The sequence below is a fragment of the Paraprevotella sp. genome, assembly GCF_986071375.1.
Genome location: NZ_CFQRNQ010000005.1, coordinates 1 through 57,671 on the forward strand (window position 1 = coordinate 1; position 57,671 = coordinate 57,671).

Genomic DNA, 57,671 nt, shown 5'->3' on the forward strand with positions numbered 1-57,671 from the left:
CTCATTTTCCGGTGAAATCCCGGTGAAGGATGTAAAGTCAGAAAGTTCACCTTAAAGCATTGGTACAGAGGGTGTATGAAGGATGCGAACCTTTCCGGGTGAAAATCCGTTTGTAGGAGGAGTGGGAGCTGAGAATACCCTCCGGAAAACATTCACACCTCCTTTTTACCCGATATTCACCACGACAAGGCTTGTAAAACGGATGTCGGCATGTCCGGAAACCGTTCTCAGCAGATTGAAGAATCGTTTGGCTTAGAACGAGAAATCGTTTGGCGCAAAATGTACGGGCGGTTTTGTATGCTATTGGGGCTACATCTGTCAATGCAAATTTCTTTTCATCTTGTTTTTATTATTTATATTTTATGTCAAAAAATTGCAATGAACTAAACAGAAGTTAAATATTGTGGGCTTTCGTTATTGGTATTGTAAAAATCGAAATTTTTTCCATATTTGCAGGTAAGTGGTAGAATATGTTTTATTCTTTGTTGACTTTGTGAAGTTGAAGTGAGAAGTTGGTTCCTTATATTAACTTAATGTGATAAATTGAACTGAAAATATGAAAAGGATTTTACTGTTAGTCAATATGACCCTTGGGTTGGGAGCTTTGGCCAATCACGCCGTAGCCAATATAACGCATGACGAGAAGCCCGGTTATTATAGTGATAACCGCACGGACTTGGAATTTAATGGGAATACGTGTGGAGTCATGGTAAACGGTTTCTTTGTGAAAAGTGACATCGGCATCGATTTCCGTTCCGTGGGACATCTTTGCCAAAGGCCACCCGTACCCTTTACCATAAAAGGAGTGGGGGAAAACGGATTGGACTCTATTGTGGTAGAGGCGGCTCCGAGTGAAAAGAATCCGGTCGTTATAAATGGAGTTCCATATTCTGATATTGTAAATTATGTACAAGAAAAGAAGACCAAATGGGTAACTTTGGAGGAAATAAAGAAACAGTATTTCCCGAAGGTTCGAGGAAAGTGCCTGTATATGGTTAATAAATACTTCATCACAAAGGATTGGGAGTCTTATAGATTGGATAAGGATTTCGTATTGAAAGTGGAGGCATTGCCCTCTTCGGAATGTGAAATTTTTGAAGGCCAATCCCCCTTTACCATTATCAAGGTTTTTACGGACGTGATATCTAACCACAATCCGGGGCGCATCGGATGATTTTACGGATTAAAATAGGAGTAGGATTATAAAAAAGATGGGTTATGAAAAATAGTTTTTTCCCTTGTGGCATCATTATTGGTGTTTTCTTTTGTTGGTTTCCGTCTTATTCTGTCGCCAGGACTCAACATCCTCCGGCATGTGTAGATTCAAAAACGGACCAAAATGGTTTCTTGAACGAATTGTCCACCGAGGATTTTAACAAGAGTGCTATCGGTGCTTTAGTGGACGGAGTGTTTGTAAAGAGTCTGATAGGGGTGAATATGGATTCTTTACGTACGTTCAACATTGTGAGTGGCGGCCCTTTGACCATAAAGGGAATAAAGACGGAAAATGATTCGATCGTAGTGACGCAAAAGGATTTCCATAAGAATCCGGTACGGATTAATGGTATGGATTATACCCGTTTTGCTTGCACGTCGTTTGGAAAGAAAGTGGAACTCCTTTCTTTGGATGACATACGAAAGACCTATTTCCCTCAGATGGAGGACGCGCCTTGCATGTATATGGCCAACAAGTTCTTCCTGATGAATGATTTGTCTTCTTACAAGTTCGACAAGGATTTCATCTTGAAAGTGGAACTGTTGAAGTCGACGGATTTCGAGGAGTTCAAACATGCCCCGTTGTTCCATATTATCCGGATTTTTACGAAAACCCGGGAGAACCTGAAACACCATAATGTCATGCGCTTAAAGTAAACCAAGCATGGAAAAGCAAGATAAAATACCTCTTCATGATGTCGCATTCCTGCTGATAGTCAGGTTTGACACTATTGTCAGATTGGAAAATGCCGTGCATGTGGCCCACTATTGTATCCTCCCAACCCCGTAGGAGGAGCTTTTCTGCCCAATCGGGAATCTTATATCCGAAGCGGTTTGGAAAATGAAAAATTCTATGGTTGGGGATGGAAGATGGGGAATGTTTTGCACGGTGGAAAAAAACGCCGATGCTTGTATTTATGGCATCGGCGTTTTTAGTTTAAAGGCGGGTCGGGTATTTATCCGAATTTGAACATGATGTCTTCTTCTTCGTCCGATACCCAGAATGTAGAGTCCTTTTTCTGAATGAAGATGTTGTTTTCACGGGCCAACCAACCGACGGCCAGTGCCGTGTCTTCTACACTGAGTCCTAACTTCCCTGCCAGGTCTTGCAGGGTGATTTCACGCGTTTCTTTCAGGATGCGCCAGATTTTTCCGGCATTGGTCCCAATTTCTGATTTGTACATAATTTATTGAATTAGTGTGGGTATAATGTACCCGCTGCTTTCTTGTACTTGACGTAACTCAGGTACAGTTGGTAGTGGGCGTTTACTTGGGTTTCGTATGCTTGCTGCCAGAGGGCTTGTGCCTCCAAATGGTCGGACAAGGATTCCAAGCCGACAGTATATTGGCTATGGCTTACTTTCCGGTTTTCTTCTGCCTGCTCCAAAGAGCGGTCCGCAATCTGGCATTCCATTTTGGCCTCGTCTAAGTTGTGTGCCGCCTGCGTCAGTTCGAGAAGCATTTGTTCGTTCAGGTTTTCTTTTTCCAACAGTGTCTGTTCCAGTTTGGCTTTGGCAGCCCGGACTTTGTTGGAACGTTCACCAAAATGATACAAGGGCAGGCTCACGTTCAGCAAGACGGAAAAACTGCCGTCTTTGAAAAAAGTTTCATCGTTCAGTTCAAAGCCGTGCATGTAGTTGAATGCGCCTTGCAATCCGACTTTCGGCATCAACTCGCTGCGGTTCAGCTTGATTTGTTGACGTGCCATGTCTTCCTGTTTGTCGAGCAGTGCATATTCCGGGCGTGCAGAGATGTCGGAGATTTGTATGTCCATCTGTTGCTCAATCTCAGGGAAATCTTCTGAGATACGGATTGGGGAATCCAACGGTTTGCCTATCAGATGGCAGAGGTTCATGGCAGCCAACCGGAGGGCGTTATCGGCTTTGCGGACGGCGAGTTCGCTTTCGTTGAGTTTGACTTGGACTTTGAGTACGTCGTTACGTGGTTTCAGGCCGTGACGGTGTGCGCTTTCTACATTGTTTAAAAGTTCTGTGAGGACAGTTTGGTATTTTTCTGCCACTTTTTTCATCTCTTGTGCTTTTACCATCAAGGCGTAAGCATCATCTGTCTTCACGATGACTTGGGTGGCCGTCAGTGTTTCGTTGATTTGTGCCATTTCGTTGCCCAAAACGGCCATCCGGTAGGCTGCTTGGATTTTCCCACCCATGTAGAGCGGTTGTTCCAATTGTATGCCGCCCAGGAACATCGGTCCGATTTCATAGTCGAGGCTTATACCCGGGAAGAAGGCGAATTGTTGGAGTTGTCCCGTGGCAGAGAAGATGGGGAGTTGGCCGCTTCCGGAACTGTATCCGCCGTCGGCGGTGTTATACAGCCCGGTAGCGTTGGCTGTCAAATTGGGAAAGAAATTTCCTTTATAACTTTTCATCGTGTAGCGTGCACTCTCCGTCTGCCGGAAAGAAGCTGCCATTTCTTTGTTATGGGTCAAAGCCATTTCCCTGCATTGTTTCAGGCTTAATGTCTCTTGTGCACGCGGTTGGGGGATGAGACATGTTATATATAGGATAGAAATGATAATCTTTTTCATGCTTCGGTCTGTTTGATGTGGAAGAATAAGGCATAAAGTACCGGAATAAATAAGAGGGTAATGAGTGTGCCGAACAGCAGGCCGCCCATAATGGAAGCTGCCAATGAGCCGAACATGGAATCCGTCAACAGGGGAATCATACCCAGAATCGTGGTAAGCGAAGCCATCATGACCGGTCGCAACCGGCTTTGTGCACTGTCGATGAGGGCTGTGATGGGTTCTACCCCCCGGTTGAGCTGCAATGTGATTTCGTCCATCAGTACGATGCCGTTTTTAATAAGCATGCCGATAAGTCCCAAGGTTCCTACGATGGCTACAAAGTTGAAAGTCTTTCCGGTCATGAGCATGACCGCTACGACACCGACTAATATGAATGGCAGGCAGCAGAAGATGATAAGCGGTTTCCGGTAGTCTTTGAATAACATAATCAGGATGGTGATCATGAGGATGATGGCGAAAGGGAAGTTACGGAACAAGTATTCCATGGACTGGTTGTTGGCCGCTTTTTCTCCTTGCCATTCCAAACTATAACCTTCAGGAAGGTCAATCTGTTCTATTAAGGGGGCGATGCTTTGCCAGGCCTTTTCCGTTTCTATTCCCGGAGCCGGTGAACATTGCACGCTTTGGCTGCGTTGTCCGTTGTAACGTGGTATGACCGGGTCTTCCCAACGTATGTCTACTTTTTTGCTGATTTGCTTTAATGGCGTACTGCCCATCAGGCTTTCCACAAGTTCTTCTTTTGACAAGGTTCCGGATTTCAGTTTCACCATGGTTTCCTCGTTGAGAAGTCCGTTCAACGAAGGTAAGGAAGAAAACACCTGGGCGTTGTTCAGGTCTTCTATGGGGGTGCCTTTTTCGTTTAGGCAACGTAGGTAAATGTTGTCCCGATGAATACCTTGATAGAACGAACCGATGGGAATGCCGCTGGTCGCTGTAAGCAATGACATGCTGACATCATTCCGGCTTAACCCCAATGTACGTGCAGCCGGTTGGTCGTATTCAACCGTGAGTACTGGTATTTGCGGATCCCAGTTGGTGGTGATAAGTCTTATCTCCGGACTTTTTTCCATGATGACCCGTGCACTGTCGGCCAGCCTGTGGAGCACGGCTGGATCCGGCCCCAGGAATTGTGCTTCGATGGGGTACTTCTTGAACATCAGATTGTAGCGTTTCATCTTGACGTAAGCGTCAGGATAATGGGCCGTCAAGTAGTCTTGAATCTCGTCCATGTGATTTTCCAACTCTTCCGGTGAGGTGAAATCGATAATCAGTTCTCCGTACGACAATGAGGGGTTGGCAATGCTGCGCACCAAATTATAACGGCCGGGAGTTCCTCCTACTGAACGGGTTACGTGCGTGATTTCCTTACGGCTTTTCAGGTAGGCTTCTATCTCTTCCAGGTCATGTGCCACGCGGGATGAGTTGGTACCTTCCGGTAATTTGTATTCCATATACATTTGATTGTACACCATGTCGGGGAAGAAACCTTGCCGCATGTAACCGTAGCCCCAGGCTGACAATCCTAACAAGGCAACCATGGACAGCACAAAACTCCAACGGTGGCGCAGGCCGAAAGAGAGTGACTTACGCAGAAGGGCATACGGCCAACCCTTGTAAACCCGTTTGCCGGAAACGTTTTGATCTGCTTCCGGATGAAGACGGCGTTCGGCCATTAAGGGCACATGCGTCAGGGCCAATACCCAACTTAATAATAAGGATACGGCCAAAACGATAAATAAGTCCCGCGTGTAGACACCTGCCGTGTCAGGAGACATGAAGATGGGAAGGAAAGCGATAATGGCTATCAGTGTAGCTCCTAATAGAGGCATTGCTGTTTGCCGTCCGATGGCTGTCATGGCTTCCATCCTGTTTTTCCCGGCCTTCAGGTCCACCAGGATGCCGTCTACGATGACGATGGCATTGTCTACAAGCATTCCCATCGCCAATACGAATGCTGCTAATGACACACGTTGCATGGTGCCGTCCATGGTTTCCAGAAATAAGAAGGAACCAAACACAGTGACGACTAAGCTGATTCCGATAATCAATCCGCTTTTGAATCCCATGGTCAGCATGAGGATGAACACCACGATAATGACAGATTCAATCAGGTTGATGACGAAGGTTCCTAAAGAATCTCCGACACGTTCCGGTTGATAGAATACTTTATGGTAGTCAACTCCAACAGGCAAGCGTTTGTCCTTTAGTTGGGACAGTTTCTTTTCGACGGCACTTCCCACTTTGACGATATCCGATCCCGTGGATGCAGCTATCAGGATGCCGATGGCGCGTTCGCCGTCGTAGAACATCTCATTCCGCGTGGGTGATTCGTAATCTTTTTCGATTCGGGCAATGTCGCGTAGGCGAAGTTGGTCGTCGTCATGTCCTTGTATGAGCATGTTGCCGATGTCTTCCACGGTTTGGAACTTGTTGTTTACCGTAACACGGATACGGTTGTCTCCATTTTCGTAATATCCAGTATAAGTGGTTTGGTTCTGTCCGTTCAAGGTTGCCAGTACTTCAGCCGGTTTTACACCGAGGTTGGCCATGCGGTCTTGCAGCAGGGATATGTTGATACATTCCGGCCGTTTGCCATATAGTTCCACACGTTCAATCCCTTTCAGTACAGCGAGTTCCCGTTTGATGAGTTCTGCATAGTCGGACAGCTCGCGATCGCTCAGACCGTCTCCGGTGAGGGCATAAAACATGCCGTATACATTCCCGAAATCATCTTTTACTATCGGTGCGGAGGCTCCGGCGGGCAACGTATTCCGTACGTCTTCTACTTTGCGTCTGAGAAGGTCCCAATACTGTTCCACATCGTCATCCTTGACGGTGGTCAGCAATTCCACTTGAATAAGTGAAAGGTCGTTGTAAGAGTAGCTTTCGATATAGTCGATGCCGCCCATGTTGCGGATGCTTTTTTCCAATACGTCTGTCACTTCTAGCTCGACCTGATGAGCAGAGGCTCCGGGGTAGGTGGTGACAATCATGGCCGTTTTGACTTTAATTTCAGGATCCTCCAGTTTGCTCATCTCGTAACACGACCATGCGCCGCCTACTATGAGTACCGCAATGAAGAAATAAACCAGGTTACGGTTTTTGAAAGCCCATTTGCTGATGTCTGTCATAACAATCCTCCGATATTGGTTTTACTTGTGGCCGACAGTGGAGTTACAGTTTCCCCGTCTTGAATATGATGGATACCGGAAGAGACGATGAGGTCTCCAGGTTTGATTTGCGCTGAAGTGACTGTGGCTTTTCCGTCGGTATGCAGTCCGATGAGGATGATATTACATTTACGTACTTTCTTTTGTGCCGTCTCATAAAGGAAAACGCTTGTTTTTCCATTTTCGTGCAATATGGCATTTGCAGGGATTGTCATTGGAGCTTTTTCCGTGGTGTCGCATAGGATGGTCACCATTGTGTTCATGCCAGGAGAGGGTTGGGGGAGAGAAGTGTTTTCCCATTTCAAACGCATGGTGTATAATTGGTTGGCATTGGCTCTCGGGATGACATAGAGCGGTCGTAGGGTATGGTGCTTGCCTGGATAAATGTCGAAAGTGCAATAGTATTCTTTGAATTGCCCGCGTCGTATGTATTCGGCTGCAGGCAGATTGATTTCCACTTCCGGACGTTCGCTGCTCATCATGGTGAGTACGGGCATACCGGCTCCCACTGTTTCATGAGGTTCAAACAGGTGCTTGTCGATGTAACCGTCAAAGGGGGCATACAACCGGGTATAGGATAGTTGGTCCTTATGATGGTTGTATTTGGCTGTGATTTGTTTCAATCCATATTCTGCTTTGTCGTTGGCTGCCGGTGTGGTGCCTCCGTCTTTATATAAGGCCATGACCCGTTCAGCCTCACTCTTCACTTGTAGGTATTCAGCTTCCGTGGCATCCAGTTGTATTTGGTAATCCGTGGGGTCGAGGTCTGCCAGAAGTTGCCCTTTTCGTACCCGTGTTCCGTCCTTTACATATATTTTACGAATGGTTCCGCTGACCCTGAATGACAGGTTGGCATCTTCCGCAGCCTTTACTTTACCCGGGTATTGAAGGATGCTCTGTTCGGCAGCGGAAATCACGGTGTCTGTTTTGACAGTTTGCCGACGGCTGCTTTCCTGTCGCGTTTGTGAGCAGGCTGTGAATAAAAAAAGGATAAATCCTCCTATGATAACATTAAACTTCTTCATAAAAATGGTTCTTTGGTTCTATATGCAAATATATCTGGTTTGTCGGATATTTGAAAGTTCTAAAGGGCTTATTTTTTGTCTGATTTGTATGTTTTTAACTACCGATGTGACTAAAGTTTTTCAGAATTATATTTATTTTGTTCCAATGAACAGTTTTATTAATAATTAAGGATGGAGCAAGCTATGATTCCTATACGGGTAAGCCGTTTGTCCGATTGGAAAATATATGGTTCTCAGCGGGGGCGTTTGCGTTCCACGCTTGATCGATGTGGTGTGTTCTTTTGTCGTGCGGGAGAAGTGGAATTGGAAATAGACAATACACCTTATATAATAAAGCCGGGAGATATTTGTTTTTATGTGGCTTCGGCTTTGGTACGCGTATTGCGGGTCGGTGGAGAAATAGATGGTGTAGTGGTAGAGGTGGACGTGGATTATATTTTGCCTATCAGTAATAAAGTGTTGAATGTACAGGATATTTTGTTCATGCGCGACCATCCTTGTATTACGCTGACAGATGCGCAGTGTCGGTATGTGGATAAGCTTCTGGAACTTTATATGCGTAGGATAAAAGAAGGAGACGGGCAAGTGGGCAGTTCCAAATGCCGTTCCTTGAAAGTCGAGTTGATCAAAGCCGGCGGGCAAGCATTATTTTATGAATTGCTGATGATATACTATACCAACCGGCCGATGCATCCTGTACAACGGACACAGAAAGATATTATTTTTCAACGTTTCATTGTTGATTTGTTCAATCATTACCGGGCAGAGCGCGAAGTTCTTTTCTATGCGGAAAGACAGAACCTCTCGGCACGTTACTTTTCTTCGGTTGTGAAAGAAAAGTCCGGGCGTAGTGTTTTGCAATGGATCATACAGATGGTGATTTCAGAAGCCAAACAGCTATTGGAGTGTTCGGAGTTGAGCATTAAGGAAATTGCTGTCAGGTTGAATTTTTGTACGCAATCGTTTTTCGGAAAGTATTTCAAGCAATACGTAGGCGTGTCTCCGAAGGAATATCGTGAACGTTCCTTGGCTTTGTGAGATTTTGGTATACTTATTGTAAAACGGCTAAAAGAGGCGGATTTAACGCCTCTTTTCCGTTATTTCACAATGAACCATGGGTTTAATAAGTTTTCCTTGTTGTAATGTAACGGTGTCCTTTCATCCGTTAGGTATATATTTTTTCCGGAAGCCCTTACAATGGCATGTCCGGCTGCCGTATCCCATTCCATTGTGGGGGCAAAACGCGGATAGATGTCTGCCGAGCCTTCTGCCACCCTGCATATTTTGAGTGAACTTCCGCAAGAGATAAGGTTTACATGTCCATATTCGCTTTCCAACTTACGGATGTATTCCTCCGTCTCAGGGGAAAGATGGGAACGGGAGGCTACGACCACAAAGCCTTTCGTGTCGGCCTGTTCCAAAGGCAACCGGTCTGCCTGTTCCATCAAATCGTCGGGAGAAAGGCCGGCGGAACGGGTATCAATATCTTCTATCCTGTAAGCCCCGATGCTGTCTTCCGAGAAATAGAGCGTACGGCTGACCGGTACGTAAATTACCCCCAATACGGGGATGCCGTTTTCTACCAGTGCAATATTGACCGTGAATTCTCCGTTTCGTTTGATAAATTCTTTTGTGCCGTCCAATGGGTCTACCACCCATAAGGTTTTCCATCCTTTTCGTTTGTCATAGTCGGTCAACCGGCCTTCCTCGCTCAATACAGGAATGGACGTGGCGTCCAATTCGTCCATGATACGGGCATGAGAACGTTTGTCAGCTATGGTCAGCGGGGAATTGTCCGCTTTGCGTTCGATGGCGAAATCTGCCTTGGGGTCATCGTAAATGTTCAGAATGTCCTTTCCGGCAAGCAGGGCTGCCCTGATGGCACAAGATAATAATTCGTTTTGCATGATGTTCCTGTTGTAGATGCTTTAGTAAAGATGGCAAAAGATGAGTGCACAATCTCCACCTTACAAAGATAACAAAAATCGGTGTAAAACTTGGGCTTGCAATACAAAATCTGTATGAAAAACGTTTATGAATGCCTTTTGAATGGGCTCGGAATGAAAATTCTACCACTCTTTCCAGAAAACCGGACTGAACAGGATCAGCACACTGAACAATTCCAGACGACCGATAAGCATAAGGAAAGACATGACCCATTGACACACGTCGGGCATGCTGCTCATGGTGTATGCCGGACCGTAGTAGCCGAAGCCCAAACCGGTATTGCCCATGGCAGAGAGGGAAGAGGTCAGGGCTTCCAGGAAGTCTATTCCGAAAAACGTGAGCAGGAAACACCCTGCAAAGCCACATAACAAATAAAAAAGCGTGAAAGTCGTGACGGTATTCAATAAGGGGAGAGGGACAACGTGTTTGTTGATTCGCACCGGCAGAATGGCATTGGGGTGAATAAGCCTTTTGAATTGGTTCTTGATGGCGTGAAACAGAATCATGATACGCATGTTCTTGATACCGCCGGCTGTGGAACCTGTACATCCTCCGGCCAGTATGGCAAAAATCAGGAGCACCCAGGTGAATTGGGGCCATAAAGTATAGTCGTCGGTCACGAGGCCGCAAGAGGTATGGATGGTAGAGACTTGGAAGAGTGCCTTGCGGAAAGCTTCTTCAAGTGGATATTGTCGTTGGAAGAACAGGCTAGCCGTGATGAGGAGTGTGATGACACATACGGAACCCAGGAACCATCGTGTTTCACCATCTTTGAAGAATTTGCTGAATTTGCCTTGCAGGCATAAAACCAACAGGGAGAAATTCAAACTGGCGATGACCATAAAGGCTGAGGTGACGTATTCAATGAAAGGAGAGTCCCAATAGGCTATGCTGTCTTGTTTGGTGGAGTAGCCTCCGGTTCCCATAATGCTGAACGAATGGCACACCCCGTCGAACAGGTTCATGCCTCCGAGGCAAAGTAAACCGATACATAAGCCGGTCAGGATGATGTACACGGTCCAGATGAGTTTGGTGGTCATGCTGATTTTCGGGTGCAGTTTGTCGTGCGTCACGCCCGTAGCTTCTGCGCTGAAAAGCTGTAGATTACCTCCGCCGAATATGGGCAGTAAGGCTATGGTGAAGCATACGATGCCCAAACCGCCCACCCATTGAGTCAGGGCGCGCCAGAAAAGCATGCCTTTGGGCATGGAGTCGATATGGTCGAGCACGGTGAAGCCGGTGGTTGTAAAACCAGACATGGTTTCGAAGAATGCACCTGATACGGACGGGATTTCACCGCTCATCAGGAACGGAAGCATACCTAAAATGGTAAACATCAACCAAGTGAGGGTTACGATACAATAGCCGTCCCGGCGTGTCATCCAGGTTTTGGCACCTTTACCATAAGCCGTCAGTCCTCCTCCGGTAATCAAGTTGATGCCCGCAGCGTATAAAAAATATTTATAGCTGTCTTCGTGGTATAGTAAGGAGACGCCCATACAAATGAGGAGCATGCCGCCCTCTACCCAAAGCAGGATGCCGATTACGTAGGCAATGAGTTTGGCGTTGATGATATTGTTGAGCGGTGCATGTCCGTTGTTTTCTTTGGATTGAAAGTCGTAAGTCGTTTGGTTCATATTAATAAGATGAATGGATATGGAATATAATATTGAATTATTGGGTAACGGGTTCACGGGCGTAATATCAACTCCCAGTCTGTGACATCCAAACGTTTTCCGAATTTGGTACCTACTTTTTCAAAAAAGGCTACTTGTTCAAATCCGAGTTTGCGGTGCAGGGCATAGCTAGCTTCATTTCCGTGGGTGATACAAGCAATGAGTACATAACAGCCTGATTTCCGGCATTCCTCAATCAGCCGTGACATCAGTTGTCGTCCTATGCCCTGGCGGGCAGACGAAGAAGAGACGTAGACGGTTGTTTCCCACGTATGGCAATAAGCAGCCCTTTCCTGCCACAAATGGGCATAGGCATATCCGATGACCTGTCCGCCCTCTTCGAACACCAAATAAGGAAACCGGGAAGAGATGTCGGCAATACGTCGGTACATCTCGTCTTCAGAAACGGCTTCAGTCTCAAAGGTAGCTACGCTATGTAGGATATATTCATTATAGATGTCTGCGATGGCTTTAGCGTCGCTAAGCTTTGCATATCTGATCATGACTGATTTTTATTTGATATGCAAAAATACGAAAAACGCCTGTCATTACAGCCTTTCGGGAGGATTTATTCGCCAAGAGGATACAAAAAACTCTGAAGTAACTGTACTTCAGAGTTTTAAGCGGTGCGTACGGGACTCGAACCCGTGACCCCATGCGTGACAGGCATGTATTCTAACCAACTGAACTAACGCACCTTTGCACTCGCAATCAGGCGATTTCCTGATTGCGAGTGCAAAGGTAGATAAAACGAATGGATGAACCAAACTTTTTGGCGTTTTTTTCTCTGCTTCGTTTGTCTTTTCTGTCGTTTTTCCCCCGCAGACTCTGGTTTTACGCTTTCCTCTTTTCGTTTTTGCTGTCTTTATTCATTTAAATAAGTCAGAACCTTTCCGCTGAGTTGGAGCAAAGAGATTTCGCACATTTTGGTATCGTATTCCGAAACCAGAAGTCGTTCTTCCGCATCCAAAAGGCTTTGTTGGGCTTCTCGCATTTCAAATCCGGAGAGGTCTCCTTTCATGTAACGCAGATTGGCATATTCGTAATTTTCCTGGGCGGCCACAAGGTTTTGGCGTTCCATCAGCATCACCTGCCAGTTGTTGCGATAGGCTTGCCACAAGTCGCTCAAATCCGATTTCAAAGACAGTTTCAGATCTTCCCGTTCCAGTTCGGCGTATTCAATGGCCAGTTGTGCATTTCTTTTTTGCATTTTCCGTTTGCCGTCGAATAAGTTGAAACCGATGGTGATGCCGGCGTTCAGTCCCCAGTTGTCCCGCTTCTTTGTGGAGGAAAGCTCGTAGCGGTTTAAAGTGTATCCATATCCTGCATTCAGACGTACGTAAGGATAGTCGCGGGACATGATTTTCTTATAGTCGGCTCGTACGACTTCCGTATTATTGTCCGCCATTAGCAAGGAGGCGTTGGTGGCCAATGTGGCTTGCCATAATTCATCGTATTGCAAATCCGGATTGACATCTATCGCCGTATCTCGTATGCCGATAAGTGCCGTTACGTCATGGTTGGCCATCAGTTCGTTCAATTTTATCCGGGATGAGTTCAGTACTTCCCGTTGTTTCATGTATTGGGCACTGTCTGCGTTGAAGTCGACCTTGGCTTGCAAATAATCCAGACGCGAGAAATTACCGATGTGGTACCTGACTTCCACGATACGCATGCGTTCCTGCGATAAAGACATGGCATGGCGGAAGTTCTTCAAACGGATTTTTTCTTGTATGTAATTGTAATATTCGGCCGTAAGCGATGCCACATAGTCTTCTATCGTAATGCGGGTTTGCAGTTCCCCCTGTTCTTTCAGGAGCTGCAGTTGCTTGTAATTGGTCCACACGCTGAAACCGTCGAAAACAGTCCAGTTCAGGTCGATGCCGGCATCTACAGTCCCGTCATACGCTCTGCGCTCGGTGGTGGTAACGTTTGTGGAGCGGGGAGTAGTACGGGTTGACCCCAAATCACCACTGTAGGATGCACTGAGGTCTACAGTGGGCAACATTCCCGCATTGGCCCGCGTGGCGTTGTTTGCAGCCGTCTCTTGTTGGTTTTTTACCATTCGGATGGAGAAGTTGCTCTCCAGTCCGCGTGATAAACATTCTTGCAAAGTGACTGAACCTTCCGCTTCCATCATGTCTTGTTGGGCCTGTATAGGCAATGTGCACAAAAATAAAACAGGCCACAGTATCTTATTTTTCATTTTTCTCCTTTTTATTGATTCGATTGGTTGATATGTAACTATACACAGCCGGAACGATATACATGGTAAGGAAAGTGGATACCACCATACCGCCTACTACGGCAATACCCATGGCAATACGTTGGTTGCAGCCTTCTCCTGTGGCAAAGGCCAGGGGGATCAATCCTAAAACGGTAGAAGCGCTGGTCATTAAGATTGGTCGCAAGCGTTGCAGGGCAGCATCGTGTACAGCCGTTACCTTGTCTTCACCGTTTTCTTGTTTTAAATTCGCGAACTCTACAATCAGGATACCGTTTTTAGCCACCAGTCCGATTAACATGATGATACCGATTTGGCTGAATACATTCATGGTGATATCGTTGAAGTACATGAATATCAGTGCTCCGGCAATCGCAAGCGGTACGGTAAGCATGATGATGAAGGGGTCTTTGAAGCTTTCGAACTGTGCTGCCAGAATCAAATAAATGAGTACTAACGCTAAAATAAAAGCGAACATCAGGCTAGAGGAACTTTCGCGGAATTCCTTCGAGTCACCGGACAATGAGGTGCGGAACGTGTCGTCCAATACCTCTTTGGCAATCTTGTCCATTTCGTCCAATCCTTGTCCGATAGTTTTTCCGTCGGCCAAGCCAGCTGAAATCGTAGCGGAAACGAAACGGTTGTAACGGTAAAGTTTCGGAGGGGCAATGCTGCTTTCCAATTCGATAAGATTATCCATTTGAATCATCTTTCCGTCGCTGCTTCTCAAATAAATGGCTCGTAAATCGGCCGGTTTGTTACGTTGCTGCCGGTTTATCTCGCCCAGAATTTCGTATTGCTTTCCATTCATATAGAAATATCCCATGCGCTGTCCGCTCAGTCCGTATTGCAGGGTTTCAGACAAATCACGGGTGTTGACTCCCATGATGTTGGCTTTGTCGCGGTTGATGTGGATGCGAATTTCCGGTTTACTGAATTTCAGGTCGACATCTGCCATTTGGAAAACAGGGTTCTCGTAGACTTTTTCCATAAATACCGGAAGGACTTTTTCCAACTTCTCGATGTTGGTCGCTTGCAAAACATATTGTATAGGCATGCTTGAACGACGCCCGCCGAATGAGGATTGTTGTTGCACGAAGGCACGTGCTTTGGTTTTCTTTTTGACGGCTTGCGACAATTTTTCGGCAGCCTCCATCTGAGTGTAATCCCGGTCTCCCATGTCTTTCAGGCGGATTTGTACATTTCCGCTTCCGCTGGATACACGGGCGGTCACAGCATCTGCGTCGGGGATTACGGAGTCTACGATGCTGTTGATGTCTTCCGTATAATCCCGGATGTATTCATACGTCACGCCTTCTGCTCCACGTGTGTTGATGGTAATCATGGAGCGGTCTTCCAATGGAGCCATTTCCGAAGGTATGGCTTCCCACAGATATACGATAGCTCCCAACATGAGGACAATGACGGGAAGTGTCCATATACGATGGCGCAGGACAACTTGCAAGGAGCGGCTGTACATATTGTTCATTCCGACGAAGAAGGGTTCCGTAATACGGTAAAAGGCATTTTTCTTTTTCTGTTGTTTAAGGAGCTTGGTAGCCAGCATGGGGGTGAATGTCAGTGCCGCGAACGATGATATGACTACCGCTCCTGATATGACCATACTGAACTCCCGGAAAAGCCGTCCGGTTGTTCCCTCCATAAATACGATGGGGAAGAACACGGCTACCAGCGTGACCGTCGTGGAGATGACGGCAAAAAAGATTTCTTTGGCACCTTCTATTCCGGCCTTCTTAGGATTCATGCCCTGCTCTATGCGGATATAGATGTTTTCAGTCATCACAATGGCATCGTCCACCACAAGACCGACAGCCAGTACGACGGCCAACATGGTCAGTACGTTGATGGAGAAGCCAAACAAATACATGATGAAAAACGAACCGACAAGAGAGACCGGAATCACAATACATGGTACCAATGTGACGCGCCAGTCGCGCAAAAACAGGAAAATGATGATAATTACCAGGACGAAAGCTTCATACACAGTCTGTTTTACCTCATTGATGGAGGCGCGAATGAATTTGGTATTGTCAAATCCGTAGCTGTAATGCACATCGTCCGGCAGGTCCTTTTTCATTTGCTCCATGCGTTCATACACGGCGTCGGCGATGTTGATGTGGTTGGCACCCGGTTGAGGCACGACGACTACGCCGACCATTGGCACGCCATTCATTTTCATATAACTTTTGATGTCGGCAGCTCCAAGTTCTGCCCGGCCGATGTCGCTGAAACGGATAATTTGGTTTCCCTCGTGTTTCACAATCAAATCATCGAACATCTTGGCCGTGTTCATTAACCCCATGGTACGGATGTTCAGTTCTATGGTATTTCCTTCTATGCTGCCCGACGGCAATTCGACATTTTCATTGTCCACTGCATTTTTCACGTCCATAGGCGTGATACCGTAACCGGCCATTTTGATGGGGTCAAGCCACAAACGCATGGAATATTTTTTCTCTCCCCAAATGGAAACACTACTTACGTCGGAAATCGTTTGTAACTGTTCCTTGACGGTCAAGTCGGCAATTTCGCTCAATTCGAGCAAGGAACGTTTTTCGCTTTGCAGGGCAACCATAAGGATAGGAGAGGCATCGGCGTCGGCCTTAGATACGGTAGGAGGATCGCAGTCCCGTGGCAAGTAGCGTTGGGCGCGGGAGACTTTGTCGCGGACATCGTTGGCCGCAGTTTCCAGGTCGACCGAAAGTTCAAATTCTACCGTGATGCGGCTTTGCCCTTGTTGGCTGACACTCGTCAGAGAGCGGATGCCTGGAATGCCGTTGATATTCTGTTCCAACGGCTCTGTAATTTGGTTCTCAATGACATCGGCATTCGCCCCTGCGTACGAGCAGGACACCGATATGATCGGGTTGTCCACCGAAGGATATTCACGTACACCGATGTAAAAATAACCAATCATTCCGAATAACAGGATGATTACGGTCATCACGGTAGCCAATACGGGGCGGCGGATACTTAACTCTGATATGTTCATATACGTCCTCCTTCTCTTAATCTACACGGTCGAGTACAATGGGTAAGTCGGTGCGTAACTGCAACGTACCGGATGTGATTAACGTGTCTCCCACCTGCAATCCTTTTAATACCTGCACGCGGTCTTCTGTGCGTAAACCTACGGTCACTTCAACCGGTTGTGCTTTGCCTGATTTATATAAGAATACTTTGTCTTTACCCATTTCCGGTACGATAGCTTCGGCCGGGATGGCAATGGCGTCTTGAATTTCCTGTTTCTTGAGATTGATGCTGGCGTAGCGTCCCGGTGTAAGGCGTCCGTTGGGATTTTCATATAGGGCACGGACTTTCAGCGTGTGCGTGTTTTCATCAATGGCAGACTCCTTGGCATACACTTTTGCCGGGAAGTTTTGTAAGGAACCGTCTATGGTGAATGTCAGAGCCGTACCCGGATTGACTTCATTAACGTAACGTTCCGGGACGGAAAACTCTACTTTCAGTGGGATGATACGGGTGAGTTTGCTCACGATGGTGGTAGGAGAAGCGTATGCTCCCACACTGATTTGGCGTAAACCGATCACTCCGTCGAAAGGTGCCCGTAATTCCGTCAATTCTATTTGGGCTTTTACGATGTCGATTTCTGCTTTTAAGGTTTCGAGTTCCGTACGTACTTGTTCGTATGCTTCCTGGCTTACTGCATCGTGCTGCAATAGGGTACGTTGGCGATATACTCTGTCATTGGCCAGTTTGAGTTGGGCTTGCAAGCGTTTTAATTCGGCTTGTAATTGCCTGTCGTTGACTTTGGCTAATAACTGTCCTTTTTTCACATGGCTGCCTTCTTTAAATCCAATCTCAACGACTTGTCCGGATGTCTCGAATGAAAGGTCTACTTCTTCGTCTGGTAATAGATTGCCGCTGACTGTGAATTCATCAGTGAGTTTGCCTGTACGGATTTTTATGGCATTGACATTTAAGATACTTTTTTTAGTCTTGCCTCCTTTGTCTGTTTTGTCGGCTTGGGCTAATTCAGGATTCATTTTGGGTAATTGCGAATAGATGCCCCAGACGGCTAAGCCGCAGGCAATAAAGGCTACAAGCCCCCATTTTACTTTTTTATTCATTTATGTTTTTCTTATATGTTGCTGTTGGGTTATTTTGAGCGAAACAGTAAGTAGGCGCATTTGCCAAAGATAGTAGTGGTAAATGCACAAATCTTATCTTTTCATATATATCCCTGCATATAATAACAGTATTGCCGGTTTCTATGTGCAATTTGTCGGGTTGTATATATAAAGTATCGCATTTGTCTTTTTAATAAGATGGGATAAAAGTACAAATAATTTCGGTAAGGAAAACTTATTCATACTTTTTTTAAATAAAATAAACAGTTTCAGGAAAAACTATCGCTAATGAAGACGCAAGGGATTATTCAATCTGAACGTATAAGAAATCTCCGACTATTTTCGATAGCCGGAGATTATCAGCGGTGCGTACGGGACTCGAACCCGTGACCCCATGCGTGACAGGCATGTATTCTAACCAACTGAACTAACGCACCTTTAAGAGCGGAAAACGAGACTCGAACTCGCGACCCCGACCTTGGCAAGGTCGTGCTCTACCAACTGAGCTATTTCCGCAATTTTATGGTTGTGGGTGGAGATGGATTCGAACCACCGAAGGCGTAAGCCAGCAGATTTACAGTCTGCCCCATTTGGCCACTCTGGTATCCACCCGCTCTTGGTGACTCCGACAGGATTCAAACCTGTAACCTTCTGATCCGTAGTCAGATGCTCTATTCAGTTGAGCTACGGAGCCGTAAGAGGTGGTGGGCGTTGACGGATTCGAACCGCCGACCCTCTGCTTGTAAGGCAGATGCTCTGAACCAACTGAGCTAAACGCCCCTCTCTCGCATTGAAAAACATTCAGGTTTTTAAGTTTTGCCTGTGTTGTTTCTCGTTTGCGGTTGCAAAGGTACGCACTTTTTTTAATCCGGCAAACATTTGAGGAATTTTTTTTCGATGTTTTTTTTGCATGTATGCTGTGATGTTTTTTAAGAATCTAATTCTTATAGGGTTATGAGGATTGTCTTTTTTGTATACAGAAGTGTAGAAAGGACGGTCTTCTACTTTCTTTTAGGGGGACATTCGTTTTTGGAGTATTTTATATAACTTTGCCGGCGTTTTTTAAAAATCAAAAGTAATGAAAAAAAAGTTTATTTACGTCGGGGCATTGTGCCTGTGGGGTACAAAAAGCCTCGCCCAACTCAACGTCCAGTTACATTACGACCTGGGTCATGGGATGTATGGCAACGAGATTTCTTCGCGCCAGCATCTGACAGCAACCGTTGAGAATTTCTCTGCCGACAAGTGGGGAAGTACCTATTTCTTTATGGATGCCGATTTTGGTGACAATGTTTTGCGTGGAGCCTATGGCGAGTTTTCCCGGGAAATCCAAACTAAGAAAATGCCGGTGGCATTCCATGTGGAGTACAACGGTGGTTTGAGTTATGGAACCGGAAAGGGAGATGGTTATGCTTTCGGTGATGCCTATCTGGCCGGCGCGGCTTACAACTGGAATAGCAAAGACTTTGCCAAGGGATTTTCCGTACAGGCCATGTACAAATACTTGGCTAAGAATGGCCCTTATTGTCATAGCTGGCAGTTGACAGGCGTTTGGCGAAACCGTTTTGCCGGAGGCTTGTGTACGTTCAGCGGTTTTGTCGATTTGTGGTACAATAATACCGTGAACGGGAATCTCATCCTGATGTCGGAACCGCAATTTTGGTTTAATCTGGCTGCGTTGAGAAGGGTAAGTGACGATTTCAAGTTGAGTATTGGTACGGAGGTTGAAATCAGTAATAATTTCGTGTATACGGAAACCGGACAAAACAACCGTTTTTATGCCATACCTACGATTGCATGTAAGTGGGAGTTTTAGACTTTTGGGGCTGAACAGACGTTTCCGTATGTTGAGGAAGTTTATATAAAATAGGAAAAGGAGGAAGGCATAACCCAAAAGCCCTTCCTCCTTTCCTTTTCTCCGGGTGCTTTATTTTCCTTTCAGCATCTCTTCCATACGCAGCATTTCGTCCCGATATTGGGCGGCTTCGATGAAGTCTAACTTCTTCGCCGCTTCCTGCATGAGTTTTCGGCTGCGTTCTATGCTCTTTTCCAATTGGTCGCGCGTCATATATTCCATGATAGGGTCGGCCACTGCCATTTTTTCTTCCGGTTCGATATAAGCACGGGGTTCCGCGTGAGCTTCCGCATTGGCACTGATAAGGTCGGTCATTTTCCGGCCTTTCTTGATTTGTTGCGGAGTGATGCCATGTTCTTCATTGTATTTAAGCTGCTTTTCGCGCCGTCGGTTGGTTTCGTCGATGGTTTTCCGCATGCTGTCCGTGATTCGGTCGGCATACATGATGGCCTTGCCATGTACGTTACGGGCTGCCCGTCCTACGGTTTGTGTGAGCGAGCGATGCGAACGCAAGAAGCCCTCTTTGTCTGCATCCAGGATAGCTACTAAGGAAACTTCCGGAAGATCCAACCCTTCACGGAGTAAATTCACACCGACTAGCACATCGAAGCGTCCGGCACGGAGGTCATCCATAATTTGCACACGTTCAAGCGTGTCTACGTCGCTATGGATAAAATTGGTGCGTATGTCGTGCTTCATGAAGTAATCGGTGAGTTCTTCCGCCATTCGTTTGGTCAGCGTGGTGACCAAGATTCTCTCGTCTTTCTCGATGCGTTGCTGTATTTCTTCCATCAGGTCGTCCACTTGGTTCAGGCTTGGACGCACCTCGATGACGGGGTCGAGTAGTCCGGTAGGGCGGATAACCTGCTCCACTACGATACCTTCGCTCTGTTGCAGTTCATAGTCGGCCGGAGTGGCAGATACATAAATGACCTGTTTGGCCAGTTGTTGGAACTCTTCGAATTTCAAAGGGCGGTTGTCCATGGCAGCCGGAAGCCGGAAACCGTATTCAACCAAGTTCCTTTTGCGGGCGCGGTCTCCGCCGTACATGGCATTGATTTGCGGTACGGACACGTGGCTCTCGTCGATAACAATCAGGAAATCCTCGGGGAAGAAGTCCAACAGGCAATAGGGGCGTGTACCGGCCTCACGCCCGTCGAAATAGCGCGAATAGTTCTCGATGCCGCTGCAATGCCCCAATTCGCGTATCATTTCCATATCATACGTGACTCGTTCGTATAATCGTTTGGCTTCATACGGCTTTCCTGTCTCTTCGAAGTAACTTACTTGTTTGTGCAAGTCGTCTTCTATCTGGCGTATGGCTTTCGCCGTACTTTCTTTTGTGGTCATGAACAAGTTGGCCGGATAGATGCGGTATTCGTCGAAACTCCCCAAGCGGAGGCAGCTTACGGGGTCTACCTCTTCTATGGCATCGATTTCATCGTCCCAGAATGTCACGCGCAAGAGATTGTCGGAATAAGCCAAGTAAATGTCTACTGTATCACCTTTGACCCGGAAGCACCCACGTTCCAGATTCAAGTCGTTCCGGGTGTACAGGCTGTCGACCAAACGTCGGAGGAATACGTTGCGGTCTAACAATTTGCCTCGTTTTAGTTCTATCACATTGTCATAAAAAGCCGCCGGGTTCCCCATGCCGTAGATACAACTGACGGATGAGACGACCACTACGTCTTTCCGTCCGGACAGGAGGGCGGAAGTTGCCGCCAACCGCAACTTGTCTATCTCGTCGTTGATGGCCAAATCCTTTTCTATATAAGTGTCGGTAGACGGGATGTAAGCCTCCGGTTGGTAGTAGTCATAATACGACACATAATACTCCACGGCATTGTGCGGGAAAAAGCTTTTGAATTCACCGTATAATTGTGCGGCAAGTGTTTTATTGTGGCTGAGAATCAGCGTAGGCTTGTTGATGTTCTGGATCACGTTGGCTATCGTGAAGGTTTTACCCGACCCGGTCACGCCCAACAGCGTTTGGGCCGGCACGCCCTGCAAGACTCCTTCCGTGAGTTGGGCAATGGCTTCCGGTTGGTCTCCGGTAGGAGAATAATCGGCGGTCAGCTCGAATTTAGGCATATTATGGCTTGGATATTTTAAGTTTCTTCAAGCTACAAAAATAGGTATTTTATCTCTAAAAAGCCGTTTCATGTGCTTTTTTTGCATTTAAAAACTTCCTTTCTTTGCAAAATTCGATGCTTTTCCATAATTTTGCAGTTCAATTGTACAATATGAAACGGATTTTTTTATGGCTGTCGGGAGCGATGTTGTTGTTGGCTTCGTGTAACCAGTATAACAACGTGATGAAGACTGCAGATTACGATTATAAGTACGAGGCTGCAAAGGAATACTTTGTCAAGGGGCAATATTCCCGTTCGTCCGTATTGTTGGGGGAGCTTGTCACTTTGATGAAAGGGACTTCGCGTGGGGAAGAATGCCTTTATATGTTGGCGATGTCGGAGTTCTGTGACGGTAATTTCGATGTGGCGCATTCCTATTTTAAGAAATACTATCAGTCTTATCCTAAGGGAGTTTATGTAGAGTATGCCCGTTTTTATGCGGGGCGTGCCCTTTATGAAAGCGTGCCGGACACGCGTTTGGACCAGAGTAGTACGATGGCTGCGGTGAAAGAGTTTCAGGATTTTTTAGATTACTATCCCTATACGAGTCTGAAAGATCGGACACAGGAGATGATTTTTGCTTTGCAAGACAAGATGGTGGAGAAAGAATTTCAGGCCGCTAAGCTATATTACGATTTAGGTTCATATATGTATAACTGTTCGTATGGAGGCAGTAACTATGAGGCGTGTATTGTGACGGCTCGTAACGCCTTACTGGATTATCCGTATGCCAGTCCGGAACGTCGCGAGGAGTTTTCCATTATGATATTGCGTGCCAAGTACCAGTTGGCTTTGCAAAGCGTGGAAGAGAAGCGGTTGGACCGTTATCGTGATACCATAGACGAATATTACGGCTTCATGAACGAATATCCCGAATCTAAATACTTAAAAGATGCGCAGCGGATTTTTGCGCAGTCGGAGAAATATGTGAATAAGAAATCTTAAGGGTAAAAGAAACAAGTAAATCAATTATATAAATTATGGATTATAAAAAAACAAATGCGCCTACAAACACAGTGACCCGTGACATTATGGATCTGTGTGACGAAACCGGTAATATCTATGAAAGCGTAGCTATCATTGGCAAGCGTGCGAATCAGATTTCTTTGGACATTAAGAATGAGTTGTCCAAGAAATTGCAGGAGTTCGCCTCTGTAAGTGACAATTTGGATGAAGTTTTCGAGAACCGCGAACAGATTGAGATTTCCCGTTTTTATGAGAAATTGCCGAAGCCGTCGTTGATTGCCACGCAAGAATTTGTAGAAGGGAAAATATATTTCCGTAATCCGTTGAAGGAGAAAGATACGATAGAATAAGCGGATATTTATTTTTATAATATTGTCGAACGGTATGATTCAAAGAATCCAGTCTGTCTATCTTTTCTTGGTTGCGGTATGTGCGGTGGTATGCTTGTGCATGCCCGTAGGACATTTTCACCAAGACGGTATCGGGATAGCAGATTTCTATAATTTATGGCTTACGATGGCCGACGGGGCGCGAGTATTTGCTCCGTGGGCCATGTTTGTACTGTTGGTTTTGGCAGCGTTCACTTCGTTTGCAGCCATATTTTTGTTTAAGCGCCGTATGTTTCAGGTGCGCTTGTCCGTGTTCAGCAGCCTTATCTTGGTGGGCTACTATATCGTGTTCGGGGTTTTCGTTTACGTGTTTAAATCCCGTTATGATGCTGATTTCACCCTTTCTTGGACTGCGGCCTTTCCGGCGGTAGGATTGATATTAGACTATCTGGCTTTCCGGAACATTATGAAGGACGAATTGATTGTCCGTTCGCTTGACCGTTTGAGATAGGGAAAAGAGGGATAAAATAAAAAGAAAGTGCGTTGGAATGGATGGCTTCATTTTAACGCACTTTCTTTTTTTTACTTTTTGTCTGAAGACCGTCGCGTACGTACAATATCGAATAGGTAACTGGCTTTTACCACGATAGTGCCATTGGCCGACCGGCCGAACACGTCTTTCTTGCCATTGCCGAATATATCGCTCAATCCGTAGTAGTAACGGCCTTCCAAAAGGAAATGTCCGATTTTGGTATTGACCTCAAGACCAGCACCGGCTGTGATGCCATATTCAAATTTGTTTTTTACCGGCATGTCGTATTGTTGGTTCACTTGTCCCGGACGGAGGTTCAGAGTCGAGTCGTTGAAAAGCCCGCCTTTGTGTCCCTTGTCGCCTAAATAAAAGCCGACTTGTGGACCGGCTACGACATAAAACAAAGCACCTTTTTGTTCGTATCCCCAACCCATGCGGGCTAACAATGGAATTTGTATGTAGCTGATATCCCGCTTGTAGGTATCGTTGGACGTTTCTATCAATTCTTCCCATCCCAAATTGGTATAATTAACCTCCAGTTGGATGGAACACAAACTTTTGAAATACTTTTCGCAGGTATATCTGGCCGTGAAACCAAAAGTCGGTGCCCCTTTGAATTTTTGTTGGATGGTAGGGTTGAACATGACTTGGTTCAGCGTGTATCCTGCATTGAAACCGACGGCCAGGTCGTTACGCGGTTCACCGATTTGACCGTACACTTTAGAAGTCCCGATGCAGCAGGTCGCTATCGCGATGAGGAATGCTTTTCTCATTTTTTCAGTCGGATTAGTTCAATGCTGTGGGATGGACTGTAGTGGATAAATTCGATTTCACGGTTAATAAAGCCGCTCCAATTACTGATGCGTTGGAAGTCGAAACGATGTTGATAAGTAGTCGTGACGATTTGCGAAAGATGTTGGTCGAAAGCTTCTCCATACGTAGATATGCCTTTCAGGAAATAAATCGCCGTGTCGAAACCCAACATACCGAAACGTGGCCACGACACGAGGGTCGGCGTGTGGAATGCCTTTTGGTAGGCATTCTCAAATTCGTCGGCGTTGCCGTTCAGCGGATTCCTGAAAAAGGAAGAATAGGCGTATGTGTTGAATTGGTAGAAGTTCTCCAAATGATTGTTGGCGTACGTCTGCCATTCTGGATACCCTACCAGTTTGATTCTGTATTCGGGGTTCTTTTTAGTGAACTCTTTCAGCTTGGGAAACAGTTGGTTTAACAGTTTGATACTGGATGAGTTGGGAATGATGACATTGTCTTTGTATTGGGTCATTGCCTCCATCCACTTTATTTCATCGTCGTTAAGTCTCAGGTGGTTTGCCTTGCTGCCGTTTTGTTGTAACCGTTTCCGTGTTGCATCGACGAATGCAGCTGCGTCTTTGTCGTTTTCAGTGCCTTCCAAGAAAATGACGTTCTCTTTTCCGAAGAGTTCCGTGGTCAGCCGCGCAGCTTCCGCAAACTGGTATGATTTGGGAGGGTTGATGGCGTAATAATATGGATTTTCATATACATTGTCGCCAAGGGAAGAAAAAGGTACTACCAACTTGATGTGATGGTGTTGGCAGAATTTGCTGAGAGGTGCAATCTGTTCCGGGTACAAGGGACCGATGATAAAGTCAAGATGGTTGAGAGGGTGGTTGTTTACGGTGGCTTGGATGTCACCCGGGCTTTTACCTGAATCGTAGGCGAAGATATCTACTGACGTTCCGGATCTCTTCATGTTTTCTACCGCCATCAATACCCCCCTGTAGAATTCAATCATCTTTTCGTTTTCCGGCGTGCCTCCTTTGAAAGGCAATATCACCCCTAAACTGATTTTTTTCTGTGGGGCAGACACTGTTTTCTTCCCCATCAATTCTTCATTGGTTGGGATAACTTCTTTCGGCTTTTCCGGTTTAGGAAAAGGGATACAGACGAAGTCTCCTTTGCGGAGTTTATAACCAGGCTCGTTCATTTCCGGATTTGCCGCTTTCAATTCGGCTTCCGTCAGATTGAAATTCTGGGCGATGCTGTACAAAGTTTCCTTGCGTTTTACCTTGTGCATTTCCCGGCATCCGGATTGTGCTACTCCTTGTGGTTGGGCGGTTTCCTTTGCCGGGGCTATATTCACGGGCATGGTGGAAGCCGGGATACGGATGACCATTCCCGCCTTGAAGTTTTCGGCCGTAAGTCCCGGATTGGCTTTGCAAATATCGTCGGCACTTACTTGGTAAGTTTTAGTCAGTTTGTAAAGTGTTTCTCCGGCTTGAATCGTATGGAAACGTTTTTCTTGCGTGCCGTTTTGCTGTTGCGGGATTGTCAGTGTTCCTCCGGCTTTGATGCCTGTCGAGGCTGTCGGGTTCAGCTTGAGGATAGATTCGGGAGATACCTGATAAGTGCGGGCTATGGAATATACCGTTTCTCCTTGTTTGATGGTATGTACAAATGTTTCTGTTTCCTGCGCACGAGCCGTCAGTTGTAAGGAAAACAGGGCGATTACGACATATATAAATCTTTTCCAGTGTGCCATTTCTTTTTTTCTGATATTGCGGACAAAATTACATAAAAAAAGTGGTTATGTCAACGGGAAACATTATTTTTGCACAAATATTCAGGCATGAAAACTATTTTGAAGTATTTGTTTTTAGGTTTATTCTGTGCTGTTTCTTTTTCGCTTTCGGCACAAACGGCTTATCCTACGGCTAATCCGGCTGCGCGTTATACGACGGCCACGGGCGAAGAGTTGGAAGATGCGTCCGAACCCCAGTCGGCTCCGTTAGCGGGGCATTTTACTTCCAATGTGGAAGATTTAGGGGATTATATGGTACGGTATGAGTGGCGTGTGTATCGCGAAGGACAGGAGAATGCCCCGATAATAGATCGTTTCGATGAGAATCTGGAGTACACTTTCACCGAAAGCGGTACGTTTTACGTGCAATTTTATGCCACTTTCGTGCATGGCAACGACACTATCGTGTTCCCCGAAGAGGGAGCGGCAGAACCGTTTGTGGTCTCCATCAGCGAGTCCGTTTTGGAAATGCCGAACGCTTTCTCTCCCAACGGGGACGGTTACAATGATATATATAAGGTAAAGGAAGGCTATCAGTCCATCGTCAGCTTCAAAGCGGTCATTTTCAACCGGTGGGGACAAAAATTGTACGCTTGGGATACTTTGGATGGCGGATGGGATGGGAAGTTTCATGGCAAGACCGTCAAAGACGGTGTGTATTTCGTGGTAGTCAATGCACGTGGAGCCGACGGAAAGGAATATAAGATAAGAAAAGATGTGAATGTGTTGACCGGTTATTCGGGGACGGGCACCAATGGAAATGATTAATAGGATGATGGATAACGAAGCAGAAAAAATAGAAGTGTTCGGTGCGCGAGTGCATAATCTGAAGAATGTGGATGTGGAGCTGCCGCGCAACAGTCTGACGGTGATTACCGGGTTGAGCGGGAGCGGGAAGTCTTCATTGGCTTTCGATACGATATTCGCCGAAGGGCAGCGTCGCTACATAGAAACATTTTCGGCATACGCACGTAACTTTTTGGGTAACTTGGAGCGTCCGGATGTGGACAAGATTACAGGGTTAAGTCCTGTGATTTCCATCGAACAGAAGACAACCAATAAAAATCCCCGTTCTACCGTAGGGACCACTACCGAAATCTATGATTTCCTGCGTTTGCTGTATGCCCGTGCGGGAGAGGCTTATTCCTATTTGTCGGGCAAGAAGATGGTGCGTTATACCGAAGAACAGGTGATAGACTTGATTATCAGGGATTACGAGGGACGGCGCATTTATTTGTTGGCTCCCATGGTGCGTAACCGTAAGGGACATTACAAAGAACTGTTCGAGACGATACGCCGCAAGGGGTACTTGTATGTGTGCGTGGACGGTGAGATTCGCGAGATAGCCCATGGGATGAAACTTGACCGTTATAAGAACCACAGCATAGAAATCGTTGTGGATAAGCTTTGCGTACAGCAGAAGGATGACAAACGGTTGCACGCCAGTGTGGCCACGGCCATGCAGCAGGGAGAAGGGCAACTTATGGTTTACGATGCCGAAACAGAGACCGTACGTCATTACAGTAAACGTTTGATGTGCCCCGAAACGGGTTTGTCCTACCGTGACCCGGCTCCTCATAACTTTTCTTTCAACTCTCCGCAAGGGGCTTGCCCACGGTGTAAAGGATTGGGCTATGTCAGCCTGATAGACATGGATAAAGTCATTCCGGATCGTAACCTTTCGGTGTACGAGGGGGCAATCCAACCTTTGGGGAAGTATAAAAACAGCATGATATTCTGGCAGATAGATGCTTTATTGGAAAAATACGACGCTGATGTGAAGACACCGGTCAAGGATTTGCCGGAGGAAGCGTTGAACGAAATATTGAACGGCAGCATGGACCGCGTACGCATCAAGTCTCAACTGGTGCACACCTCATCGGATTATTATGTGACCTACGAGGGATTGGTGAAATACATCCAAATGATGCAAGAGAACGAGACTTCAGCTTCAGCACAGAAATGGGCAGAACAGTTCTCCAAGACGGTGACTTGTCCGGAATGTGGAGGACGCCGTTTGAACAAGGAAGCTTTGCATTTCCGTATGGCAGACAAGAACATTGCGGAGTTGTCGGCGATGGATATCGGTGAATTGTATGATTGGATGTTGCACGTGGAGGAAAGGCTGACCGACCGGCAGAGAAAGATAGCCCCGGAAATTTTGAAAGAAATCCGTTCGCGCCTGAAGTTCCTTATGGATGTAGGCTTGGATTATCTGTCCTTGAACCGTTCGTCGGTGTCATTGTCGGGCGGCGAGAGCCAACGTATCCGTCTGGCTACGCAGATTGGCTCTCAACTGGTCAATGTCTTGTATATCTTGGACGAACCCAGTATCGGTCTGCACCAACGGGACAACCGCCGCTTGATAAACTCGCTGAAGGCTTTGCGTGACACGGGAAACACGGTGGTTGTGGTGGAACATGACGAAGAAATGATGGAGAGTGCAGATTATATCATTGATATGGGACCGAAAGCCGGCAGGTTGGGTGGCGAGGTGGTCTTCCAAGGCACGCCGGAAGAGATGTTGAAGCAAGATACGTTGACTTCACGTTATCTGAACCGTACTTGTTCCATTCAAATCCCCGGGCAGCGCAGGAAGGGCAACGGACACTCTTTGTGGTTGAGGGGCGCACGGGGAAACAACCTGAAAGGTGTGGATGTAGAGTTTCCTTTGGGTAAGTTGGTTTGCATTACGGGAGTGTCCGGAAGCGGAAAGTCCACGTTGATTAACGATACTTTGCAGCCCATCCTTTCGCAACATTTCTACCGTTCATTGCGTGACCCTTTGCCTTACGACAAAGTTGAAGGTTTGGAATTCGTGGACAAGGTGGTCAGTGTGGACCAGTCGCCCATCGGGCGTTTGCCGCGTTCCAATCCGGCTACCTATACCGGGGTGTTCAACGATATCCGTGCGCTTTTCGTCAGCCTTCCCGAGGCGAAGATACGAGGTTATAAACCGGGACGTTTCTCTTTCAACGTGAAGGGGGGACGTTGCGAAGCATGCGGTGGAAACGGATATAAGACCATTGAGATGAATTTCCTTCCAGACGTGTACGTTCCGTGCGAGGTATGCCACGGAAAGCGTTACAACCGTGAGACGCTGGAAGTTCGTTTTAAAGGCAAATCCATAGCCGACGTTTTGGATATGACGATTAACCGTGCAGTGGAGTTCTTCGAGAATCAGCCGGTGATTCTGAATAAAATCAAAGTTTTGCAGGATGTGGGCTTAGGATACATCAAACTGGGACAGCCCTCTACCACGTTATCGGGTGGCGAAAGCCAACGCATCAAGTTGGCCACGGAGCTGTCCAAGCGCGACACGGGGCAAACCATATATATATTGGACGAGCCGACCACCGGTTTGCATTTTGAAGACATACGCGTGTTGCTCGGCGTGCTGAACCGTCTGGTGGACAAAGGCAACACCGTGATGGTCATCGAGCACAATTTGGATGTCATCAAGTCGGCAGACTTCCTCATCGATATGGGACCGGACGGCGGCCGTGGTGGCGGCGAGCTTTTGTTCGAGGGTACGCCCGAGGATTTGGTGCGTTATGGGAAAGGTTATACAGCCGCATATTTGAAGGAGGTACTTTATGGCAAAGCAAAAGGTTAACAAGACCAATGTGGCACGCTTGTTGGACAAGGCCAAGGTCGCATACGAATTGATTCCATACGAGGTGGACGAATCGGATTTGAGTGCCGTGCACGTGGCCGCCCAGTTGGGCGAAGATGTGGAACGGGTGTTCAAGACCATCGTGCTGCATGGCGACAAGACCGGTTATTTTGTTTGCGTAGTACCCGGAGAACATGAGATAGACCTGAAAAAAGCGGCCCGTGTGAGCGGCAATAAGAAGTGCGAACTGCTGCCGATGAAAGAACTTTTGCCTACGACCGGTTATATCCGTGGCGGATGTTCCCCGATAGGGATGAAGAAACATTTTCCTACCTACGTACACGGGACGGCGGCACAGTACGGTTATATTTACGTCAGTGCCGGGCAGCGCGGTTTGCAGGTCAAGTTATCGCCCCGGGATTTGTTGCATGAGGCAAGGGCGGAATATGCCGATTTGGTTGCGTTGTGATGGTTTGATTGCATGGAGTTTAAAAGGTGTGGCCTTGAAGGTATTTCCTGGCCTCGCTTATTAGGGACATTTATTGAATATCCCTTGATAGGCCGTTGGGGCACATTCATAGATTCTTGTCTGGTTTGTATGTCTGGTTAGTAGGTGATGGCGTGCATGTTTTGCGTTATGAGGCTGTCGCACGGGCATCCGTCAAAAGCCGATGAGGCTATGTGTTCCAGACTGGATGGCAAAGATACATATTGCAAGTTGGAACAATTCCAAAATGCAGAACGGTCAATCTTTTTGACCCCTTCAGGAATTTCTATGAGGTTCAGGTTTTTGCATTGGCTGAATGTACCAGAAGATATTTTCTTTATGCCTTTTTCCATAAGAACCCCATTTAAAGAATTGCATAGGCTGAAAGCAAATGCTCCGATTTCTTTTACGGAGCCGGGGATAAATACTTGGTATATTCCTTCGCAACCGGCAAAAGCGTTTTCCCCGATTTTTTGTATGTTATCAGGAATCGCTACGAATGTAGGTAAAGGCATCCGGCTGAAAGCTCTTTCTCCGATTTCGACAACATCTTGGGGTATGTCCGTTGTGATACAGCCGGTTATAATCTTATGGGTTGCTGTTTCTATGATGGCATTACAATCGTTTCGTGAGTCATACACAGGATTCCTCGGATCCACAGAGATGGAAGTACAAAACCTACATCCCCAAAATGCTCCATTATGGATTTTGGTAATGTTAGCCGGGATAGTGATACTTTTAATCATGCTATTGCCGAATGCCGAAGAACCGATTTCTTTAATGCTTCCTACAATGCGGGTTTTTCCACATCCGGAAATAATCTTGTCGGTTGCAGTTTCCACAATAGCGTTACATCCGTCACGGGAGTCATACGTTTTGTTCCGGCTGTCCACAGTTATACTGTCAAGCAAGGGACATCCATGGAACTGGTTGCCTTCTTCAATGAAAGAGACATTTTGGGGGATATGGATGCCACGTAGGTTGATACAGTCAGCAAAAGTGCCTCCACCGCTAAGTGTTTCCAAAGTCTGTGGCAATTTGATGTATTTCAAACGAAGGCAATTTCTGAATATTCCGGATTCCATTTCTACAACTCCTTCCGGAATAGTGATACTGTCCAGTTTCAGGCATCCTTTGAAAGCTTCCGCGCAAATACGTGTCACCCCTTGTGGGATTTGGGTGGTATGGCATCCTAAAATGAGGTCTGTTTTATGTTCAATGATAGCATTGCATTGATTCCGTGAATCATACCTTTCGTTCTTTTCATGCACTTCGATGGTTTGTAAGTTCGGGCATGAGTGGAAAGCCGTATTTCCTATATAATCTATAGTACTGGGTATATGGATGGATTGGAGTTCGGTGCAATACGAAAACGCGTTTTCTCCGATATAATCTATACCTTCGCTGATAATCAAGTGTTTTATGTCCTTGCAACCAATGAATGCGTTGTCTTCGATCCCTTCTACTTGATATTCGTATCCGTTGTGTATTACTGTGTTAGGAATGACGAGTGTGTCATTAGACAGTAAAGGATGGGTTCTTGTACTCCTGTCAATACAGGTAATACTTACGGTGCTATCTCCAGTGGCGATTATGACAAATTTAGCTACGGTACATTGAAATATATCATAGATGAAGTGCTGTTGAGCTTGAGCCGGAACAAAAAGCAAAGCCATGAAAATCCCACATAAACGGGATGAATGCAGTAAAAAGTGCATTATTCTTATTTTTCCCCTTTTGATAAAAATAGAAAATATGTCATTTTCCGGGAATCTATGCTTTCCGTACTTATCTTTATATATAACTCCTGAAAAGACTGTGCTTACAGAAACCATGCTGATTGCAGCAAATGTGTAGATGAACGTTTTCATTGTATAAATGATTAATTTGTTTTTCATCAAGGAAAAGAAAATAAAAAGATGGGAATTAATTGTCTTTAAAGCATTAGGGCATTTATTCAATGCGCACGGAAAGGGTGCTGGCTCCGTATCCGCACCAATAGCCTTTTCCACCTCGGATATTGGATTCCAAGTCGTTCGTGTAAGGGAAGAACATGTTGGAAGACAGGTGGTTCAGGTTGGAGTAACTTTTCCAGAATTCGTAAGAGGCTTGGTCTATATGGCAGAGTTTGACTTGCACCAAGTCACCCTTTTTGAAATAGGCGGATGCGTTCTTGTCGGCTTCCGTATAGACGGAGGTCCCGCAGTACACGTCGGCTGCCACGTGCGTGGGGATGACTTCATTCGAGAATACTCCCATGAAAGACAAGAGGAAAGCCTTGTCTTTTCCGTGCCTTTTGCTGAACAGTCCGTAGTAGTTCCTTTCGTCGGGATTGTCTTCAAAAAAAGCTTTTATATAGAATAAGGTGTCGCTTTCGCTGCGGATGGCACGCAGGGAGTCCAGTTCGACGGGGTGGGGGATGGTCGTGACGGCCGTGGCTTTTTGCCCCCGGTACTCGGCGGTCAGCGTGTAAGTCTTTCCGGCCTGTCCGGTCATTTTGAATGTCGTGTACTTATAGGGTGGAAAGAAGTCATTGTCATATCCTCCGGTCAGCACCACGCTGTCTGTCCCGTCAGAGATGGTTACTTTCCCCCAACGTACGATGTAGTTCTCGATATTCTGCATACCGGCATCTATGGCATGGGTTTCGCCCAACAAGACCACGGGGTATCCACCGTCCTCAATCCATCCCTCTACGACTAATTGCGTTTGGAGTTCCGCGTCTTCTTCCTCCATGCAGGCCGTAAGTGTGGCACATGCCATAAGTATCAGGCCGAGTGTGTATATGCAATATGGTTTCATGGCTCAGAATTTTAAAGTATAACCGATGGAAGGCAACATACGGCAAAGGGAATACACATGTTTGTAGCCGAAGTTCTCTTCCTGAAAGCCCAGGTAACTGAACAGTACATTGCGCCGGGCATATAAGTTGTAAATGGAGAGGTTCAGGCTTTGCTCCCTGTGTCCACGAGGAGAGAAGCGATAGGTCAGGGCGATGTCCATGCGGTGGGTGGACGGCAGGTTGGCGCCGTTGTACTTTCCGTATTCGCTCACTATGTTGTTGTTGATGACGTACACGCTTTTGGCTTTGGTGTAGGGCGTGCCACTGGCGTATACGAAATCTCCTCCTAAGCTCCAGTGCCGGTTGAACCGGTAGTTGGCTACTACGGACAAGTCGTGGAGGCGGTCGAAAGTCGAGTTGAACCATTCTGTCGGACTAAGTTCGGGAAAACGGCGCCGGCTGCTCCCTATGGCATAACTGACCCAACCGGAGAGTTTGCCTCTGTTCTTTTTCAGCATGAGATTCAGACCGTAGTTATAGCCTTTCCCATGTATCATATTGTTTTCTATGTGGTAGACCTGCGTGAAGAAATCCAATATGGAACCTGAATATTCGTGCTGATGGCTCAGCTTCTTATAGTAAACTTCCGCACTGATTTCCATCATTCCTTTTTGTGACCGGAAATAATAACCTAAGGCGATGGAATGAGCCTGTTGGGGGCATACGGAAGGAGACGAAGAGGTCCAATAGTCTACGGGCAACCCACCGTTGGAGACGGACATCTGATGAAGGTATTGATGGTACAGGCCGTAATGTACAGACAAAGTATGGGAGGACGAGGGATGGTAGTTCAGGGTGATGCGCGGGTCTGGCGAAATGAAGCTGCGGCCATGGCTGTGGTAGGATGACAATCTCAATCCTCCGAGTACCGACCAGGAGGGGCGGATGGAAATGTCGGCCTGAAGGTAGGCATTGGCTTCGTGGGCATCTTCGAGGAATTTGGGTGTTTCGTTTTCGATGAACGAACCGGAGACTTCGAACTGCATGGGACGGAAATGGTAATAGTTGTATTCCACACCTCCGTTCCATTGCAGGTTGCCCCGTGTCCATTCCAAACGGGCGGCGTAACCGGCTTGCGTGATGCCGGAGGACAGGTTGAGGGATACGGAACTGATGCCCATATCCAACGTGTTGCGGTAGCGGCTGAAGGTGGCGTTTTGTTGGAGGATGAACCGGGATGAATGGTGTTGCCAGTGCAATGCGGCAGCTGTGTTCTGCCAATTCAGCTTGTTTTCGTCTGCAAAGTCTTCCTGCAACAGGTTCATGCGGTCCTGACCATGATATAAGCTAAGGCGTATTTTATCATGTGCTCCGGCTTGTTGCACAAAAGTCAGGTTATAGTCTTGCAGGCCATAGCGGAGTTTCATTTCGTCTATTTCCAATAGGTTGCCATAGAGCAGGTTCAGGTAGCTTCCGCGTCCGGATAAGTAGAGCGTGGAATGCTCACCAACAGGGAGCGTCAGCGTACCTTCGCTCTCCATGAAACTGACGGTGGCGTCAAGGTGGACTTTATGGGCTATGGAATCGGTAGGATAGAAAGAAACTTCTCCGCCCAAACGGTTGGAGAAAGCGGCATCGTGACGGTTTTTGACCAATGACATGCCGCGGAAGTGAGAGGCGTTGAATACGGAAAACAGGCCTAACAGGTGGGAAGCGTTGAATATCGGTGTCCCGTCCATGTTCAATATGCTTTGGGAAGCCGCACATCCCTGTATGTGGATGCCGGAGGTATAGTCGTTATTGGTGGCTACTCCTGGAAGAAGTTGCAAGCTGCGTAAGGGGTCTGCACTGCCCAATACATGAGGCATGTCTGCCAGCGATTTCATGTTCCAATACAGGCGGCCGTTCCGGTCATCCGACAACGTGCGGGGGCTGTAAGCTTTCACCTCCACTTCTTCCATCCGTTCGCTTTGCAGGCTGTCTGCGAGCGAGGCACGTAGATTTTGGTGGAACCAAACGAGCAGGAACAAAATGCTTATGGTTTTGTACATGTTGGTATGCCGGACACACGTGAAAGCAGGCCGACAACGGATTCCGACGAAGTGGAAACGCGAGCCAGCCTGCCATGGTCAAACTAAAAAAGTATATTATAAATTCTCGAAGCGTCCGAACAATTCTTCATACACGGCAATCAGGGATTGGAAACGTGCAACCGTGAAGTACTCTCCAAACGTGTAAGTCGTGCCATTCTCGAAGTTCAATACCGGTTCGGCCGACCATTCACCGGAATAATAGTAGCCTCCGGGATATGAATAATCGTAATGGACGGTTTGCCATGTCAGAGGTACGGAATAGGTACTGTTCTTGAAGAACATCGCAGCTTGTACGTATTGGTTGGCGGCATCGACAGCCCTTTGTGCCTTTACGCGGGCAGCCTCTTTCAAGCTTTCCAATGAGCCTACCGTGTCACCTTGGTAGTAATAATAATACCCATCGTAGTCGAAGGCGTCTACCAGTCCGTTGTTGTTGTCGGCAGTGATGTTCAAGCTTATGTCGTCCATGATGTTGCAACCCAAGATTCCGTTTTTCAAGTTGGCGTTTCCGTCGAAATATCCGGATTCGATCAAATCGATGTCAGCCAAATTACGCCCGTTCACGCTGCACGACATGGTAATCAGGCGTTCGTTTCCGCTGTAAAGTTCCGATTTCACGGCCGCCTCGCTGTTATTGTCGAGCAAAGAATGGGTGACTTTATAACCGGCATTGGTGGCCTCGAACGTTGCATTTGCGGAATATTGTTTGCCGGCATAGTCGCAGGCTTCCGTGTTGACGGTAAGCAGGATCATAAGCTCTCCATTGAGTTTTATGGTTCCGGTTATGGTAGCCGGAATCTTAATGGTTTCAGAATATACATATCCGGTAGAATCCTTACGTGCGAACTCGAACTCTTGGCCGCTACCTTTCAGTTCAGCCACACAGTCCTTGCCTTCGTATTTGAACATATAGATGGCCGAATTGTTCATCGAAGCGTCCGAAATCTGATCCCATTCTTCCATGGTCTCGTTCCATTGCCATTTGCCATGGAGCTGGCTGATTTCGTACACGTCGCCGATAGCTCGCTTGGAGGCTAATGCGGCAATATCGCCTTGTGCGCTAAGGCGCATGGTGCGCATGAGGCTTCTCCAACCGTAATCCGGATGGTTCGGGTAGTCGGGTAGTATGGCCTCGTCGTCCTCGTTGAAGAACGTGTTCTCGCAATATTCCAACAGCGAGATGGTCGGTTTGAGGCGTTCCACGTCAATCTTTGCCGCCAATGCCTTGCCCACACGGTCTATCTCTTCTTGTGCCTGCTCTACGGTCGTGACGGGGACGTTTCCATTTCCACCACCGCCGTCGCCCGGGCCACCGTTGTCATCGTCGCTGCAAGCTGTTGTCATACACAACACCGCGCCTAAAAATAAAGAATAGAATAGTCTTTTTCTCATTGTTTAGTTGGTTTAAGTGGGAAGTTAACGGTTTTTCTCGCATGCGTACGGGAATGCTTCCCTTCATTTCCTTGTGCATGGATGTGTTAATTTCATTTACAAATATAGTGGTTTTAATAAAAGGAGAAATGTATTTACTTGAATTTATATTATATTAACATATTGGTGCGGCTCTGAAATACACTCTTTGAAATTCTTTTCTTTTACAACGTGGTAAGAGGGTTAGGACATTGGTGCACGGTTCTGCGCCAAACGGTTTTTCAGTCTCAGCCGATTGATTTTTCAATCACAGCCAATCGAATTTTCATTCTGCGGAGATTGATTTTTATTTTGCAAGTAATTGGAATATAATTGTTTATGATGTATGGTTTGTCGAATGGATGGGACTTTTATATCCTATTCTTGGGAGGAATAAAACCGGACAAACAGAAGTGAAAAAACAAAAGCCGGTATTTTTCGGCGAACCTCCAAATACCGGCTTTTTCCTGTTCCGAAAAGATTTATTTCTTAAGATTGGCCTTTTCCAGTCCGTATCCGTATTTCTTGTCTGCGGATTTGAGAAAGAATGCCACCAACAAAGAGAGAATGGCTATACCGGTGAAGATACACATCGGGAGGGTATAGTCGTAAAGATTGGTCGTTTTGCCGTTCACTATTTCCTGCCCCGTGATGCAATAGTTTTCGAGTACGCTGCCGATGAGGGCCGGGATGCCCCATAAACCGATGTTCTGGATGAAGAATATCAGGGCGTATGCCGTACCTAATTGTTTGACCGGGAATATCTTGGCCACGGAAGGCCACATGGCGGACGGGACGAGGGAGAAGGCGATGCCCAGAATAATCATCAGGATGATGGCTACCCAAGAGGCGTGAATGAAAGGAATGGCATAGATGGCATGCACGCAGATGAGCATGAAAGCTCCCAACATCATAATGGAAGCTGCCTTTCCTCTCCGGTCTATCATTCCACCGAACACGGGAGTCAGGAACAGAGCGCCCAAAGCGGGAAGGCCCGCAAAAGTACCGGCGATGTCTTCGGATACGTTGTATTTCGTCACCATCAATTCGGTAGCGAATTTCTGGAAGGGGAATACACAAGAATAGAACAGGACACACAAGAGGGCGATGAGCCAGAATCCCGGATTGCTGACCACGGCCACCACATCCTTGAAAGAGAATTTTTCATCGTCACCGCAAGAGGTGTCGATTGTCACCTGGCGGTCGAGCTTGCGGTCCATGAAAGTGAAGCACAGGAAAGAAACCAGCCCGCCGACGAGCAGGATGGCACCGATGAGCAATGGAGTGTCAAGATGCCAGTTCTTGGCTACGGGGATGGCTACTGCGTATGCCACTTGCGAGCCGACGCGGGCCAAAGCGACCTGTACGCCCATGGCCAAAGCCATTTCTTTGCCGTGAAACCATTTGGCGATGATTTTTGTCACCGTTATGCCGGCCACTTCGGCACCGACACCGAATACGGAATATCCGGCCGAAGCCATGAAAACATCCAGTTTGTAACCGAACAGCATCTCTTCGGTTCCGCCGAAGCGGGTAATGGCAGCGTATTCGCATATCGTGCCGCCTACCATCAGGATGGTGGACAACATACCAGTGAAGCGGATGCCGAATTTGTCCAAAATCAGTCCGCCCCAGATGAGCATGAGCAGGAAGACGTTCAGGAAACTGTAAGCTCCCGTGAAGAAGCCGAACTCACCGCTTGTCCAATGCAGTTCGCCTTCGAGCATGCTCTTGAGCGGAGCCATGATGTCGTTTACGTAGTAAGCGGCCATCATGGTGAAAGCCACTACGAAGAGGGCAGACCAACGTGCCCATGCCTTGTCATTTAATTTTTGATTCGAAGTTTGGTTCATGACGTTTATCGTTTAATTTATTTTTTCAACCAACGGTCTAGCCAACGGAAGAAAGTGCGCTGCCACAATATGCCGTTTTGGGGTTTCAATACCCAGTGGTTCTCGTCGGGATACAACAGGAGTTCGGCGGGGATACCGCGCATGACGGCGGCACTGAAAGCCGACTGTCCCTGCGAGCTGAGGATACGGTAGTCTTTCTCGCCGTGGATGCAAAGGATGGGTGTGTCCCAACGGTCTACGTAGAGGTGGGGACTGGTGGTGAAGGGATTCACCTTTTGTTGGTCGTTCACCTTTTCCGCGTTGTCTGGGTCGGCACTGATGCCCTTGCGCCAAGGGCCTGCACCGAGGTCCCAGTTGGGAAACCACATCTCTTCCGTTTCATAATATTGCTGTTGCGTGTTGAAAATGCCGTCATGCGCGATGAAGCATTTGAAGCGTTTGTCGTGGTGCCCGGCCAAATAGTACACACTGTATCCTCCGAAGCTGGCACCCACGCATCCCAATCGTTCTTTGTCCACATACGGCTCCTTGCAGATGTCATCGATGGCGCTCAGGTAGTCTTGCATGCACTGTCCGCTGTAATCGCCGCTGATTTCCTCCAACCACTCCATGCCGAAGCCCGGCAGGCCGCGGCGGTTGGGAGCGATGATGATATAGTCGTTGGCCGCCATGATTTGCAGGTTCCAACGGTAGCTCCAGAACTGGCTGACGGGACTTTGCGGCCCTCCTTCGCAGAACAGGAGTACCGGATATTTTTTGGCCGGGTCGAAATGAGGCGGGTAGACCACCCAACAGAGTTCCTTCTTGCCGTCAGTGGTAGCGACCCAACGTTCTTTGACTTCACCCATTTTCAGGCGTTCCTGAAAATATCGGTTTTCCCGGGTGAGCTGCCTGATTTCCGCGTTTTTTTTCTTTTTAAAGGAAAGGCTGTAAATGTCATCCGGCGCACTGATGCTGTGACGGGTGACGATGAGGCTTTTGCCACATAAGGCCAGTCCGGCTCCATAGTCGAAGTTACCGGTGGTCAGCGGTCTCACTTCGCCTTTGAGGTTGGTGGAGTGTACCATGCTGCGTGCCTGCCATACGCCGGTGAAATAGAACGAGCGGCTGTCGGCTGCCCAACAGAATCCGTCTACTCCGGATTGGAAAGCTTCCGTAACGTAAGTTTTTGCCCCCGTCTTCAGATCCAAGACGCACAGTCGGGTACGGTCGCTTTCGTAACCGTTTCGTGCCATGCTGAGCCACGCCACATATTTCCCGTCGGGAGAATAGGCCGGGTTCGTGTCGTAGCCCACGTTACAATCCCGGTCCAAATGGTTTATGGCTTGGTGTTCCATGGAACGCGACGGGTCGATTTCAGGCTCTTTGTAGTCGGCCGGTTTGCATAGGTTCTCGGTTTGTCCGGTCGCCGTATCGTAGCGGTAGATGTCGCTGTCCGTACTGATAGCGTAGTCCCGGCCTGTCTTTTTGCGACTGGTGTACACGATATAACGGCTGTCGGGACTCCAGTTGAACTGTTCACTGCCTCCGAACGGTAACATCGGGCATTCAAACGGTTCGCCGTTCAGGAGGTCGATGCCGTCACCCGCCCGTCCGTCTTGGACATCCGCCACGAAGATATGGGGTATAGTGGTGACATAACGATCCCAATGTTTGTAGTTGAGGTCGGTGATGACCATACCGCTGGATAATGGCAGGTCGTCGTATTTTTTCTCGATAGAAGTATAAGTGTCTACAGAATGGACGATGATGACTTTTTTCCCGTCAGGGGAAAACTTGTATCCTTCCACGTCCTTATGGCAGAAACTGACTTGACGGCGTGACGTGCCGTCCAAGGCCATTTCCCATATCTGGCTACTGCCGCTGTTACTGCTCAGGAAGGTGATTTTTTGTCCGTCCGGAGTGAAAGCCGGTTCGCTTTCGTTGTCGGCCGTAGTGGTAAGCAGGGTCGGGTTCGCGCCGTCGGCATCCATCAGGTAAAGAACGGTATGGCTCTTGTTCTGCTGTACGCTGTAATAGCTGACGGTATACACAATCTTTTGGGCATCCGGCGAGACAGCAAAAGTGCCAATCCGTCCCATGGCCCATAATGCCTCGGGAGTGAGGCGGTCTCCGGTAAGTGTAATCTGGTTTTTTCCGATGATTTGTCCGTCGTTGGCTCCGGATACCGGACTGGCGGAAGCCAAGGTAAGGGCTGCGGTCATGACATGAATGAGATTCATAATAGATGTGAGCTAAAAAAAATGAATCATTCCGGACAGTTGTGGATAGTCCGGAATGATTCTTAAGGATGTATTATTATTTCTTGTTTTGAGCTTGTTTCTTTTTCTGTTCTTCCAAGATGGCTTGCTGCTGTTTTTGCAGTGCTTCCAACCGTGCGGCCATTCCCGACATCTTTTTGTTAGGGTTTGCTTTATTGGCCTGGTAGTTAGCTTCGAGCTTGGCCAAAAGCTTCTTGTCATCGGTGGTTTTGCGCAAGAACCACATGATAAGGATGCTAGTCAGACCGGAAAGGAAATAGTAATAGTTCAATCCGGACGAGTAGTTGTTGAACATGAAGAAGAAGGCTACAGGCATGATGTACATCATGTACTGCATGAACTTCATTTGCTGTGCTTGTTCACCGGTCATGCTGTTCTGCTGTTGGCGCATGCTAATCCACGTGTTGACGATATTGGTCAGGCAGAACAACAAGCAGAAAATGCTGAGATGGTCTCCGATGAGCCAGATGGGCTTGTCCCAACGTATCACGTCATCGTATGCAGAAAGGTCGGAAGCCCAAAGGAAACTTTCCCCACGCAATTCGATGGCATTCGGAACGAAGTTGAACAGGGCAATCCAGATAGGCATCTGTAACAGCATCGGCAAGCATCCGCCCATCGGGCTGACCCCGTACTGGCTATAAAGCTGCATGGTTTCCTGCTGCTTCTTCATGGCGTCTTCCGGTTTCGGATATTTGGCGTTAAGCTCGTCAATCTTCGGTTTCAGCACACGCATCTTGGCAGAAGACAAGTAAGACTTGCGTGTGGTGGGGTAGACCAATACTTTCACCAATATTGTGAGCAACAGGAGGACAATCCCCATCGAAAGCCCCAGACTGCTCAACCAATCGAAAATGTAGATGATGAAGAAACGGTTGATCCACTTGAAGAGCGGCCAACCCAGATAAACAAGGTCTTCCAATTCCAAGTCTTTGTCACTGGCACTGAGCTTGTTTGTGTGTTGCAACAGATGGTAATTGTTCGGAGCGAACAGCATCTGCATTTGAGTGGGGGTCTTTCCGTTGGGATCGAAGAACGTTTTCATGTCGGCCTCGTAATCTTTCAGGTAACCGCTGGCTTTTTGCTGCGGCGTGCTGCTGAGGTGAGCTTCCGTGAAATCCTGATGTGCTATCAGTACACAACTGAAAAACTGGTTCTTGAAAGCGACCCAGTCCAAGGGCTCTGCAATCTTTTCGGATTCGGCACTGGTTTCACTCAGATAATCCGTTCCCTCGTTCTTTATTTTATACGTCAGGGAAGAATAACGGCTTTCGAAATCGAAGCCTTTTTCTTGTTGGCGTGCCATTTCATTCCATGCGATGTCCAACGTTTTCATGGACGGTGAGAAGAAATTGCCCAAGCCGTTGGCCCGGATGGTAAAGTCGACCATGTAGGAATGGGGCAGCAACGTGTAATCGAAATCCAACGTACCTCCAGTGGAAGCCTGTAGACGCATGGTGAGGGTCGTGTCGCTGACGTTGATGGGGGTGAAGAAGAAGTCGCCGGAGTTGATGTTCTCCATCTTACCGCCTAACATGAATTGCATGCGTGCGTCTTTCTCGTCGAACAGTGTCACCGGACCGCCCTGTTGGTTCTTATATTCTTTGAGTTCAACTTTTTGGACGGTGCCCCCGCGTGTATTGAACGTTAACTTAATCAGTTCGTTTTCCAATACGACATCCTGTGCTTCCCCCCTCCTGTGAGCGTAAAACAATGACGTCGTGTCTAAAGCTACTTGTGCCTGATGCGCGATTTCTGCCTTTTCTTTGGCTTCTTGTGCCATCTGCGCTTTTTGTTGAGCCATGGCGATAGAGTCCTGCTGTCGGCGTTGGGCTTCCATTTCCGCTTCGCTCGGGCGACTGAAATAACTGAATCCGATAAGTACTGCCGCAATGAGGATAAATCCTGTAAGCGTGTTTTTGTCCATATTCTTATTTATTTGTCTTTAGATTGCTTTTGGGTGCTCAATGAATTCTCAATGGCTGCCTTTACGAATGAAAGGAACAAGGGATGCGGTTTGAGTACCGTACTGCTGTATTCCGGATGGAATTGTGTACCGATGTACCATTTCAATGCCGGGATTTCCACAATCTCCACCAAATTGCTGTCGGGGTTGGTACCTACGCATTGCATGCCGGCTTTTTCATACTCCTTAATATATTGGTTGTTGAATTCGTAGCGGTGACGGTGGCGTTCGGAAATCTGCTTTTGTCCGTATGCTTCAAAAGTCTTACTGCCCTCACGTACATCACATTCGTAGGCTCCCAGACGCATCGTACCTCCCATTTGGGTGATATTTTTCTGTTCTTCCATGATGTCGATGACATTGTGCGGAGTCTTTTCGTCCATTTCGCGGCTATTGGCATCCACATATCCTAATACGTTACGTGCAAATTCAATAACCATCATTTGCATGCCGAGACAGATGCCGAATGTCGGAATATCGTGGGTGCGGGTGTATTCGGCAGCAACGATTTTGCCTTCGGTGCCTCGTTGTCCGAATCCGGGACAGATAACTACTCCCGCCATACCTTTCAGTTGTTCTGCCACGTTTTCACGGGTCAGTTTTTCGCTATTGACGAAATGCGTCTTGACTTTATAGTCATTGTAGGTTCCGGCATGTGCGAGTGATTCTAAAATGCTCTTATATGCGTCTTGCAAATCATATTTGCCAACCAGGGCGATGTGGACAATTTCCGTAGCCTTGTTGCGGCGGTCAAGGAAAGAGCGCCATGGGCCGAGTTGAGGAGTTTCACCTACCGGCATATTCATCTTGCGCAAAATAATGGCATCGAGCTTCTGGGCTTGCATGCTCAGAGGAACTTCGTAGATGGACGGCATGTCCAGGCTTTGAATGACGGCTTCTTCGTCCACATTGCAGAAATGAGCCACTTTCTTGCGGATGTCCGCATTCAGTTCATGTTCCGTACGAAGTACCAAAATGTCCGGTTGTATACCTAAACTTTGCAACTGCTTGACCGATGTTTGGGTCGGCTTGGTCTTCAACTCTTTTGCAGCCGCCAGATAAGGGACGTAGGTCAGATGCAGGTTGATGGCATCTTTGCCCAATTCCCAACGTAATTGGCGGATGGCCTCCAGGAAAGGCAGGGATTCGATGTCACCTACTGTTCCCCCGATTTCGGTAATTACGAAATCAAACTTGTATTTTTTACCCATCAATTTGATGTTCCGTTTGATTTCGTCCGTGATATGAGGTACGACCTGGATGGTTTTACCCAAATAGTCCCCTCTGCGTTCTTTTTCGATAACGCTTTGGTATATCCGGCCAGTAGTTATATTATTGGCACGGGTCGTCTGGATTCCGGTGAAACGTTCGTAATGTCCTAAATCCAAATCCGTTTCCTGACCGTCTACGGTAACATAACATTCGCCGTGTTCGTAGGGATTGAGCGTACCCGGGTCGATGTTGATATAGGGGTCGAATTTTTGAATGGTAATGTTGTATCCACGAGCTTGCAACAATTTACCCACAGATGAGGATATAATGCCTTTGCCTAATGATGAGGCTACTCCGCCAGTAACGAAGATATACTTTGTTTCTCCCACAATGTTATAATTTTTGGATTAGAATTCAATTATAATACAACTATTAAGTTGCAAAATTACAAAAAAACTTTGAGTTCCGTGGGACTTTTCCTTTAAAAAAGATATATCTTTGTGTCGACAAAAGGAAACGTGGATGCGAATAAGGTTCTTTTTTATCTTTATAGTTGGAGGATGTATATGGAGTACGATGGTCGGGGCGCGGATAAAACGTGGGAACATGGTGGACACGTTGGCCATGAATGCCATTGTGGATAAATATACAGCCATGTTGAACACTCTTGTCATGGTGACGGATAGTCTGCAACCGGATTCAAACGTAAGATATACTCCATATTATTTCCGTTTGTTTGCACCGGGGACACTTTATAATGCACCCTTAAAGCAGGAGTTCGGCATAACATGGGAACCCTCTCTTCCGGGGCGTGAGAAAGACGTGCCTGCTTTATTGGACGATAAAGATGCGGGCCAGTTGATATTGGAGGAGGAGAACCGGATGTTGATGTATACATATGTAAATTCTCCTTGGCTGATACGAATCACGGAAAGCGATTTGGTTAAAGCCGGTGGTTTGCAGAAAGAAGTCTTGCCGGAACTTCCTCCAGTGTCCCATTTGGTGGAAAATGAAATCAATGTGGACTTCACACAAGATGTGGACACCGTGCGTTTGGCAGTACGTCGTCCGAACTTTTGGAAATTCAAAGGAGATTATTCGTTTCAGTTCACCCAAAATTATTATTCCGAGAATTGGTATCAAGGTGGCGATAACAATTATACGATGTTGGCTTTGGCAACCATGGAGGCAAACTTCAATAACAAACAAAAAATACAATGGGACAACAAGCTTGAGATGCGTTTGGGATTCCAGACTTCAAAAACGGACGAGAAGCATAAACTCAAGACTAATGATGACTTGTTGCGCTTGACCACTAAAATAGGATACAAGGCTACCAAACATTGGTTTTATACCTTGCAGGTCCAGGCATATACTCAGTTTTATCCGAGTTTCAAGGCAAATAGCGATGAGGTCTCTTCTGATTTCCTTTCTCCGTTCAACTTGGTCGTTTCTTTAGGTATGGATTATAAATTGGAATTGAAACGCTTTAAGGGTTCTGCCAACTTGTCTCCCGTAGCTTATAACTTTCGTTCGGTAGAGCGCAGGTCGTTATTCGGTAATTTTGGATTGGAGTCGGGACGAAGCATGTACAATAATTTCGGTCCGAATATTACGGTGAATTATAGTTGGGAAATATGGAAAAACGTCAAGTGGGATGCCCGTATATATTGGTTCAGCAACTTGGAGCAGACCGACATTGAATGGGAAAACACGTTTACTTTCACGATAAACAGGTTCTTGAACTCCAAACTGTTTCTCTATCCTCGTATAGATGACAGTTCGGAGAATTATCGAAATGAGGATAAAAAGTTTTCTTATCTCATGTTCAAAGAATGGTTCAGCTTGGGGGTCAACTACTCGTTTTAATAGAGCCTTTGCCTATAACGACTTGTTAATACTTTCAATATAGTTCAGGAGTTCCGTACGTCCCGTTTTGTTTTCGGATGAGGTTATGAAATAAGGGGGCAGTTCTTCCCATTGTTCCTTTAAGGTTTTAAGATAAATGTCAATATTGGCTTTGAGTTTAGTCGGCTTGGACTTGTCGGCTTTCGTAAAAACAATACTGAACGGGATTCCGTTTTCTCCAAGCCATTCAATGAATTCCATGTCTATTTTTTGAGGCTCGTGCCGTGAATCAACGAGTACGAATAAATTGGTCATCTGTTCTCTGCGCAGTATATAAGAAGAGATGATTTGCTGCAACTTTTCTTGTTCTTTTTTGCTTATTTTGGCATAACCGTATCCTGGAAGGTCTACCAGATACCATTCTTTGTTGATTAAAAAATGATTGATAAGCAATGTCTTACCCGGTGTGGAAGAGGTCTTTGCCAACTTTTTATTATTGGCCAGCATGTTAATCAAACTGGATTTGCCCACATTCGAACGGCCAATGAAAGCGTATTCGGGAGCATGGGTAGAAGGACATTTCCCGACCGAAGAGTTGCTGATGACGAATTCTGCTGATTTGATTTCCATGTCAGTTTGTATTTTTTTGTTGGCAAATATACGCTTTTTATTTGGCTTTTGGTTATCTTTGCACAAATTTATGTATTTTGATTGTAGATGAATCAACAATATCCTTCAGTATTATTAGAAAAGGCCGTAAATGAATTTGCGAAGTTGCCGGGGATAGGTTCGAAGACTGCCATGCGGTTGGTTCTACACCTGTTGAGGCAAGATGTACAGGCAGTTGAGAGTTTCGGACAGTCGTTGATTACGTTGAAGCATGATGTGAAATATTGTTCTATATGTCATAATATTTCGGATACGGACGTTTGTGAAATCTGTTCGGATATGCAACGCGACCATTCCACGATATGCGTGGTGGAAAATATTCAGGACGTGATGGCTATAGAGAATACACATCAGTACAAGGGTGTTTATCATGTGCTTGGCGGAGTGATATCCCCGATGGACGGGGTGGGACCTTCTGACCTTCAGATGCAAACTCTAGTGGAACGCGTGGAAGACGGGGGGGTACGAGAGGTGATATTGGCTCTTAGTCCGACAATGGAGGGAGATACGACCAATTTTTATATTTACAGAAAATTGGAGAATGTAGCTGCACGTATCAGCGTGATTGCACGTGGGGTTGCGCAAAATGATGAACTGCAATATACGGATGAAGTAACGTTGGGACGTTCTATTGTGAACCGCGTAGTCTTTACGGGACAAATGTAGGAGAACAGAGAGATGGAGAATATTATTATAAAGAAACTCCGGTTGGAGTTTTGTTTTATTTTTATATGGGCGGCCGTACTTATAGGGCTGTTTGAGTGGGACGTTTGGACTGCCGGATGGGCTGTAGGAAATGAACTGGCAGATTACTATATCAATCTGACGGGAATCATCATGGTTATCGTATTGGTGCCTATGGCTCTGAAAATGATGTCGTTTAGAGTGGTGAAATCTTCTTATTCCGTAGGCTCTCCGCAACGGTCCGGTTTGAAATATAAAAGATGGAGTGAAGTTCGTATGGCTATGTTAGCTGTCACGGGATGGACGAACATCGTATTTTATTATTTGACATTGGACTCGACCGGTTCTATTTGTGCGCTTATTGCAGCTTTGGCTTTATGTTTTTGTTGGCCTTCCCGTGAAAAGTTTGAGAATGAAACGGGGTTGGAATTGAATCATGACGGTGGTGTAAAGACAGAAAACCAAAGAAAGGCATGAAACTTTCAATCGTAATCGTCAGCTACAATGTGAAGTATTACTTGGAGCAGTGCTTGTGCTCTGTGGCACGGGCATGCTATGGACTGGATGCTGAAATCTGGGTGGTAGATAATGCTTCTTCCGACGGGTCGGTGGAATATATACGTTCTCGTTTTCCGGATGTCCATTTTATAGAGAATCAGGAAAATGTAGGTTTTTCCCGTGCGAATAACATGGCTATAAGGCAAGCGACGGGCGATTATATTTTATTGCTTAATCCGGATACAGTGGTAGGAGAAAACACATTGTCCGGATGTTTGCAGTTTATGGATGCTCATCCGGAGGCCGGTGCTACGGGGGTCGCTATGTTGAAGGATGACGGTGGTTTTGCTTGGGAATCTCGTCGGGGGCTACCTACTCCTTTTACGTCTTTTTGCAAAATGACCGGTTTGTGTGCGTTGTTTCCTCATTCGCGGCGTTTGGGACGTTATTACATGAGGTATTTGGATAAGAACAAGACCAATCAGATTGATGTCATCTCAGGTGCTTTTTGCATGGTGCGCCGTTCTGCACTTGATAAAACCGGACTTTTGGATGAGGACTTTTTCATGTATGGAGAAGATATCGACCTTTCTTATCGTTTGTTGCAATGTGGCTATAAGAATTATTATCAACCGTTGAGGATCCTGCACTATAAGGGAGAAAGTACGCATAAAAGCTCTTTCCGTTACGTGCATGTTTTTTATAAGGCTATGCTTATCTTTTTTGATAAACATTATCGTCGTTCGAATCGTTGGTTGACACCTTTTATCCAATTGGCTGTTATTGTCCGGGGAATCTTGGATTTGTGTATGCACCAGAAAGAGCGTTTGTTCGGATGGGCAGGAACAGGACGAGACCGAGAGGCTGACAAATCATATTTGTTTTTGGGACGTCCGGAAGCTGTAGAGTCGCTATGCAGATTGGGGCTTGAAAACAACTTGAAAATAGATTTTGTGGTAGCGGATGAATCGAACAAGCCGGACGGCCATCTTGACCCGTCTCTTTCGGTGAAGGCCTATGATTATGTCATTTATGATACCGGGGCATATAGTTATGAGAAAATGCTATACCTGTTGTCTCTCGGGGCAGGACATACTCGGATACGGATAGCGACTTACTCTATGGATACATCTAAGTTGATAACGATGAATAACGTATATTAAAAAACGAAATACGATGATGTTTGCAGCAGATAATATACGGTTGCGTGCACTTGAACCGGAAGATTTGGAGTGGTTATATAGTATTGAAAATGATGAAGAGTTGTGGCAATGGGGGAGTTCGAATGTTCCCTATTCCCGTTATTCCTTAAAAACATATATAGCAGAGTCACGCCACGACATTTATGCCGATGGACAATTGCGTTTGGTTATAGAGACGGAGGATGAGCATTTGGTTTTAGGCTGTGTGGATTTGATGGACTTTTCTCCTCGGCATTTACGTGCGGAGATAGGAATCTTGTTATTTCCGGAGTATAGGGGGCGGGGAGTTGCAACCAAGGTATTGGGGATGCTTGTTTCTTATGCTCGCGAACATTTGTATATGCACCAACTTTATGCTATAGTTTCCCAAAAGAATATGAAAGCGCAACATTTGTTTGAGAGGTTCGGTTTCAAACGTGTATCTCTGTTAGCGGATTGGCTAAGGGACAAAGAAGAAGATTACGTATCAGCCTATGTCTATAGTTTCCGGTTGTAGTTTTCGTTTCGGCAAGAGCTTTAGTTTCAAAAAGTAGGTTTAGTATTTGAAAAAAGTTCGGAAGCTATTTGGCAAATTGAGATAAAGTCTTTACCTTTGCACTCGCAATCAGGAAATCGCCTGATTCCTCTTTTAAAGGTGCGTTAGTTCAGTTGGTTAGAATACATGCCTGTCACGCATGGGGTCACGGGTTCGAGTCCCGTACGCACCGCAACAACATTCCAAAGCCCTTGAAAGTCAATCACTTTCAAGGGCTTTTTTCTTGGGGTCTCAATCGGGAGACCAATCCGATAATACACCGTGATGCATTCTGATACATTGCAGTTTGCTGTAAACCACCCTTTTATTATATTCCTGTCTGCAAATAGCCTTTTCCCACAAATCACTGTGTTCATGATTTGACGAAATATCCCAATAACTTTTTCATAGTCCCCTGATTGATACCGATAGGGAGACCAACGGTGTAGCCCACATACAATACGCATACTGTGGGCTACACCGTTTTTGTTCTATACCTTATTATAATATGTCGGCAGAATACCAACTCTTATTACCCCATTATTCATTCACGCAAGTAAAGTTGGTCTCCCCATTGGTCTCCCGAAACGTTCTGCCTGTTACTTTTTCTTTCTTTCATCAAAAGTCGGCAGACGGTTGAGGTCTGTTTTGGCTACCAACTATTCGAGGAAATATCACGTGTTTTTCTCTTTTTTTCATTGGTAGTGCATTTTCTTCAAAAGGTCTGATTTCGTGAGAGATTTTTCTGTTGCGTTTATCGAATCTGGTAGTAACTTATATCTGTTTGGGTAGTAATTTTCTTATTGCTTGGTAGTTGTAACAATCTGTGTATCAGTTACTTATTTTCATATTTCAAAAATAAAAAATACCTTTGCATCCGCAATCCAAGCTGGTTCACGATGCAAAAATGTATGCGATGATTCGGTCAGCGATTGAGTTCTTTGAAATATTGTACAACCCAATCCTATTCAGATATGAAAGAGGAAATAAAGCTAATTAACGGTTCGGAGCTGCAAAGACAGCTTGAACCATTGTATGAGTTGAAGTCAGACATTGTAAATCTGAAAACAGAAATTAGCAAAAAGACTTCAGCTAAGTTCTACACAATTCCTCAAGTATGCGAAATTTTGCATGTATCAAGAAGCACGGTTTATAGAATGATCCGTAATGGAAACTTGAAAGCGCATAAAGCATACCGCAGGGTTTTGGTCTCTGAAGTGAGCATAAACAATGCTCTGATTCCTATTAATAGTGGTCGGTAATTGCCGACCACTAAACTCTTTAATTTATAATTTAAAAACAATAAAACACATGTCAAAAACCAAAAAACAGGTTATGAACTTTATAACCAAAGATCGAATGCATCGCTTTCCAGACGAGTGCGGTAAAAGCACATTAGCTAAATTCCTGCGTTCTTATTTCCCTAAAGAAGTGGTTGATTCTCTTTTGGCTTCATTTGAAGTCAGAATTGATACGAGGTGTTGCTATAAAGGGGATTATGCAGCAATCTTGGTATTCAAAAGCAAGAACGGGAAAATTCGTGATGTAAGGATGATACTCTTTAACCCCGACACAGGAATGATTGTCCGTGACGGAGACGGGGATGCACTTATCCAACATACCAAAAAACAGAACTCCCATGTGGAATACGAATCTGTTCCGTATGGTGACAAGCATTGTTCTCTCGCAAAAGAATTAAGCGAGGGGTACGCTATAGCAATTCTACCCACTCTCTTTGGTATGCAGAGAATCAATGGGGCAAAACATATTGGCGTGGTAACATCTCCTGTTGATGCGTTGGTTATGTCAATCATAGATCCACATCGTACGTGGCTGGCTACCGGGCATGAGGGTAAGTTTGGTATTGCATTATATCATCCTAACGTGATACAGGATTTGCGTGAAACGGGTGTACGGGTTACGCTTTATCCTGAATTTGACGGAGAGGCAGAAGCCGAACAAATAAAGTTCCACTTGTTGCAAAACAGGATACCAGCCGATGTCTATCCACATCTTGATTATCTCAAGAATTGTGAGTTTGTGGGACACCGTAAGAGCATTGCCACCATTGCCTTAAAAATGATTGATATGCAGTTCTCTTACAGCGATATTATGCTCGCTCTACGGTTGGTTGACGAACAGAATATATTTCATTATTAAGCACAGGGGCACGGGGCAATTAATACCAAGGTGGTTGCCCCGTGTCTATGAAACCTACCAAGTCGGTTCTTTGTATCCACCTTGATAACGTGATTAGCACAATAAAATATTAACCCGATTGCAAATGATGTTCTGATTATCTGCAATCTAAAAACAGAACAAAAAATGAGAAAAACAATTAATAGCAGCAAATTACAGTTTGATACAGTAAGATTCTGTACAAGTAGTGATAACATCTCATTGATTAAGGGTAAAGAGCATATTTTCAAGCATACACTTGATATGGAGACAGGAGAATTGTCAATTATAGAGTTTAACTCACAAGCCAATCAAAACAATCGTGGGCTTGTGCCATTCTCCCTCTATATCCATGCCAACAGGCAGTCCAAGAGAATGACCATAGAGTTCTCCTCCAAATTGCTGTTGGAAGATTATCCCCTACTTATATCAGAGGACACCTTTCCGCAAGCATTACGGAACATAGAGAAGTTGGGTATCTGCAAACTTAATGTGGAAGCCATTATTGAGGATTGCTCCTTCAATAAACTCCATGCTACAAAAGATGTGGATATGGAACTCACAGAATCCATACTGGATACACTGAATCTATGCACAGGCGACTATCGCAGATATAACTGGAAGCGTTATATGGGGGAAAGTATCTGTTTCAAGAAAGATGTAAAGACAAGAGATTGCCAAGAGGAGCTGAACATCTACAACAAAGAAGTGGAAATCCTCACAGGCAAGAACAAACCATTTCTAAAAATGGTGAGAAACCCGACAGAAATTATGGCGCATTATGAAAAGAAGACAAGGTTTGAACTGAAAATGGAAACAAAAAGGATGATTATGAAAAAGCTGAAAATATCCGATACATCATACTACAATGTCATGCGTGGCAATCCGAATATCCTGTTGGAACAGTTTGATTGCATATTTACTCCCTCTGCCAATAGCAAGGCTGCTGATACATCACTTATTAATGGTTTTACCGACTATACCTTGTTCTGTACACTCTGTTTTCATAAATTCAACTTAAAGACAATAGAGCAGGATATAAAAGACAGGAGACTGTATGGACCAAATTCACGATGTGCGTTGGGACGGGCAATGAACAAAGTAAAATCAATGGCTCATGCTTGGAATAAACAGTCCACGAATGCCAATAGCATTATCGAAGAAATCAGGGAAAAACTGGAAAGCAAAAGTATGAACTTGTAAGGCTAAAGATATGGTATTGGAAGTGTGTGGTAATTAACCAAATGATTGACACTCAATGTAAATGAAAGCCTTGTTACGAAATATGACAAGCCGTCATATTATACGATTCCAATCAGTACCAAATCACTTGAAAACAATAAATGTACATGGTGTTGAGAGGAACGATTCTTGAAAGAAAAAATGATAGAATAAAAAAGTATTGCTATGTCTAAGAAAGATTTTTTCTATTGTAAAGATGTAATCAGATTCTCCCTGAAGAATGCCACGAAGCCGATTTCCACAATCAGGCTTCGGGTAAATCTGCATGGTGAAAGACTGACATTCTATCTGCCTGTCGAGTACAAGATACAGCCCAAACATTGGGACAAGGAAATGGGGTGTGCCATAGAGGACAGCAAACGGAATCCCGACTTGAAAGGGAATATACGGCTGCAACTGATATTACGCAATATCAACAAAGAGATTGAGAAAACCACCAATGCACTAATCAAGGTGTTGGAGGAAATGAAATTACACGAAATCTATCCTACCGTGGATGCAGTGCGTACAAAGTTGCGTGAAGAATTGAACCAAGCTACAAAGGAAAAGCGGATGTTTGCAGACTTCATCAGCTTCATGGAATATTACATTTCCCTCTGTAAGGACGGAACTATACTGAACAGCAAAGGGGGAAGACTGGCAGCAGGTACAATACAGAGCTATGCTTCAACTCTGAAAATCGTAAAGCAGTATTGCGCCAACAGACGGATAAAGTTGAGATTGGACGGTGTAACCGTGAACTTCTACAATGACTTTGTGAAATTTATGAATGAAGCCAGCCATTCCCGTGGAAAATACAAGCCAAATGCGATAGGAAAATTCGTCAAGAGCATAAAGGCTATGTTACGGTATGCCTACGAGAACAACTATACCGCCAATGACGACTTTAAGCGCAGGGAGTTCAAAGTGTATAAGGAAAATGTGGAAACGGTCTATCTGACTGAGAAAGAATTGGATAACCTCTACAATCTTGAACTCAACGAGGGGGAATCTTGTGTAAGGGACAGCTTCATTGTCTCAAGCTATACAGGGTTGCGCTATTCCGATATAGCACGCTTACAACAGAAACACTTGGACTTTGACAACAAACTGCTGACGATTGTAACCCAAAAGACCAATACGCTTGTGGTAATCCCCATGCACCCTAAAGTGGAAGCCATTTTCCGCAAGCATGGAAACCAACCGCCTGCCGTGCAGTCCAACCAAAGTACGAACAGAATATTAAAAAAGTTGTGCCGTAAGGCAGGAATCACTAACTTTGTCTCTGTGGTTGAGACATCGGGGGGAATTAAGCATGAGATTACCCATGAGAAGTGCGACATGGTAACCAGCCATACAGCCCGAAGAAGTTTCGCTACTAATGCTTATAGGGCAGGAATACCGAGCTTGTCTATCATGCAGATAACGGGACACAGCACGGAAACCAGTTTTATGAAGTATATCCGAATATCCAAGGAAGAGAATGCGATTGCGTTAAGCAGGCATACGTTCTTTAATCATTTATAAATTGAAATCAAGGTATTATGACAGAAAATAAGATTGAACCGAACAGAAAAACCATTGCAGAATTTATATTCATTGCAGAACTTTCCTCTGAATGTATCTGCAAATATGTGGAATTGGGAGAAAACAGCGAATCAGTGTTTGCTCTCTTTAATGACAAGATAAAGTGGAATATAGAAAAATTCTATGAGACATATCGAAAGGAATTATATTACGAAAACGATTCCATGTTCAATGGCTACATTAATATAGATACAAAGACTGTTTCCAAAATATTCGATAATAAAATTCTGGATGAAGACGGCAATGAAATAATGGTTTATACAGAAAACACCTATAAACTTAAAAAAGGAAAGACGGAAAAATACTACAAAAAACATCCACCAAAAATTGCAGAAAGTTTTGAAAGAACTAAGGCGTATGATAAGTATCTTGAACAAGAGTTTAATACTAGCGATTTGGCAGAAATCAATTATCTGAGTGTAAAAGACAATGGGACTTTTTTTACCTTGTTACAAACAGAATCCTTTTTGGATTCCTTATGTGAGGAAGCGGAAAAAGCCATAAAAGACAGCAAAAAATATGAAGAAGAATATGCAATCCGATTGACACGCCTGATTGAGAAGCTCAAGGAATATTCTGAAATGATTATCTCTAAAGCTACACTAATCGAACTGGCTATTAGGGACTGGAGAGCACGTGTAATGGAATGCTCTCTTAAGGTATTAAAAGCAATGCCTGTCGAAAAAGTATCAGAATACAATCTTAAAACAAGAGCGTTTGTCTTGAAATCCCTTTTAACCACTCTTGATATTGGAAATTCCCAAGCCAATATTATACGGTTTATTGCAAACATAATTGGCACAAGCGAAGGAACAGTTAAAGGATATTTTATAGATTTCAGTAAGGATAATCATGGCATGAAAAAAAAGGAGGCTTTCCAAAAGGAAATGGAAAATGCACTTAATATGTGTAATCTGCTCTCAACAGAATCCGAAAATAAAAGATACGTAATACAACTCATAGATGCTATTAAAAAAATAAAGGATGCTCAAAAGTAATAAAAAGAAATAGTATGCCTACAAAGAACACCATACGCAGACATTATCTGATAATCCGCAGAATATTGCGGAATGATTATCCGAGCAAACATATCTTGCTTGAATACATGAAGCAATATGACGTGGAAGTTGGAGAAAGGACTTTCCAAAGAGACTTGGCAGAGATACGCAGCAACTTCGACATTGAAATCATATATGATGAAAAGAAGAACGGCTACTTTGCACAGACTGACAGTACATTGGAATTAGACAAGTTGCTGTATTTTATAGGATTGGCGGAAAGCTCGGATATTGCCCTCTCTACCATGAGGGATAAAAACAGGCTGCTGCAATATCTTGCTGTCAGCCCCGATCCCCGTGCAAAAGGAGTGGAACATATCGGGTGGCTGTTGAGGGCTATCCAAAATCAGACGGTTGTCCGCTTTTCCCATTATAATTACCAGTCGGGAGAAACCAAAGACTATACCGTCTGTCCCTACTTGCTGAAAGAGTTTGAGGGTATGTGGTATTTGTTTGCCTTTGTGGATAAGTTGAAATCGTTCCGTACATTCGGGTTGGACAGAATACACAATCTTATAATAACAGACGATGTATTCCAACGAGAACCTACATTGGAAGAAACTGCCAAACGCTTTGATGATGTGTATGGGCTTGTCTATGAACCCGACAACAATCCGACTGCCCCGATAGAAGAAGTCAGGTTGAAGGTCTCTCCTTCCATGTTGCCCTATCTCCATTCGTTGCCAATCCATTCCTCGCAGGTAATAGAGGATGATGTTATCACCCTGCATCTGATAATCAATCCCGAATTGGAGAACAGGATAATGAGTTATGGAGAACATATAGAGGTGTTGTCTCCGTTGTCATTGAGGGAAAGTATAAAGAACAGAATACAAAAGATGTTATCCAATTATAAATGAATTATTGCCAGATTATTTGCATGAGCCGTTGCAGCAATGTAATGGCATTTTTTTGCCATTTTCTCGTCAGGGATGAAAGATATTAGACCACCGACTTAAACTGACGTACCCCTAATCTTACCTTTGCGGAAAAAACAGGCTTATATGTCAAAATTGATAGGAGGAAAGAAATCGGCAGGGGAACAATCGAAAAATTGTGCGATAAGGAAAACTTGGTGTACGCTGTACTTTATGTCAAATTTATCGCTCTCCACCTGTCCTATAAAACTGGGTGAACATTCCAATATCGCAGCCAATCCACGCTGCGATATGCCAAGTTCCTTTCGTTTCTCCCGAACCTTATTAATGACGAATAAATCGACCTTTGACTTCATAAAACCCTGTTTTCAAAATTGTAAAGTTGAAAAAAAGATTTATCTTTGTGCTTAGTAATAATAAGCACACAAAAAAGATATAAGATTATGGGTAAGAAAATAGTAAAAGACGGTTGGGTGTATGACTATGAAGAAACAGCGGAAAGCCAGATAATAAACGGCTATGAAGTAACAGGAGTAAGATATGTGTTGGGAGAGTTATTTGACACTTCTTGCAATAAAGCGTTAATCTGTATCGGTATAAATCCAAGTACGGCAATGCCCGAACAGCTTGACCCGACACTAAAGAGGGTACAGAAATATGCCCAAAATAGCGGAGAATATGGAGCATGGTATATGCTGAATGTATATCCGCAACGTGCAACCAATCCCGATGATATGGATATAGAACCTAATATGGATATACACCGTAACAATCTGACTGCCATAAAGAACTTGTTATCCGAAATAAAAGAAGCAGATGTATGGTGCGCTTGGGGTAATCTTATCGGAAAGAGGAAATACCTGTATGACTTGTTGTTTGGAAATAAAGAAAAAGATATTGACGGTATTATCAGCCTGTTCAATGCAAACTATCACTTCAAGGCATACGGCTCTACCGTTGAGAGTTGCCCTAAACACCCTCTTGTAATGTCCAATAACGATAAACTGAAAGAGTTGACAGAGGTTGGATTAGTAGAATTGAACAATAACATCAATAAAATAATCAGAAAATGAAAAAGAAGCAGTTTTTTGTGAAAAGGTTATTTGTTATAGGAGTAGTATTATTATCTACCACTTTTAACTTACACTCACAAAGTTTACAGACCAGACGTACTTATTACGATTGGCAGTGTTCACGCATTCATGAGGTTTTCACAGTCATAACAGGAACAAACAAGATGCACGGCACATATAAAAAATATTCACAATATGGTGGGCTATATGTAATAGCCAACTATAAGAATGGATTGCTACATGGAAAACATACAACGTATGATGGTAATCCACAGGAACGTATTCAATGC

Annotated in this window: 47 protein-coding genes and 7 tRNA genes (1 of these 54 running past the window's edge); 25 read left to right on the forward strand and 29 right to left on the reverse strand. The window is 45.5% G+C overall.

Annotated features, from left to right (window positions below; all coding sequences use genetic code 11):
- Nucleotides 1–556: 556 nt before the first annotated feature.
- From AC5RDV_RS03935 to AC5RDV_RS03945, 3 genes are read left to right on the forward strand one after another with little or no spacing between them, the layout of a single operon-like run.
- Entirely contained in the window at nucleotides 557–1,174 is a 618-nt protein-coding gene (locus AC5RDV_RS03935; RefSeq protein ID WP_282748104.1) for a hypothetical protein, read from the forward strand.
- Between the two features lie 44 nt (nucleotides 1,175–1,218).
- Nucleotides 1,219–1,872 (forward strand): hypothetical protein, encoded by a 654-nt coding sequence (locus AC5RDV_RS03940; RefSeq protein ID WP_282748103.1) that lies wholly within the window; start codon nucleotides 1,219–1,221, stop codon nucleotides 1,870–1,872.
- A gap of 7 nt (nucleotides 1,873–1,879) precedes the next feature.
- Entirely contained in the window at nucleotides 1,880–2,005 is a 126-nt protein-coding gene (locus AC5RDV_RS03945; RefSeq protein ID WP_282748102.1) for a hypothetical protein, read from the forward strand.
- A 166-nt stretch (nucleotides 2,006–2,171) separates the two neighbouring features.
- Here AC5RDV_RS03945 and AC5RDV_RS03950 read toward each other — a convergent pair whose 3' ends face one another.
- From AC5RDV_RS03950 to AC5RDV_RS03965, 4 genes are read right to left on the reverse strand one after another with little or no spacing between them, the layout of a single operon-like run.
- On the reverse strand, nucleotides 2,172–2,399 hold the full coding sequence (locus tag AC5RDV_RS03950; protein ID WP_130892638.1) for a winged helix-turn-helix domain-containing protein: 228 nt from the start codon (nucleotides 2,397–2,399) through the stop codon (nucleotides 2,172–2,174).
- 11 nt (nucleotides 2,400–2,410) lie between these two features.
- Nucleotides 2,411–3,760 carry a TolC family protein gene (locus AC5RDV_RS03955; RefSeq protein WP_282748101.1) on the reverse strand — a complete coding sequence of 450 codons (1,350 nt, stop codon included), beginning with the start codon at nucleotides 3,758–3,760 and terminating at the stop codon, nucleotides 2,411–2,413.
- Nucleotides 3,757–6,891 (reverse strand): efflux RND transporter permease subunit, encoded by a 3,135-nt coding sequence (locus tag AC5RDV_RS03960; protein ID WP_278456149.1) that lies wholly within the window; start codon nucleotides 6,889–6,891, stop codon nucleotides 3,757–3,759. The genes AC5RDV_RS03955 and AC5RDV_RS03960 overlap by 4 nt, the downstream gene beginning before the upstream one ends.
- Nucleotides 6,888–7,955, reverse strand: a complete 1,068-nt coding sequence (locus AC5RDV_RS03965; protein WP_130892639.1) for an efflux RND transporter periplasmic adaptor subunit — start codon at nucleotides 7,953–7,955, stop codon at nucleotides 6,888–6,890. The genes AC5RDV_RS03960 and AC5RDV_RS03965 overlap by 4 nt, the downstream gene beginning before the upstream one ends.
- 171 nt (nucleotides 7,956–8,126) lie before the next feature.
- Between AC5RDV_RS03965 and AC5RDV_RS03970 the strand changes: the two genes are divergently transcribed.
- Nucleotides 8,127–8,993, forward strand: coding sequence for a helix-turn-helix domain-containing protein (locus tag AC5RDV_RS03970; protein WP_008627317.1), 867 nt, complete (start codon nucleotides 8,127–8,129; stop codon nucleotides 8,991–8,993).
- Between the two features lie 59 nt (nucleotides 8,994–9,052).
- Here AC5RDV_RS03970 and cysQ read toward each other — a convergent pair whose 3' ends face one another.
- The 12 genes from cysQ to AC5RDV_RS04030 form a co-directional block, all read right to left on the reverse strand.
- On the reverse strand, nucleotides 9,053–9,862 hold the full coding sequence (gene cysQ / locus AC5RDV_RS03975) for a 3'(2'),5'-bisphosphate nucleotidase CysQ (RefSeq protein WP_008627320.1): 810 nt from the start codon (nucleotides 9,860–9,862) through the stop codon (nucleotides 9,053–9,055).
- 162 nt (nucleotides 9,863–10,024) lie between these two features.
- Nucleotides 10,025–11,539 carry a TrkH family potassium uptake protein gene (locus AC5RDV_RS03980; protein ID WP_282748100.1) on the reverse strand — a complete coding sequence of 505 codons (1,515 nt, stop codon included), beginning with the start codon at nucleotides 11,537–11,539 and terminating at the stop codon, nucleotides 10,025–10,027.
- Between the two features lie 53 nt (nucleotides 11,540–11,592).
- Complete coding sequence (locus tag AC5RDV_RS03985) at nucleotides 11,593–12,081, reverse strand: GNAT family N-acetyltransferase (RefSeq protein WP_008627324.1); 489 nt, start codon at nucleotides 12,079–12,081, stop codon at nucleotides 11,593–11,595.
- 121 nt (nucleotides 12,082–12,202) lie between these two features.
- Nucleotides 12,203–12,276 (reverse strand) — tRNA-Asp (locus AC5RDV_RS03990).
- A gap of 167 nt (nucleotides 12,277–12,443) precedes the next feature.
- The gene (locus tag AC5RDV_RS03995; protein WP_130892642.1) at nucleotides 12,444–13,784 is read right to left on the reverse strand and encodes a TolC family protein; all 1,341 of its coding nucleotides are present in this window, start codon (nucleotides 13,782–13,784) and stop codon (nucleotides 12,444–12,446) included.
- The gene (locus AC5RDV_RS04000) at nucleotides 13,774–16,815 is read right to left on the reverse strand and encodes an efflux RND transporter permease subunit (RefSeq protein ID WP_282748099.1); all 3,042 of its coding nucleotides are present in this window, start codon (nucleotides 16,813–16,815) and stop codon (nucleotides 13,774–13,776) included. Before AC5RDV_RS04000 ends, AC5RDV_RS03995 begins: the two co-directional genes overlap by 11 nt.
- A 16-nt stretch (nucleotides 16,816–16,831) precedes the next feature.
- A complete protein-coding gene (locus AC5RDV_RS04005) occupies nucleotides 16,832–17,914 on the reverse strand; it encodes an efflux RND transporter periplasmic adaptor subunit (RefSeq protein ID WP_008627332.1) in 1,083 nt (360 codons plus the stop codon).
- Nucleotides 17,915–18,277: 363 nt separating this feature from the next.
- A tRNA-Asp gene (locus tag AC5RDV_RS04010) sits at nucleotides 18,278–18,351 on the reverse strand.
- 6 nt (nucleotides 18,352–18,357) lie between these two features.
- Nucleotides 18,358–18,430: transfer RNA gene (locus AC5RDV_RS04015), tRNA-Gly, on the reverse strand.
- 13 nt (nucleotides 18,431–18,443) lie between these two features.
- A tRNA-Tyr gene (locus AC5RDV_RS04020) sits at nucleotides 18,444–18,526 on the reverse strand.
- Between the two features lie 5 nt (nucleotides 18,527–18,531).
- Nucleotides 18,532–18,608, reverse strand: a tRNA-Arg gene (locus AC5RDV_RS04025).
- An 8-nt stretch (nucleotides 18,609–18,616) separates the two neighbouring features.
- Nucleotides 18,617–18,694: transfer RNA gene (locus AC5RDV_RS04030), tRNA-Val, on the reverse strand.
- A gap of 298 nt (nucleotides 18,695–18,992) precedes the next feature.
- On the opposite strand from AC5RDV_RS04030, the gene AC5RDV_RS04035 reads away from it, so the two are divergent.
- Nucleotides 18,993–19,730 carry a nucleoside-specific channel-forming Tsx family protein gene (locus AC5RDV_RS04035; RefSeq protein ID WP_008626202.1) on the forward strand — a complete coding sequence of 246 codons (738 nt, stop codon included), beginning with the start codon at nucleotides 18,993–18,995 and terminating at the stop codon, nucleotides 19,728–19,730.
- 111 nt (nucleotides 19,731–19,841) lie between these two features.
- Here the strand turns inward: AC5RDV_RS04035 and uvrB are convergent, their stop codons facing one another.
- On the reverse strand, nucleotides 19,842–21,863 hold the full coding sequence (uvrB, locus tag AC5RDV_RS04040) for an excinuclease ABC subunit UvrB (RefSeq protein ID WP_282748098.1): 2,022 nt from the start codon (nucleotides 21,861–21,863) through the stop codon (nucleotides 19,842–19,844).
- Between the two features lie 152 nt (nucleotides 21,864–22,015).
- On the opposite strand from uvrB, the gene AC5RDV_RS04045 reads away from it, so the two are divergent.
- Genes AC5RDV_RS04045 through AC5RDV_RS04055 form a run of 3 tightly spaced genes read left to right on the forward strand, consistent with a single transcriptional unit; the run spans nucleotide 22,016 to nucleotide 23,710 of the window.
- The gene (locus tag AC5RDV_RS04045; protein ID WP_232038284.1) at nucleotides 22,016–22,849 is read left to right on the forward strand and encodes an outer membrane protein assembly factor BamD; all 834 of its coding nucleotides are present in this window, start codon (nucleotides 22,016–22,018) and stop codon (nucleotides 22,847–22,849) included.
- 35 nt (nucleotides 22,850–22,884) lie between these two features.
- Nucleotides 22,885–23,220: a DNA-directed RNA polymerase subunit omega gene (locus AC5RDV_RS04050; protein ID WP_008620281.1), complete on the forward strand. Its 336-nt coding sequence runs from the start codon at nucleotides 22,885–22,887 to the stop codon at nucleotides 23,218–23,220.
- Between the two features lie 34 nt (nucleotides 23,221–23,254).
- On the forward strand, nucleotides 23,255–23,710 hold the full coding sequence (locus tag AC5RDV_RS04055; protein WP_282748097.1) for a DUF4293 domain-containing protein: 456 nt from the start codon (nucleotides 23,255–23,257) through the stop codon (nucleotides 23,708–23,710).
- A 71-nt stretch (nucleotides 23,711–23,781) separates the two neighbouring features.
- Here AC5RDV_RS04055 and AC5RDV_RS04060 read toward each other — a convergent pair whose 3' ends face one another.
- Both AC5RDV_RS04060 and AC5RDV_RS04065 read right to left on the reverse strand, forming a co-directional pair.
- On the reverse strand, nucleotides 23,782–24,504 hold the full coding sequence (locus AC5RDV_RS04060; protein ID WP_008626207.1) for a porin family protein: 723 nt from the start codon (nucleotides 24,502–24,504) through the stop codon (nucleotides 23,782–23,784).
- Nucleotides 24,501–26,252: an amino acid ABC transporter substrate-binding protein gene (locus tag AC5RDV_RS04065; protein WP_282748096.1), complete on the reverse strand. Its 1,752-nt coding sequence runs from the start codon at nucleotides 26,250–26,252 to the stop codon at nucleotides 24,501–24,503. The genes AC5RDV_RS04060 and AC5RDV_RS04065 overlap by 4 nt, the downstream gene beginning before the upstream one ends.
- 87 nt (nucleotides 26,253–26,339) lie before the next feature.
- Between AC5RDV_RS04065 and AC5RDV_RS04070 the strand changes: the two genes are divergently transcribed.
- From AC5RDV_RS04070 to ybaK, 3 genes are read left to right on the forward strand one after another with little or no spacing between them, the layout of a single operon-like run.
- Nucleotides 26,340–27,059, forward strand: a complete 720-nt coding sequence (locus AC5RDV_RS04070) for a T9SS type B sorting domain-containing protein (RefSeq protein ID WP_282748095.1) — start codon at nucleotides 26,340–26,342, stop codon at nucleotides 27,057–27,059.
- Between the two features lie 7 nt (nucleotides 27,060–27,066).
- Nucleotides 27,067–29,907: an excinuclease ABC subunit UvrA gene (gene uvrA / locus AC5RDV_RS04075; protein WP_282748110.1), complete on the forward strand. Its 2,841-nt coding sequence runs from the start codon at nucleotides 27,067–27,069 to the stop codon at nucleotides 29,905–29,907.
- Nucleotides 29,888–30,376: a Cys-tRNA(Pro) deacylase gene (gene ybaK, locus AC5RDV_RS04080; protein WP_008626211.1), complete on the forward strand. Its 489-nt coding sequence runs from the start codon at nucleotides 29,888–29,890 to the stop codon at nucleotides 30,374–30,376. Before uvrA ends, ybaK begins: the two co-directional genes overlap by 20 nt.
- A 137-nt stretch (nucleotides 30,377–30,513) precedes the next feature.
- Here the strand turns inward: ybaK and AC5RDV_RS04085 are convergent, their stop codons facing one another.
- From AC5RDV_RS04085 to pyrG, 8 genes are all read right to left on the reverse strand, one after another.
- Nucleotides 30,514–32,070 carry a leucine-rich repeat domain-containing protein gene (locus AC5RDV_RS04085; protein WP_494222140.1) on the reverse strand — a complete coding sequence of 519 codons (1,557 nt, stop codon included), beginning with the start codon at nucleotides 32,068–32,070 and terminating at the stop codon, nucleotides 30,514–30,516.
- 277 nt (nucleotides 32,071–32,347) lie between these two features.
- Nucleotides 32,348–33,196, reverse strand: a complete 849-nt coding sequence (locus AC5RDV_RS04090; protein WP_282748093.1) for a DUF4249 domain-containing protein — start codon at nucleotides 33,194–33,196, stop codon at nucleotides 32,348–32,350.
- A gap of 3 nt (nucleotides 33,197–33,199) precedes the next feature.
- A complete protein-coding gene (locus AC5RDV_RS04095; protein WP_282748092.1) occupies nucleotides 33,200–35,227 on the reverse strand; it encodes a TonB-dependent receptor plug domain-containing protein in 2,028 nt (675 codons plus the stop codon).
- A 96-nt stretch (nucleotides 35,228–35,323) separates the two neighbouring features.
- Nucleotides 35,324–36,661 carry a hypothetical protein gene (locus AC5RDV_RS04100; RefSeq protein WP_282748091.1) on the reverse strand — a complete coding sequence of 446 codons (1,338 nt, stop codon included), beginning with the start codon at nucleotides 36,659–36,661 and terminating at the stop codon, nucleotides 35,324–35,326.
- Nucleotides 36,662–37,161: 500 nt separating this feature from the next.
- Entirely contained in the window at nucleotides 37,162–38,532 is a 1,371-nt protein-coding gene (locus AC5RDV_RS04105; RefSeq protein ID WP_130892647.1) for an MFS transporter, read from the reverse strand.
- A gap of 17 nt (nucleotides 38,533–38,549) precedes the next feature.
- On the reverse strand, nucleotides 38,550–40,754 hold the full coding sequence (dpp5, locus tag AC5RDV_RS04110) for a dipeptidyl-peptidase Dpp5 (RefSeq protein ID WP_428388551.1): 2,205 nt from the start codon (nucleotides 40,752–40,754) through the stop codon (nucleotides 38,550–38,552).
- A gap of 76 nt (nucleotides 40,755–40,830) precedes the next feature.
- The gene (yidC, locus tag AC5RDV_RS04115) at nucleotides 40,831–42,720 is read right to left on the reverse strand and encodes a membrane protein insertase YidC (RefSeq protein WP_282748090.1); all 1,890 of its coding nucleotides are present in this window, start codon (nucleotides 42,718–42,720) and stop codon (nucleotides 40,831–40,833) included.
- 8 nt (nucleotides 42,721–42,728) lie between these two features.
- The gene (gene pyrG / locus AC5RDV_RS04120) at nucleotides 42,729–44,360 is read right to left on the reverse strand and encodes a CTP synthase (RefSeq protein ID WP_008626221.1); all 1,632 of its coding nucleotides are present in this window, start codon (nucleotides 44,358–44,360) and stop codon (nucleotides 42,729–42,731) included.
- Between the two features lie 133 nt (nucleotides 44,361–44,493).
- Between pyrG and AC5RDV_RS04125 the strand changes: the two genes are divergently transcribed.
- Nucleotides 44,494–45,840: a DUF3078 domain-containing protein gene (locus AC5RDV_RS04125; RefSeq protein ID WP_008626223.1), complete on the forward strand. Its 1,347-nt coding sequence runs from the start codon at nucleotides 44,494–44,496 to the stop codon at nucleotides 45,838–45,840.
- Nucleotides 45,841–45,852: 12 nt separating this feature from the next.
- On the opposite strand, the gene yihA is transcribed toward AC5RDV_RS04125, so the two are convergent.
- On the reverse strand, nucleotides 45,853–46,449 hold the full coding sequence (gene yihA / locus AC5RDV_RS04130) for a ribosome biogenesis GTP-binding protein YihA/YsxC (RefSeq protein ID WP_040602675.1): 597 nt from the start codon (nucleotides 46,447–46,449) through the stop codon (nucleotides 45,853–45,855).
- A gap of 87 nt (nucleotides 46,450–46,536) precedes the next feature.
- Here yihA and recR point away from each other — a divergent pair, with 87 nt between their 5' ends.
- The 11 genes from recR to AC5RDV_RS04185 all read left to right on the forward strand — a co-directional run bounded on the left by recR (nucleotide 46,537) and on the right by AC5RDV_RS04185 (nucleotide 56,290).
- Complete coding sequence (gene recR / locus AC5RDV_RS04135; RefSeq protein ID WP_008626230.1) at nucleotides 46,537–47,154, forward strand: recombination mediator RecR; 618 nt, start codon at nucleotides 46,537–46,539, stop codon at nucleotides 47,152–47,154.
- A 12-nt stretch (nucleotides 47,155–47,166) separates the two neighbouring features.
- Entirely contained in the window at nucleotides 47,167–47,649 is a 483-nt protein-coding gene (locus tag AC5RDV_RS04140) for a hypothetical protein (RefSeq protein ID WP_040602690.1), read from the forward strand.
- The gene (locus AC5RDV_RS04145) at nucleotides 47,646–48,833 is read left to right on the forward strand and encodes a glycosyltransferase family 2 protein (protein WP_008626233.1); all 1,188 of its coding nucleotides are present in this window, start codon (nucleotides 47,646–47,648) and stop codon (nucleotides 48,831–48,833) included. The genes AC5RDV_RS04140 and AC5RDV_RS04145 overlap by 4 nt, the downstream gene beginning before the upstream one ends.
- A 13-nt stretch (nucleotides 48,834–48,846) precedes the next feature.
- Nucleotides 48,847–49,368: a GNAT family N-acetyltransferase gene (locus AC5RDV_RS04150; RefSeq protein WP_276789366.1), complete on the forward strand. Its 522-nt coding sequence runs from the start codon at nucleotides 48,847–48,849 to the stop codon at nucleotides 49,366–49,368.
- Nucleotides 49,369–49,505: 137 nt separating this feature from the next.
- Nucleotides 49,506–49,579: transfer RNA gene (locus tag AC5RDV_RS04155), tRNA-Asp, on the forward strand.
- Between the two features lie 781 nt (nucleotides 49,580–50,360).
- Nucleotides 50,361–50,648, forward strand: a complete 288-nt coding sequence (locus tag AC5RDV_RS04160) for a helix-turn-helix domain-containing protein (RefSeq protein ID WP_008620325.1) — start codon at nucleotides 50,361–50,363, stop codon at nucleotides 50,646–50,648.
- A gap of 49 nt (nucleotides 50,649–50,697) precedes the next feature.
- Nucleotides 50,698–51,546 (forward strand): DUF6371 domain-containing protein, encoded by an 849-nt coding sequence (locus AC5RDV_RS04165; RefSeq protein WP_282748089.1) that lies wholly within the window; start codon nucleotides 50,698–50,700, stop codon nucleotides 51,544–51,546.
- A 165-nt stretch (nucleotides 51,547–51,711) separates the two neighbouring features.
- On the forward strand, nucleotides 51,712–52,767 hold the full coding sequence (locus tag AC5RDV_RS04170) for a hypothetical protein (RefSeq protein ID WP_282748088.1): 1,056 nt from the start codon (nucleotides 51,712–51,714) through the stop codon (nucleotides 52,765–52,767).
- Nucleotides 52,768–52,971: 204 nt separating this feature from the next.
- Nucleotides 52,972–54,312, forward strand: a complete 1,341-nt coding sequence (locus tag AC5RDV_RS04175; RefSeq protein ID WP_282748087.1) for a tyrosine-type recombinase/integrase — start codon at nucleotides 52,972–52,974, stop codon at nucleotides 54,310–54,312.
- 17 nt (nucleotides 54,313–54,329) lie between these two features.
- A complete protein-coding gene (locus AC5RDV_RS04180) occupies nucleotides 54,330–55,370 on the forward strand; it encodes a hypothetical protein (RefSeq protein WP_282748086.1) in 1,041 nt (346 codons plus the stop codon).
- A gap of 14 nt (nucleotides 55,371–55,384) precedes the next feature.
- Complete coding sequence (locus tag AC5RDV_RS04185; protein ID WP_282748085.1) at nucleotides 55,385–56,290, forward strand: helix-turn-helix transcriptional regulator; 906 nt, start codon at nucleotides 55,385–55,387, stop codon at nucleotides 56,288–56,290.
- 140 nt (nucleotides 56,291–56,430) lie between these two features.
- Here the strand turns inward: AC5RDV_RS04185 and AC5RDV_RS04190 are convergent, their stop codons facing one another.
- Nucleotides 56,431–56,664, reverse strand: coding sequence for a helix-turn-helix transcriptional regulator (locus AC5RDV_RS04190; RefSeq protein WP_008620337.1), 234 nt, complete (start codon nucleotides 56,662–56,664; stop codon nucleotides 56,431–56,433).
- A gap of 87 nt (nucleotides 56,665–56,751) precedes the next feature.
- Here AC5RDV_RS04190 and AC5RDV_RS04195 point away from each other — a divergent pair, with 87 nt between their 5' ends.
- Both AC5RDV_RS04195 and AC5RDV_RS04200 read left to right on the forward strand, forming a co-directional pair.
- The gene (locus tag AC5RDV_RS04195; RefSeq protein ID WP_282748084.1) at nucleotides 56,752–57,381 is read left to right on the forward strand and encodes a DUF1643 domain-containing protein; all 630 of its coding nucleotides are present in this window, start codon (nucleotides 56,752–56,754) and stop codon (nucleotides 57,379–57,381) included.
- Nucleotides 57,378–57,671, forward strand: partial view of a toxin-antitoxin system YwqK family antitoxin gene (locus AC5RDV_RS04200; protein ID WP_282748083.1) — the 5' end (the start) only. 1,230 nt of this gene lie beyond the right edge of the window; the window shows 294 of its 1,524 coding nt (coding positions 1–294); the start codon lies at nucleotides 57,378–57,380; its stop codon lies beyond the right edge, outside the window. The genes AC5RDV_RS04195 and AC5RDV_RS04200 overlap by 4 nt, the downstream gene beginning before the upstream one ends.

Coding starts and splice junctions, on each gene's coding strand:
- recR (WP_008626230.1), top strand. CDS start 46,537: ATGAATCAACAATATCCTTCAGTATTATTAGAAAAGGCCGTAAATGAA.
- AC5RDV_RS04035 (WP_008626202.1), top strand. CDS start 18,993: ATGAAAAAAAAGTTTATTTACGTCGGGGCATTGTGCCTGTGGGGTACA.
- AC5RDV_RS03955 (WP_282748101.1), bottom strand. CDS start 3,760: ATGAAAAAGATTATCATTTCTATCCTATATATAACATGTCTCATCCCC.
- AC5RDV_RS04175 (WP_282748087.1), top strand. CDS start 52,972: ATGTCTAAGAAAGATTTTTTCTATTGTAAAGATGTAATCAGATTCTCC.
- AC5RDV_RS04090 (WP_282748093.1), bottom strand. CDS start 33,196: ATGAAACCATATTGCATATACACACTCGGCCTGATACTTATGGCATGT.
- AC5RDV_RS04125 (WP_008626223.1), top strand. CDS start 44,494: ATGCGAATAAGGTTCTTTTTTATCTTTATAGTTGGAGGATGTATATGG.
- AC5RDV_RS04190 (WP_008620337.1), bottom strand. CDS start 56,664: ATGAAGTCAAAGGTCGATTTATTCGTCATTAATAAGGTTCGGGAGAAA.
- AC5RDV_RS04060 (WP_008626207.1), bottom strand. CDS start 24,504: ATGAGAAAAGCATTCCTCATCGCGATAGCGACCTGCTGCATCGGGACT.
- AC5RDV_RS03985 (WP_008627324.1), bottom strand. CDS start 12,081: ATGATCAGATATGCAAAGCTTAGCGACGCTAAAGCCATCGCAGACATC.
- AC5RDV_RS04050 (WP_008620281.1), top strand. CDS start 22,885: ATGGATTATAAAAAAACAAATGCGCCTACAAACACAGTGACCCGTGAC.
- cysQ (WP_008627320.1), bottom strand. CDS start 9,862: ATGCAAAACGAATTATTATCTTGTGCCATCAGGGCAGCCCTGCTTGCC.
- AC5RDV_RS04170 (WP_282748088.1), top strand. CDS start 51,712: ATGAGAAAAACAATTAATAGCAGCAAATTACAGTTTGATACAGTAAGA.
- AC5RDV_RS04055 (WP_282748097.1), top strand. CDS start 23,255: ATGATTCAAAGAATCCAGTCTGTCTATCTTTTCTTGGTTGCGGTATGT.
- AC5RDV_RS04065 (WP_282748096.1), bottom strand. CDS start 26,252: ATGGCACACTGGAAAAGATTTATATATGTCGTAATCGCCCTGTTTTCC.
- AC5RDV_RS03940 (WP_282748103.1), top strand. CDS start 1,219: ATGAAAAATAGTTTTTTCCCTTGTGGCATCATTATTGGTGTTTTCTTT.
- AC5RDV_RS04105 (WP_130892647.1), bottom strand. CDS start 38,532: ATGAACCAAACTTCGAATCAAAAATTAAATGACAAGGCATGGGCACGT.
- AC5RDV_RS03945 (WP_282748102.1), top strand. CDS start 1,880: ATGGAAAAGCAAGATAAAATACCTCTTCATGATGTCGCATTCCTGCTG.
- AC5RDV_RS04165 (WP_282748089.1), top strand. CDS start 50,698: ATGTCAAAAACCAAAAAACAGGTTATGAACTTTATAACCAAAGATCGA.
- AC5RDV_RS04070 (WP_282748095.1), top strand. CDS start 26,340: ATGAAAACTATTTTGAAGTATTTGTTTTTAGGTTTATTCTGTGCTGTT.
- AC5RDV_RS04005 (WP_008627332.1), bottom strand. CDS start 17,914: ATGAATAAAAAAGTAAAATGGGGGCTTGTAGCCTTTATTGCCTGCGGC.
- AC5RDV_RS04180 (WP_282748086.1), top strand. CDS start 54,330: ATGACAGAAAATAAGATTGAACCGAACAGAAAAACCATTGCAGAATTT.
- AC5RDV_RS03950 (WP_130892638.1), bottom strand. CDS start 2,399: ATGTACAAATCAGAAATTGGGACCAATGCCGGAAAAATCTGGCGCATC.
- AC5RDV_RS04000 (WP_282748099.1), bottom strand. CDS start 16,815: ATGAACATATCAGAGTTAAGTATCCGCCGCCCCGTATTGGCTACCGTG.
- uvrA (WP_282748110.1), top strand. CDS start 27,067: ATGGATAACGAAGCAGAAAAAATAGAAGTGTTCGGTGCGCGAGTGCAT.
- AC5RDV_RS04085 (WP_494222140.1), bottom strand. CDS start 32,070: ATGGCTTTGCTTTTTGTTCCGGCTCAAGCTCAACAGCACTTCATCTAT.
- AC5RDV_RS03995 (WP_130892642.1), bottom strand. CDS start 13,784: ATGAAAAATAAGATACTGTGGCCTGTTTTATTTTTGTGCACATTGCCT.
- AC5RDV_RS03980 (WP_282748100.1), bottom strand. CDS start 11,539: ATGAACCAAACGACTTACGACTTTCAATCCAAAGAAAACAACGGACAT.
- AC5RDV_RS04160 (WP_008620325.1), top strand. CDS start 50,361: ATGAAAGAGGAAATAAAGCTAATTAACGGTTCGGAGCTGCAAAGACAG.
- AC5RDV_RS04100 (WP_282748091.1), bottom strand. CDS start 36,661: ATGAGAAAAAGACTATTCTATTCTTTATTTTTAGGCGCGGTGTTGTGT.
- AC5RDV_RS03960 (WP_278456149.1), bottom strand. CDS start 6,891: ATGACAGACATCAGCAAATGGGCTTTCAAAAACCGTAACCTGGTTTAT.
- AC5RDV_RS04145 (WP_008626233.1), top strand. CDS start 47,646: ATGAAACTTTCAATCGTAATCGTCAGCTACAATGTGAAGTATTACTTG.
- yidC (WP_282748090.1), bottom strand. CDS start 42,720: ATGGACAAAAACACGCTTACAGGATTTATCCTCATTGCGGCAGTACTT.
- AC5RDV_RS04150 (WP_276789366.1), top strand. CDS start 48,847: ATGATGTTTGCAGCAGATAATATACGGTTGCGTGCACTTGAACCGGAA.
- AC5RDV_RS03970 (WP_008627317.1), top strand. CDS start 8,127: ATGGAGCAAGCTATGATTCCTATACGGGTAAGCCGTTTGTCCGATTGG.
- AC5RDV_RS03935 (WP_282748104.1), top strand. CDS start 557: ATGAAAAGGATTTTACTGTTAGTCAATATGACCCTTGGGTTGGGAGCT.
- AC5RDV_RS04095 (WP_282748092.1), bottom strand. CDS start 35,227: ATGTACAAAACCATAAGCATTTTGTTCCTGCTCGTTTGGTTCCACCAA.
- AC5RDV_RS04185 (WP_282748085.1), top strand. CDS start 55,385: ATGCCTACAAAGAACACCATACGCAGACATTATCTGATAATCCGCAGA.
- dpp5 (WP_428388551.1), bottom strand. CDS start 40,754: ATGAATCTCATTCATGTCATGACCGCAGCCCTTACCTTGGCTTCCGCC.
- AC5RDV_RS04140 (WP_040602690.1), top strand. CDS start 47,167: ATGGAGAATATTATTATAAAGAAACTCCGGTTGGAGTTTTGTTTTATT.
- AC5RDV_RS04195 (WP_282748084.1), top strand. CDS start 56,752: ATGGGTAAGAAAATAGTAAAAGACGGTTGGGTGTATGACTATGAAGAA.
- ybaK (WP_008626211.1), top strand. CDS start 29,888: ATGGCAAAGCAAAAGGTTAACAAGACCAATGTGGCACGCTTGTTGGAC.
- uvrB (WP_282748098.1), bottom strand. CDS start 21,863: ATGCCTAAATTCGAGCTGACCGCCGATTATTCTCCTACCGGAGACCAA.
- AC5RDV_RS04045 (WP_232038284.1), top strand. CDS start 22,016: ATGAAACGGATTTTTTTATGGCTGTCGGGAGCGATGTTGTTGTTGGCT.
- yihA (WP_040602675.1), bottom strand. CDS start 46,449: ATGGAAATCAAATCAGCAGAATTCGTCATCAGCAACTCTTCGGTCGGG.
- AC5RDV_RS03965 (WP_130892639.1), bottom strand. CDS start 7,955: ATGAAGAAGTTTAATGTTATCATAGGAGGATTTATCCTTTTTTTATTC.